Source organism: Maribacter litopenaei, assembly GCF_025244665.1.
GTDB lineage: Bacteria > Bacteroidota > Bacteroidia > Flavobacteriales > Flavobacteriaceae > Maribacter > Maribacter litopenaei.
In genome coordinates, this window is record NZ_CP104205.1 from 3,766,925 (window position 1) to 3,824,595 (window position 57,671).

The following is a 57,671-nucleotide window of genomic DNA, read 5'->3' on the forward strand; positions in this document are numbered from 1 at the left end:
ATAAAATCTTGGATACCGGCTTTGGCAGCCTCTTCTACAAACCACCGGAAATCTGGGTTCATTTCAGGTGCGCCGCCTGTAAGATCCAACGTATGCGCTCCTGTATTTTTAATAACTTCCAAACACTGTTGCATGGTTTCCCTTGTCATGATTTCTTTACGATCGGGATCCGCATCCACATGGCAATGCTCGCACACTTGATTGCACATATACCCTACGTTGATTTGAAGAATTTCCAGTTTTTTGGGGCGCAATGGAAATTGACCAATTTGATCGATTTTATCTTTGAAGTAGGGGAGTTCTCCCTCTGCAAAGATTCCTCCGTTCAAGATTTCCAATTGCTTATTTGAAACCGCTAATTCATCACCTTTCGCCTTCAACGACTTTGTTGCCATAATTTTCCTTTTTCATTATCAAACATTCATATCTCCATAATAGATACGAAATCTTACATAGAAAGTTTGTTATACTTATTCATCATTTGTACGCCGTGCACCAAGGTTGCCCCACTTTCAATGGCAGCTCCTACATGTACCGCTTCCATCATTTCTTCCTTGGTTATCCCTCTTTGCAAACCATCTTTAGTATAGGCATCAATGCAATAAGGACATTTTACCACATGGGAAACTGCAAGGGCTATAAGGGATTTCTCCCTAGCACTTAGAGCCCCTTCTTCAAAGACTTTTCCATAGTAATCAAAAAACTTAGTTCCAAGTTCTTCGCTCCATTCTGTAATTTTTCCAAATTTCCGTAAGTCCTTTGGGTCGTAATAAGAATCTGCCATTTTTTTATTTGTTTGTGATTGTGAGTTCTGATTTATAGTTGTATCCAATGCTATGGGAATTCCTTGCCCCATTTTTTCCAATTCAGGAAGTATTTCCATATTGTCCCAAATGCCGGAAACTAATGTATCTGCATATTCTTCTGGCAAATTATTTTGTAGCATATGTTTCCGGGTGGTTCTATGGTCATATTCAAAGCTTCGGTGCTGAAAATCGATTTCTCCATTAAGCTCATCTAAAAGAACATACCAAACCCTGGAAGTTCCATCATTTGCAGGCATGCCTATAACTCCAGGGTTGATCCATAGCTTGTTTTTTATGGTTTGATGAAACGGCAAACCGCAGTGTCCGGCAATTACTACCTGACTATTGGTTGTATCAAAACATTGTTCCTTACTATAATTGGCGTTGGATTTAAAAATAAATTCTGAAACATTGCCGAAGTTCCCGTGTACCACCGTCACCTTTTTTCCCGCATACGTAAAGCTAATGTACTCGGGCAGTGCCGAAATCCATTCAAGGGAGTCTTTCGATAGATTCATTTTTGTGTAGGGAAACCACATCTTTGAGAATCCGTCACATCGTCCGCCTGCCTTAAAATCGCATCCGCAGTCTTCACTGTCTGTGGAAAGCTGCAACTCTACGTTTCCGGCAATGGACAAGGCTCCCCAATTTCTAAATGTCTGTACGGTTTCTTCAGGTTCAGCGCAATATCCGGTAATATCACCCGTGCAAACACAGTTTTCCGGAGGAATACCCAAATCTTTGGCTATAGAAATTAATTTTTCCAAAGCCTGTAGGTTGCTATAGACACCACCAAAGAGCAGTACATTACCTTTCTTGGTTCCTATGTCCGTTATTTTTTGATCCATGTGGGCATAAAATATAAAAGTGTACAACAAAGAATGCCCCGGACATTGATCCAAAGCAAATCGGCATATTTTCCGTTAGTAAAAATAAATTGCTGTGGAAAACTTTGAAAAACCAACAATAGACCAAATAGCAATCCACAACCAACACTTAAGTGAAAACTAATTTTTGGAGCTTTTCCTTTCCAAAAAATAAATATAGGTGTCAAACCAATAACCATGGTTCCGCTTATCGTAGTGGCAGATAAAATTTCTGCATCTAAAAAAACGGGTATTGTCCCCAATACGGCAATAAAAATCATTGACCATCTTCCCACACTGAGTGTCTTCCCTAGTTTTAAGTCTACGGCAATCAGTTTTGAGAAGGAGGAAAAGGTTGAATCCAATGTGGAAGCCGCTGAAGTAATCATGATAAAGTTGATAATCAAAAGGGTTACAATCCCAAAAGTCTTGCCCACTTCAACTGCAGCCTGGCCCACGATTCCTTGGGATTGAGCATAAACACCAATAATACCGAACAGGGCAATACATAGAGTACCGAAAAAACTAGCCCATAAAAAACTCTTCAAAGTAATTTTGGGACTGCTTATGAACCCCCTATCGGTAAGAACGGGATCGTGAAATGGGTAACTAAAAGACTGTATTAACGCGGCAAACAGTAGGTTTAGGCCTGTTTCAAAAGACCAGATACCTGAGCTCAACGTTTCTTCAATCGTAAAGCCGGTCTCAGGGCCGTATACTGTATAGAGAATTACAATTAGTAAAATCGTGAATAGTCCCATTTGTACAACGTCCGTAAAAATGGAACTGCTCATACCACCCTTAATGACGTAGGCCAATGTAAGCAGGGTAAATATCAAGATGCTCCAATAATAGGTGCTTGAACCTATTTCGCCAAAGTAGGACCCTATGACCATGGTATTGCTCCGGACCTCATTGAACAGTCTGATGGCAATTAAAATGGAAAATACAAGAACAGCCATTTTACCGAATTTGGATGTTAAGAAATGGTGCACGCTTTTATAGCTACCGTACACACGCATCCTGTAAATGACAATTCCGGCAACCGCAAAGGAAATATAATAGGCCGCATAGGCTATACCTCCCACAATACCATATTCCAAACCTAGGTTTGCAGCATTGGTAATACTTTTGGCAAAAATCCAAGAAATAACCAGGCTACCCATCAAAACCAAGGTGTTGGGGCTCTTACTTCTTTTCTCAGCATTAAAAAACTGACCGGTATTTTTAGCGTATGGGGATATAATGAACAGTATCAAACTAGATACTATTATCAAACCCCATTGCCAATTAAGTACATCCGTCATATTAAGTTATTCTTGATCCCACCATACTTTTACGTTTATACAATTACCCTCCGTATTGTTTGCTGCCGTAGTATAATTTTGGTTGTTCAATGCCTCTTCCTCTGATGGATAGGGCATTCTTACTGGAATTAGATTATTATTGAGACTGGCCGATATCGTTTTTAGTTGTGGATGTCCGGTTCTCCTATATTCTATCCAACCCTCGTAGCCGTTAATCATGTTAGAAATCCATTTTTGGGTGATGATATTTTCCAAAGGGTCACCATTATCTAGGGCACCGGTTCCGGAAAGATATTCATCCGGCAATGCTACTTGCCAGTATTCAAATGCCTGATTTACCCCGATTTCGTACAAGTTTTGTGCATCGGCAGAAATGAAACCCCTCTGCGCCGCTTCGGCCAATAGGAAATGGGTTTCCATACTGGTCATAAAATTGGCATCCAGCAGACCGGTATTTTCCCTAAAAATGGTTCCAGCCAAAGAGTAGTCCGCTAGGGACACTATTGTTGATGACGCATCAATTCCATTAAGAAGGCCATTGTACTCATCACCGCCAGCACTATTGGAATAAGGTCTGAAAAGTCTTGAGATTCTCGCATCGTCTAGTGAGGTCAAAATTTCGTCCATCGTCTCGGACATTACAAAATTGTTGAAATCCCCAATCCGGAGTCGGGCCAATCTGAAATTATTAGGTTCACCATCGGTAAAATTGAAAATGGCATTTTGACTATTTTCGCTGATGAAATTTCCTTCGGAAAATAGGGTTTGTAGTTCGTTTGAAACGTCCATTTTAGAGGAAATCCGCATGAGGTACTTAATTTTGAGGGAATTGGCGAACCGCTCCCATCCATCCAAATCACCATTAAATAAAATATCTCCCTCAAGGGCAATAGTTCCGTTGTAGGATTGAAGGGCTTCAATACCTTTTTGAAGATTATCGAATATGCCATCAGTATCCATGTAAATAGATTCTTGGGAGTCATATTCGGGAGTTACCGTACCATCCTGTCCTTTAAATGCCTCAAAATAAGGGACATCACCAAATAAATCTGTCAGGGCTGCCGCCATGTAGGCTTTCATAATTCTAGCGGATCCCTCATAAACCTTAAAAGAAGGGTTATCCGTGGATAGGTCAAGTATAATCTCATTGTCCCTGAGATTTTGATAAAATATAGGCCATGGATTTCCACCTAGCTGGGGAGATTTTAAGTTATGGCGATCAAAAAGGTTAAAATCCAAGGCCGTGGTATACTGTCCCAAAAGATTTCCTGCCGTGAATCCTTCATACGACATCTGCTCGCCGTAATCATAAATGACCTGTCTTAGCAATAAGCTTGGCTGAACGTTCACGGGTGTATTTGGATTCGTATTGATATCTTCAAAATCTTGGGTGCATGACCCCAAGATTAGGATAGTTAAAAGACTATATAGTTTTTTCATTGTTTTCATCCTTAAAAATTAAACCCTGCCTTTAACCCAATACTTCTTGTGGTGGCATAGGACATATCCTCAACACCACTGATAAATCCTTGTCCCTGGAGGGCCAACTGTTCGGGGTCAAAATGTGGGTTTTCCGTTATGGCAAATAGGTTTCTACCAATTAGCGATAGATTCAGGCTGGCATTTTGGTTAAAAATGGAAAGCTCTTTAAAGGTATATCCTAAGGTAAATTGCCTTAGTTTAAGAAAGGAGGCATCATACGTATTGTTTTCCTCGTGATTACGGTCATAGAACTGACGATAATAACTCTCGGCTGAAACCGCTACCGTGTTAGGAGTATACGCAGGATTCTCATCTGTTCCCGTATTTACGACACCCTTTGGTACGATACCTTCCTCGGGGCGATAGGCTGTTTCCGCCAATTGCCCACCTACATTTCCAAGGGCCCTTGTCCTAGAGACAATAATCCCTCCCTGACGCCAATCTAATAGAAAACCTGCGTTCCAGTTTTTATACTGGAATTGATTATTAAACCCTAACATAAAATCAGGGTTATAGTTTCCTAATTTTTTTAGGTCATTATCAGGAATATACCTGCCTTCATTGGTAAGAATAAAGTCGCCATTTTCATTTTTCAAATAGCCAGTCCCGTATAAATCACCTACGCGCCCACCTTTTTCCACCTGTAAAAATACTGTTTGATTTTGACTGTCATAAATTCGGGAATATGCTAATGTCAACCGCCCATCTTCTTGAGGTAAATCCTCTACAATAGCTCGGTTTGTGCTAAAATTCAAAGTGCTGTTCCATTTAAAATTTTCAGACAGAATTGGTGAGATTCCCGTGATTATTTCCAGTCCTTTAGAACGCACACTCCCCGAATTAACAACCTGTTGCGTATACCCGGATGATATGCCAATGGGCAATGAGAGTATTTGGTCTTTAGTTAGCGCATTGTAATAGGAAACATCCAAGCTTAATTGATCTCCAAAAAGTCGTATATCCGCACCCACCTCAAAGGAGGAAGTTCGTTCTCGTTGCAGGTAGGGATTTGCTATGGTGTTTTGATTGCTAAAAGTGGGTTGGCCATTAACAGGCGTTTGGGCCACAAAGGCACCTGTAGTTTGATAGGGGTTGGTGTCATTACCCACTTGTGCCCAACTGGCCCGGAGTTTTGCAAAGGATATTACATCCGGAAGTTGCACTATTTCAGACAGAATAATACTTGAAGATACGGATGGGTAAAAGAAAGAGGTATTGTCAACCGAAAATGGTGTGGCCAAAGCACTGGATCAATCATTTCTTCCTGTGATATCCAAGAATATAAAGTCGTTATACCCAAATTTTATCAGGCCATAAAAACTGTTAATTCGCTTATTGGACTCAAATTCAAATACTTCTATGGGCGAAGCTGCGTTCGATAACCTGAAGATACCAGGTTGTGCCAAACTAGTGGTTTGGGATTGGGATGTGTAAGCCTTTTGATCCAATCTATTCCCTCCCAAACTGGCGTCTACACTTAAATCATTGAACCGATTGGTATAATTCAGAAGGAAATCGGTATTTATCTCCCTAAACAACACATCGTGTTCTGCATATCCACCATTTTGAAACCTATTGGAACTAAATGCCCGCCGTAAACGGCGAAGCTCGCTTGAATAGTCCATTCCGGAACGTATCGAAGCGGTCAAATGTTCCGTGATATCATAACTTGCCGAAACATTACCGAACACCCGATCCCTTTTAAAAGAATTTCTATTTTCGAACACGATAAAAAATGGATTATCAAAATAGGTATAGTTAAAAGAGTATTGCTGGACACCTTCCAAACCGGGTTGCCAATAATTTCTTAGGCTTTCCATGTTCAGGGACCTGGGGCCCCACCCAACTAAGGAATAATTCACATTTTCAGAACCATAACCGTTAGAAGGTCGGTTATCACTCTGTGAATTCACATAATTAATGGTCGTGTTGATTTTTATTTTATCCGTGGGTCTAAATGCCAAACGCGTATTTACGGTCTGTCTATCCAGGTTTACCCCGGGTATAATGGACTCGCTTCTTAAGTCGGTAAAGGAAAGTCGGTAATTCCCTTTCTCAAAGGATGAACCAACAGCTATGTTATTGATAATTGTGGTTCCTGTCCTATAAAAATCCCTGAGATTGTCCGGATGGGATACAAAGGGTGTTGGGGTAATGGGCAATCCGCTATAGAGTGCCGTATCTCCTCCTCTAACAACGCTACCGTCCGGAAGCGTAACTGGACTATCGAATTGGGGAATTAAATTACCAACGTCGAGTCTAGATCCCAGCTATAGGAAATCAAGTCGTTTGTACCTCCGCCCAAACCATCTACAAAAGCAAATTCGCCTGCATTGCCCTGCCCATATTCGTTTTGCAAATCCGGTAATTGAAAGGCGGTGTCCACAAAGAAACTGGTGTTATAGCTAATTCCTAACCCCTGCGAATTTCTACCGCTTTTGGTTTCAATAACAATGACACCATTGGAGGCTCTTGTGCCATAGAGAGCAGCTGCACTGGGTCCTTTTAATACTGAAACTTCGGCAATATCATCCGGATTTACCTCCATGGCTCCATTTCCAAAATCAATCTCCTGGAAACCGGCTGCTGCTTCATTGGTAAAGTTGAAAACCGAATTGTTGTTAATTGGAACACCGTCCACAATAAATAAGGGATTGTTATTGGAGAAGGAAGCTTCTCCCCTAATCGTTACTTTAGAGGTGGAGCCTACGCCTGTTGGTCCTTGGCTAATGGTTACCCCGGCCAGTTTCCCTGCAAGATTATCCAAAAAATTAACGGACTTCACTTCCGAAACGCCCTGGGCATCCAAACTTTGAACCACATACCCCAGTTCCTTGGTCTCCCTTTTTAAGCCGAGTGCGGTTAAGACAACTTCGTCCAATTGCTCCGAGGATTCCAATAGGGCAATATCAATAACCGAAGCTCCTTCAACAGGAACTATTTGGGTTTCATACCCTATGGCGGAGAATTCCAAGATAATATCACGTGTTGTTATGGAAAGTTCATAGAATCCCTCTTCATTTGTCGTGGTTCCTTTATTGGAGCCTGATACTAGAACGTTTACATAGGGTATGGGTGCTCCCGACATATCTGATACGGTGCCCGAAACGACTTCTTGGGCAAAATTGATGGTGGCCATGAAAAGCATCATGACCCACATTACATATTTCATGTTTTTTGGTGGTGTTAGTTTAACTTGTCGCTAAGGTGTTCAAACCTTTTGTGGACTTATTCTTAGTTCTTCACTAACACAGGTGACCCTTTATTATATGGGTTTTGTGATAATTGAGATATGTAGAAATTATCCTGTAGAACGTAAAATTGTTGTTTGACCGCTATGCAAATCGCAAAAAGCTTTTGTAACGAGATAGAAATGGTCTTAATGTAGCCCACTAAGGAAAGAAGGTCCCGCATGTCATCAATGTCCCTAAAGACCGGTAACTGGATTACAGCACTTTGGTTTTCTTTCAGGTTTTCCAAAAGGGACTTGAGCAGGGTAATTTTTTGCCAAGGTAACTTGGTAAACTTTTCTTTATTAAAATCACACTTATGAATACCCACCAAATAGAAACCACCGTCCAATGAAGGATCTACGACCGTGTTCCCTTTGATCAATGCTTCAGCAGCGGTTTTAATATGTGCCGTCTGTAAGTGGGGGGTATCATTCCCGATAGCGATAATTTTATCGAATCCTTTGTCGAAAATACTTTGAAGCGCGTTCGTAAAACGTTCACCAAATGATGCTCCACACTGTTGCTTCTCGGATATATGAAAGTAGGTCAATTTTGACTGTTTGACCTTCCGGATAACAGAATTGTTCAATGAATCGAACAGCATTTCGCCCCTTTGAAGATGTTTACTTCGTATCTCTTCTTTGGAGGAGTTTGCAAAAATAAGTACGGCGGTACTGCGCATTATGGATTCTATTGACAATCTTGCTTAAACATACGACAAAAAAATGCAAGGGTTTTATTTGAACAGGTATTTAACTTCAATACGATTCTTTAAATCAAGTCAAAATGTCAGAAACCAACCAACTAGTCGGTGAAAATGAATTCTCAACTCACATTTAGTTTGACTGAAACCCTTCAACTTTATTAAAGAGTCGACGAAAAACAAATTCCTTTCAATATTTCATTAGTTTTTTCTTAATAACAGACCAGTGAGTCTAAAAAAGAACTTAAAAAGGAATGAAATTTTAAAAAAATTTTAGCATTGACAGTACTTTAAGTGGCACAAGTATTGAAATGAATAGGAGCGTAATGAAGAAATAATTTTTAATCAGAAATAAAATGAATACAAACAAATCAAACAAAGGCAGCTTAAAGGTGTACTTCTTTTCTGCCGTTATAGCCCTAGCTGTAAGTCTAGGAGTTATAGGAATCAACAAACTAAATCAAGAAGAGCAAATTAAAGGTGTAACAACTGTGGAAACGGTTCAGGGTAAGCACGTCCTGTATACTGCGGATGATGAAGGCAATATTAAGCCGTTGGATTTCACCGATACTTCCAAAAAAGTATTGGATGCCGTTGTGCATATCAAATCTACGCAAACGTCTCCAAGTTATGGTAACCAAGGAGGTAGGGAACTTCCGCGACCCCTTTAAGGAGTTCTTTGGCGATATGTTCAAGGGTCAAAGCCCCCAAGGTATGGGTTCACAGCCAAGGGTTGGTACTGGTTCGGGTGTTATCATTAACGATCAAGGGTATATAATCACCAATAACCACGTGATTGATAATGCCGATGAGGTAGAAGTAACCCTTTACGATAATGAATCTTATAAAGCAACCGTCATCGGTACGGATCCAACAACAGATTTGGCCTTGTTACAAATTGATGCCGATAATTTGAGTACCATGTCATTGGTAAATTCCGATGATGTTGAGGTAGGTGAATGGGTTTTGGCCGTTGGAAACCCATTAGGTCTAAATTCCACGGTAACGGCTGGCATCGTTAGTGCTAAAGCCGAAGTATCAACATCAATCAGGATAAATTTGCTGTGGAAAGTTTTATTCAAACGGATGCAGCCATCAATCCAGGTAACAGTGGGGGAGCCTTGGTGAATTTGGATGGTAACCTTGTAGGTATTAATACTGCCATTGCCAGTAGAACCGGTACGTATACTGGATATGGTTTTGCAGTACCAAGTAATATTGTTACCAAAGTGGTTGAGGACTTACTGAAGTATGGAAAAGTCCAAAGAGGTATGCTGGGCGTAACCATACGCACCATGGACAGTAATTTGGCCAGGGAAAAGGATGTAGATTTCACAAAAGGGGTTTGGATAGAGCAAGTTGGTGAAAACAGTGCTGCCGGTAAAGCTGGAATCAAATCCGGAGATATTGTTCTTGAAGTGAATGGATCGGAAACAGCAACATCCCCAAGATTACAGGAAATCATTGCCGGAAAAAGGCCGGGTGATGAGGTAAGCTTATTGGTGAGCCGTGATGGCAAGGAGCGGGAATTTAAGGTTGTCTTGGAAAATGCCAATGGCACTACAAAGCTGGTAAAAAAGGAGAAAAAGGAAATACTTAACCTACTTGGGGCGGACTTCGAAAATTTGGATAAAGACTTGGCAGAAAAATTGAACTTGGACGGCGGCGTTCAGGTGAACAAGCTGTATCCAGGAAAAATCAAGAAGGAAACCCAAATTAGGGAAGGCTTCATCATTACACATATCGATGGCAAACGTGTTAAAGATGTGGAAGACGTGGCCGATGTCCTTGAAAACAAAAAGGGTGGCGTAATGATAGAAGGCGTTTATGAAGATGGAAGCAAATATTATTATGCTTTCGGATTGGATTCGTAAAATAGTAGTATTTGGTTAATTTTAATGCCGCACAAAGCGACGGACTTTGTGCGGCATTTTTAATACAAATAACTATGGCTTCGCTAACAGGAAAAAGAATTGGGTTGGTACTTTCCGGAGGAGGTGTTCGTGGAATGGCCCATATTGGGGTCATTAAAGCCATGCAGGAATTTGGTTTGGATGCGGAACTGGTGGCGGGTAGTAGCGTTGGTGCCCTTGTAGGGGCCTTATATGCCAATGGAACCCCAATCATGGATATGCTTCGGTTTTTTAAGGAAACACCACTCTTTAAATACAATTTTATTTCTATAGGTAAGCCGGGCCTGTTGGATACCGATAGGTATGAAGATGTTTTCAAGGCCTATTTTCCACATAATAGTTTTGAGGGCTTACAAAAGGAGCTATACGTTGTGGCCACCAATTTGGAAAAGGGAGAAGAACTTTTTATACACCAGGGGGAACTTATAAAGCCGTTGCTTGCGTCCGCCGCCTTACCCCCAGTGTTTAGTCCGGTATCCTATAATGGAAGTTTATACGCAGATGGGGGTATCATGAATAACTTTCCATTGGAGCCTGTAAAAGGCAGCGTAGATGTTGTCATTGGAAGCAATGTTTCCATTGTTGCGGAACTAAACAGTAAGAACCTCACAAATTCCCTACAATTGACAGGAAGGGTCACGGGATTGATGATTTATGCCATCAATAGGGAAAAGATAAAAAGTTGTGACCTGGTCATTGAACCCAAATCCTTGGAACATATTGGTATTTTAGACCGAAAGGGAATCGAAAAGGCTTACGCCATCGGATATGAAAGTGCCAGTAAACAATTGGAAACATTTCTTTCTTAAATTAATTACAACATAGCGCTTAGGAGCAAGGTTCCTAGGATAAGTAGCACTAAAGAAATGACTCCTCCCACTACTAAAAAATGTTTGAACTTATAGATTCCCATGCTGTAGACCAATGCATTGGTTTGATATCCTAAGGGAGTGAAAAAACTAAAATTGGCCGCGAACATAACACATAGAATAAATGGCTTCACATCTAAACTCAGCCCATTGGCCAGTGAAATGGCAATAGGGGCCATAATGATAGCCGTAGCGTTATTGGAAACTACGCCGCTTAAAAGCATTGTAGTTAGAAAAAGTAGGCCGATTATGACCATTGGTTTTTGCCCCTCCATCATATTCAATAACTCTTGGGTCAACCAAGCGTCCGCTCCGGCATTGGTCATGGCAATCCCCAATGGAATCATGCCCGCCAACAGGAAAATTATTTGCCAATTGATTTTCTCGTAGATTTTGTTCAATTCGATGCATTTGAACAACAACATCGCTATGGTTCCAGCGATGACACTGGTCATAATTTCAAAAACTCCTGTTGCGGCAAGTATAATGGTAACTAATAAAATGAGGAGCGAAAGATTCCTCTTAAGTGGGGTAGAAGGTATACTGCTATCATATTGGTTTAAAACGGCTAGGTTATTACTGTTTTCAAAATTATGGATGTAAGAGGCATCCGTCTGTATCAATAGCCGATCACCTACCTTAAGTTTGGTGATGACATTATTACTAAGATGAAGCCGATTTTTAAGGTTGGTAAGAGGCTTCCTTTTGTTCACGGCAATGGGAACGGCCCTTGGAAAAATCATTTTTTTTAAGGAATCGACTGTTTTGCCCAAAAATCGGACCCCGGCAATAACAGCAACTCCAATAAAACGGTAGTATCCTCTTTTTCTTCGGTATTTTCTTTTGTCCTATCTACTTTTTCAATAGAGGTGCCCTTGGAAGAAGAAGTTGTAAGGTTTTCATCAATTTCTAGGTCAAAGTAACCCTCACTCCTCATTTTTTGTAAGTTCTCCGAGACTGCAATGCAATAATATCACATCACCTTCCAGTATCTCCAATTTTGGATTTAACAGGTTTTCTTCCTAATGGTTCCTAGTAAGACGAAGCACGGTAATTTCCGGTTCCTTGAACATAAAAGAATCTTTTAAGGAAATACCAATAAGCGGAGATCCGGCATTGACCTTTAGGGTAAGTAGGTATTTATTGAGATTATATTTTTCGGAAAGTTGGTCTTTTGGCCCTTTAGGTAAAAAGGCATAGAAAAGAACAATGATAACAATAGATGTACCTAAAAATATCAATCCAATCATGGAAAATTCGAAGAATCCCAGTGTATTCCCCGTATAGCGCATAAAAATATTATTGACTATTAGGTTTGTGGAGGTTCCCATCAGGGTACAGCTCCCACCAAGAATACTGGCAAAGGAAATGGGTAAAAGCAATTTACCGGGCAAAAGACCATACTTGTCCTTTAATTCCGCCACAATTTTTATAAAGACAATCACTACGGCCGTTGAACTAATAAAGGCGGAGACACTTCCGGAGAGTATCATGATAACAATCAAGACAAGAACTGCAGGCCAATTCTTTAAAATCTTCAATCCTTTGGCGAACCATGAAATGACCCCGTTCTCCTCAAGGCCAATGGCCAAGATCATAAGGCAAAGAATGGTAATGACCGCTTTGTTCGAGAAACCGCTAACCGCTTCTTCCGGACTTACCAAACCTGATAACAAAAGGGCTCCAATGATAAAAAAGGAGATCTTGTCCATAGGGAATATCTCGAAGGCGAAAAGCACGATCAAGGCGCCAATAATCAATAATACCGTAATAATCTCCCAAGTCATGTCTAAAGGTAGAAATTGACCAAAGGTAAGGCAAGGCATGGGGCAAATTAGCCCAAACCATATTATTGGGAATGCATTTACACTATAGTAGGGAGGAATCTTAATTAAAGACTGATGCCTTAAACATCGTCATAATCTATTTTCAGGGTAGGAGTAATAGGATGGGCCTGGCACGTAAGTACAAAACCTTCTTCAATTTCACTGTCCGTAAGGATTTGGTTCATGGCCATTTCCGCTTTCCCTTCTTTTATTTTAGCAATACAACTGCTACATACCCCGCCTTGACAGGAATAAGGAGCATCAATGTTTTCCTTAAGAACGGCATCCAAAACGGTCGTTTTTTTGTCCATAGTGAGCTGAAACTCCTCATCGTCCAAAGTGACCGTGAGCGCGGTTTGTCCGTCCGGTAGACTTGGCATTTCTTCTTTGATTTCCGTAGCGGTAAACAGCTCAAAATGGATTTTGTCTTTGGGAATATCATTGTCCAACAACGTATCCTTGACATTCTCTATCATCTGTTGGGAATCACAGAGATAATATCCATCAAACTCCATTTTAGCATGCTTATTTTTTAGGGCATAGTTGACGGTAGAGGTATCTATACGACCAAAAAGAGCCTTATCCTCGCGAGTCTGACTATTGATAAAATAAACAAAAAAACGATTGGTATAATCTAGTTCTAATTTTACCAAATCCGTATAGAACATGGTCTCTTCATAGGATTTGTTACCATAGACCAAGACAAAGTTATTCTTTGGGTTTCCGTCCAGTACGGTTTTGGCAATACTCATAATGGGGGTGATGCCACTACCTGCGGCAAAAGCGGCCACGTTTTGTGGATTACCTGAAGGTTTATAAGAAAACCTACCTTCAGGGGGCATTATCTCTAGGCTATCACCAACTTGAAGTTTGGTATTGGCAAAATGCGAAAATCCTCCATTGTCTACTTTTTTGATGCCAATGGTGATGTGAGTCCTTCTTTGGGGAGGAACTAATTGAGTAGGCCCTACGTAATTCTTTGCCCTTGATTTCTTTTTTTATGGTAATATATTGACCGGCAGTGAACAAAAAGGTCTGTACCAATTCCTTAGGAATCTCAAAGGTAACCGCTACGGAATTGGGGGTTAATTTTTTAATGTTCTTTACGTTTAACGCATAAAAATCTGCCATGTGCTTTGGTTATTTGTCTAGAGAGCAAAATTAAGGAAAGAAGGAGCGATATAAAATTGGAAAGTGAAAAAAGAATACATAAAACACTTATGCATAAGAAAATTATGTATATTAGGTGTTCGAAAATTGAATTATTTGCGCATCATGGGAAATTCAAAATTATTCAAGGGCAGCTTAAACACCATCATTCTAAAGATGTTGGAGGAGGAAGGAAAGATGTATGGCTATGAAATTACACAGAAGGTGAAAGAGCTCACCAAAGGGGAATTGAATATCACCGAGGGGGCCTTATATCCAGCCTTACATAAATTGGAAGCCGAAGGCCTGTTGGATGTGGAAGTGGCCAAAGTGGATAATAGATTGCGAAAATACTATAAACTAACGGAGCAGGGTGAAAAGGAAACGGTGAATAGACTAGCGGAATTGGAAGATTTTATTAGAAGCATGCAACAATTGGTGAATCCAGATTGGAGTATTCAATAGAAAAATTATAAGATGGCTATTTCCAAGGAAGAAGTATTATATATTGACAATTACCTAAAGTTTTTAGGGATAAAGTACTTAGATGTTAGACTTGAGATTTTGGACCATTTGGCCTCAGAATTCGAAAGCACTGAGAAACAAATTAATTTGGGAGATTTCTTGCGAACAAAGCGCCCATTTGTAAAAAACTATGAAAATCAATGGCAAAAAGCCAAACATTGGGGGCATCAAAAAGCATTGATTAAAAGAATTCTTGGATATTTCTACAAGCCCAACCAACTCTTCATTCCTATTTGTATTGGAATTTTCCTTGGATTTAACACTACCCTGTTGCCAAAATCATTAATTGCCATATCATTTTTTATTAGTTTAATTGTCCCTCAGTGTATCCACTTTTATGTTTATTATAAGCCTGTAGGAATCTATAAGAACATTCAATCAGCTAAATATATTCTATCTATTATGGCTTTGCCCTCGATATTTATGTACCTAATGGGAATAATGGCACCAATAGTAAAAGAAAGCCCAACAGTTTTCTATGCATACTGGTTTTTTGCCATGGTATTTAATATTGCAGGGCTACAAGAAGTAATGATTCTGAAACGGCAAATTGTAAAGACCTATAATAAGTTAATCAGCAATTAAATGAAACTCTCCCAAGACCAAATACAGGAATTGTTCAGATTTACCAGGGCCCATTATGTGGAGTACTATGACTTGCAATTAGAACTGGTGGACCATTTGGCCAATGGCATTGAAAGACAATGGGAACAGAATCCCAATTTATCCTTTGAACTAGCAAAGAATAGGGAGTTTAGAAAGTTTGGGGTTTTTGGCTTTGAGGATGTTATTAAACAGCGCAGAAAGGCAATGTCTAAAAGGTATTGGGCGATTATTTGGAGTTATTTCAAAGAGTGGTGGTCATTGCCCAAGATAATTGGAACCTTGGCTATTATTTCAGTTGTTTTTACATTTTTAAAATTACTTCCCAACGGAGACCTCAAAATTGGCCTTGTAGAAGGTGTTTTTCTTTGTTTCACATTGTTGATGCTTTACAGAACGTTTCAATTGAAGAGGCATATGGAAGGTTTATGGCGAAAATGGATGCTCCAAGAGAAGATTTATGAACAGGGTTTACTTGTTCAGTTATTTTTATTGCCCATGCACGTATGGAACACTGAATGGGTTAATGGCAATATGGGAGATGTATACTTTGAAATTGGACTATCCATATTAATCGTAAGTATGGGAATTTTATTGAAGCTATGTGGGTTTGTAATCCCTTCAAAAGCCGATGAATTATTGGCAGAAACTTATCCGAATATAAAATTTCTTAGCTTTTGTAACAATTTCCATTTTTGGCTTACTTATAAACCAAACAACAACATCCAACCTTTATGTTTAAACGATTTGCTTCCCTGCAATGGAAATCCTTTTTTAGATCGGCGAACTTTGGCAAGAGCCTAGCTGTGAAAATCATCATGGGTTTCTTTGGGGTGTACATGCTTGTAGTATTGGCAGGCATGGGTGCCGGCATCTATTTCATATTAAGAAAGGCGGTTCCTGATCAAAGTCCCATGTGGACTTTGAGTCAGTACCTTATATATTGGGTTTTAATCGAGCTGTTTTTACGATATTTCATGCAGAAGTTACCGGTAATGGATATCAAGCCTTTTTTGATTACACCGGTAAAGAAAAGCTCCATAGCCCATTATATCTTAGGCCGATCTGCAGCTTCCGTTTATAACGTATTAGCTCTTTTCTTTTTTATTCCACTCTGTATCGTTCTACTCTTTCAGGGCTATGTGGCACTCAATGTCTTTATGTGGCTGATTTCCATGATGGCGATTGTCCTGACCATTAATTACCTAAACCTACTTATCAATAAGAGCAATGTGGCATTGACCATTTTGGCCACTGTTTTAGTGATTTCCTATGCCCTTGATTATTTCGGCATATTTTCGGTCAAAGAGATGTTTGGCCCTATTTTCCACGCCTTGTATGCCTATCCAATAACCGTTCCGGTACCGTTGGCACTAATGGTCGTCATGTACTATATCAACTTTAACTATTTAAACGACAAGATTTATTTGGATGCCAAGCTCAAGGCCAAAAAGGCGCAAGCCAATACCAGCGATTTGGCTTGGACGAAACGATTTGGCGACTTGGGTACCTTTTTGCAATTGGATCTTAAAATGATTTGGCGGAACAAACGAACAAAATCCCAGGTTTGGATATCATTACTATTTGTGTTTTATGGTCTCATATTCTACATGCAGGACATCTATGATGATATGATGCCGATGAAAGCCTTCTTGGGCGTATTTATGACGGGTATCTTCCTTAGTAATTTTGGTCAGTTCATCCCCGCATGGGACAGTAGCTATTACAGCATGATGATGTCCCGTAACATTCCTTTGAGAAAATACTTGGAATCCAAGGCCTTGTTGATTTCGGTCAGCGTAATTTTCATGTTTTTGCTTACCATACCCTATGTGTATTTTGGTTGGGAGGCCTTGGCCATTAATTTTGGATGCGCGCTGTACAATTTGGGGGTAAATATACCGGTCATTTTATTTTTTGGTTCTTTTAATAAAAAAAGAATCGATCTGGATCAGAGTCCGTTTGGGAACATGCAGGGCACGAGTGCCAATCAATTTTTGATTATGCTTCCGGTACTTATAGTTCCCATTCTCATTTTTACACTGTTTTACTATCTCTTTTCAGTAACGGTGGCTGTAATGATCCTTTGCGTCTTGGGACTTATAGGACTGGTCTTGAAGAATACGTTAATGAGCAAGGTAACGGAGCAATACCGGAATAAGAAATATGGCATGATTGCCGGATTTAAGGAAAAAAATAGCTAAAACATCTAACCTAACATGATAACAGTAGAAAACTTAAGCAAGAAGTACGGTAAACAAACCGTATTGAATATAGAAACCTTGGAGATTCCAACTGGCCGGAGCTTTGGTTTGGTAGGAAACAATGGAGCTGGAAAAACTACCTTTTTCAGTTTGTTGCTGGATTTAATACAACCGAGTACAGGGCATATTGAAAATAACGGTATTCAAGTGAACATTAGTGAGGAATGGAAACCTATCACCTCTTCTTTTATCGACGAAACTTTTTTGATAGGGTATTTGACGCCGGAAGAGTATTTCTATTTTATCGGGGATTTACGTGGGCAGAACAAAGCAGATGTAGACGCACTTTTATCTCAATTTGAAGATTTTTTTCATGGTGAGATTTTGGGCCAAAAGAAATATTTGCGTGATTTATCAAAGGGAAACCAAAAAAAGGCAGGTATTGTAGCTTCCTTTATTGGAAATCCCAAAGTCGTTATCCTCGACGAACCTTTTGCCAATTTAGATCCCACCACCCAAATTCGGTTGAAAGGAATCATCAAGGACCTGGCCGCTAAAGAAAATGTTACCGTTTTGGTATCTAGTCATGATTTGATCCATGTCACAGAAGTGTGTGAACGTATTGTGGTGTTGAACAAAGGTGAAATAGTTAAGGATATCAAAACTTCCACCGAAACCTTAAAAGAATTGGAGGCGTTTTTTGCAGGATAGTCCTAAAAAGAACTTTTTTTCTTCCTAAAAGATAAAACCGACGCTTCAGTCGGTTTTTTATTTTTATTCACCCGGGAGCCTTCAAGACGATTCCGATTTTATACCAAAATGCATCGATAAATGGTACAATACTTTATTATGAAGGATCCAAAATTTTTTAAAGCAAACCATATGGTCTGTAAAATTTTGGTCTTTGGTATTGAGCGCATTCAAAATTCAAATTAGTAAAGTTGCCTTTTGTCGATAAACTGCATAATAATATGGATGTTTTTCAGTTATGCATACATACGTAGACCGTCTATTTTGAACTACAGATATAAACTTTTTTTATCACTTATTTTAGGAACCGTTCTTTTCAATGCCTGTTCCACCAAAAAGGATGCCTTCATCAATCGTAATTGGCACGCCTTAAATACCAAGTACAATACCCTGTACAATGGCAATATCGCCTTTGAAGAGGGGAGGGCCACGCTAAACGACACCTATAAGGATGACTATTGGGAAATACTGCCCATAGAGCGTTTGGAAGTGTCCGGTGAAATAAAGTTGGACTCAGAGGATAACAACCCCAACTTTATCATTGCCGAAGAAAAGGCGACCAAGGCCATACAGAAACATAGTATGGACATTAAGGACGAGGAGCGAAATCCCCAAACGGACGAGGCTTTTCTTCTTTTGGGCAAAGCTCGGTATTTTGATGAACGTTATATCCCGGCACTGGAGGCCTTCAATTATATCCTTAACAAATACACGGAAAGTGACAAATTGAACGAAGCCAGTATTTGGAGGGAAAAGGTGAATATCCGTTTGGAAAATGAGGAGTTGGCCATCAAGAACCTCAAGCGGTTAATGAAATACGAGACCCTAAAGGATCAGGAATATGCGGATGCCCGGGCCATGTTGGCACAGGCCTACATTAATTTAAATGTGCCAGATACGGCCATCCAGCAATTAAAAGTAGCCTCCTATTACACTAAAAAGAATCCGAGAGAAAGGCAGATATTACTACATTATCGGGCAGTTATATAATCAGCTAGGATATAAAGACAGTGCCAATTATGCCTTTGATAAGGTAATCGACCTTAATAGAAAATCCCCAAGGGTCTATATGATCAATGCTGAAATCCAAAAAATAAGGAATACGGCCATAACTTCAGAAAATCAAGAGGAAATGCTGGAGTACCTTACAGATTTGGAAGAGAATAGGGAAAACAGACCCTTTTTGGACAAGATTTATAGACAGGTTGCAGAATTCCACTTGGAACAAGGTTCGGATAGTCTCGCACTGGTTTATTTCAATAAATCCCTTCGCGCTACCCGAACGAACCAAAGCTAAATGCCCTTAATTATGAAAATTTGGCGGAATACAATTTTGATGAAAATCTTTACAAAAATGCAGGGGCTTATTATGATAGTGTGTTGACCAATTTAAATGAAAACACTAAAAAGTATAGGACTACGAAGAAGAAACTAGACAATCTTGAAGATGTCATCAAATATGAGGATGTCGTTCAGTATACGGATAGTGTCATTTCCATATATGAAATGCCCATAGATGACCAAATAACTTATTTTGAAAAACATATAGCCGATTTGCAAGCGGCCCGGGAAGCGGCCCGGAAAAAGGAACGCGATAAGTTGACGGACGGATTTGCCACTTTCGCCAAGAGTAAAGGAGGTAAGGAGAACCAAGGCAAGTTCTACTTTTATAATATTACCAGTCTTGGATATGGACAAAACGATTTTAAAAATCGATGGGGCAATAGGGAATTGGCTGATGATTGGCGTTGATCCAATAAGGCTGTTTCCAATATTTCTGAGGCTACGGGAGAGGTAATCGCGGTTAGCGGTAATCCGGATGCAGCCGTTTCTGAAGATGAAAAATTCTCCTTGGATTTTTATATGGATAGAATCCCAAAGGAAGAAGCCACAATAGATAGCCTTAAAACGGAACGTAATTTTGCCAATTATCAATTGGGTCTTATTTATAAGGAAAAGTTTGGGGAAAATTTGTTGGCTGCAGAGAAGCTGGAAAAGGTATTGGCATCAAACCCTGAAGAACGCCTGATTCTTCCCTCCAAGTACAATCTCTACAAAATATACGAGGAGGAAAACAGCCCTTTAATGGCATCTATGAAAGCGGATATTATCGCCAACCATGGTGGATCAAGATATGCGGAAATTTTGTTGAACCCACAGGCAGTGTTGGCAGATGATTCGGACAGCCCTGAAAATAGGTACCAAAACCTTTTTAAAAAATTTCAGAATCAGGAATTTTTACAGGTCATTACCGGTTCTGAGGAAAATATCAACAAGTTTACCGGAGACCCCATTGTTCCTAAGTTTGAAATGCTGAAGGCGAACGCCATTGGAAGGTTGCAAGGGTTTGAGGAATTTAAGGAGGCCCTAAACTATGTGGCGCTTACCTATCCGAATACTCCCGAAGGGAAAAAGGCGGAGATGATGGTGGCCGAGCAACTTCCTAAATTAGAGCCAAGGGAGTTTTCGCCCGAAACAGGCTCCACAGGAACATCCAACTGGAAGGTCGTTTTCCCATTTAAAAGAAGCCAAAATGAAAGGTCTCTCAAATTGATGGAGTTACTTGAAAAATCAATTGTCGATTTAAAGTATAAGAATATAGTATCTAAGGACATATATAACCTAGAAGACCAATTTGTGGTAGTGCATGGCTTTAAATCCAAAGATTTTGCACTGGGCTATGCGGAACTTTTAAAAAACAATAAGGATTACCGGGTTGCTGATGAGAATTTCGTAATTTTATCGGACAACTATAAAATAATCCAAGCACATAAAAACTTAGAGGCATATAGAAATACACTTTTAACCCCAAAACCTTGAAAAATGTTTTCAGACAAACAAAAACCTAGAACTATGAGCGAAATAGGAGGACAACCAAACAGAATTGAGAAGAACACAAAGATCAAAGGGGATATTATCTCCGAGGCGGATTTCAGAATTGATGGAAAGCTGGACGGTAATGTGAAAACATCCGGTAAAGTGGTAATTGGAAAGGATGGTTACATTCATGGAAAGGTCGAGTGCGTAAATGCCGATATAGAAGGGAGCTTTAATGGCGAGCTTTTGGTGTCTGATTTACTTTCCCTAAAATCTTCAGCGGTTATAGAGGGTACGGTATCAGTGTCCAAATTGGCAGTAGAGCCTGGGGCTACTTTCAATGCATCCTGTACTATGGGAGGAGGAAAAAGCGGCAGCACAGGCAATTACTGGAAGTTTTAAACCTTCCATGAGCGGAAAAAATGAGCCAGCAAAAGCCTCGTAACGATTCTAATTTAGTACGCACAGCCGCAAGTCTTTCGGGTATTGCCATTCAAATGGGCGCCACCATTTACCTAGGCAACCTATTAGGTGGATGGTTAGATGAAAAGTTCCAAAAAACATTTTTAGAGGATACAATAACATTACTTGCCGTATTTTTGTCCATATATTTGGTCATTAAAAAGGTGATGGCCTTAAACAAATAGGCAAAATTGTTCCAAAAGGTTACTTTATATACAATCGTGTTCATGGTGGTGGGCACGATTTCCTTTTTTACCCAAACAGCTTTGCTCAATGAAATGGGAAGTGTTTTTTTAGAGCTGCTTAAAAAGTCCTATCTGTTTCATTTTTTGTTCTCTTTATTATTGGTGATTGCCTTCCAAATCCTTTCTAACAGCCAAAAAGTCTTTGAACAATTGGGTTTTTTATACATCGGGATGTTAGTTTTTAAAATTGTGGTTTTTACTGCCATATTTTTTCCACAACTTATGGGAGATCAACCACTTTCCCATTTTTACAGGGCTATGATCTTAATCCCCATTTTTATATTCTTGACTTTAGAAGTGATTTTTGTTTCAAAAATCTTACGTAAAAAATAAGGGTGAATTTTAAGGCTTTAAAATTCTTTGTATTACATCAAGAATGACTACTTTTGCGCAAATTTTCAGGAGCATAATTTTTTTGATAAAGAAATAATGAAGGAAGTTTCAAAAGTGATTAAAAATCCGGTATTGTTCTTAACAATAGTGAGTTCACTCCGAGTTTCGCATTTTCTGAAGGTCAGGGCGAAGGTACAGTAAGCTCAAAAGAAGAGGTTAACGAATACATTTTGCACCATATAAAAGATTCTCACGATTTCCATTTGTTCTCATATACCAATAGCGAAGGGGAAAGAAAACACGTCGGTTTTCCTTTACCGGTAATTGTATGGTCTAGTAATGGTTTGGTGACTTTTATGTCTTCTCAATTTCACCATGATGATAACGGGGAAGTGATAGTTGAAAGAAATGGTTCCAAATTTGTAAAGTTACATAGTAAGATATATGAATTGGAGCCGGGGGCTATTTCAGTAAATTTTGATGAGAGCCAACATGCCACCAATGCACATAAAGTGTTGGATTTTTCCATCACGAAAAGTGTTTTCGGAATCTTATTGGTAGGCTTATTTATGTTATGGGCATTTTCTTCTTTGGCAAGACAATATAAAAACAAAAGTGTTCCTACTGGCTTTGGCAGGGTATTGGAACCTTTGGTCATTTACGTAAGGGACGAGATAGCAAAACCGAATATTGGGGAGAAAAAATACAGACAATTCACAGGATATCTTTTAACGGTTTTCTTTTTTATATGGATATTGAACCTTTTAGGTCTTACACCATTCGGTTTTAATGTTACGGGTCAATTGGCTGTTACTGCTGCATTGGCCATCCTTACATTGATTATTTATACGTTTAGCGGGAATAAGGATTATTGGATGCACATGTTGTGGATGCCCGGGGTTCCTGTGTTGATTAGACCTGTTACGGCAATTATTGAATTGGCCGGTGCCTTTTTGATTAAACCCTTCTCATTATTAGTTCGATTGTTCGCTAACATTTCGGCGGGTCACATTGTTGTAATGAGTTTGATTGCCATCATGTTTACTCTCAAAGATAGTTTGGGTGTGGCTGGTGCAACTGGACTTTCATTGATATTGTCGTTTTTTATTACCCTTATAGAAGTTTTGGTAGCTTTTTTACAGGCCTATATTTTTACTATGCTTTCCGCATTGTTTATTGGAATGGCGGTAGCGGAGCATGATCATGAGCATCATCACGATGCCGAGGGTCATGATGTTCCGGATGCTGAGGATGTAAGGGCGGATTTTATTTAAGAGTGTTTTTAATTTAATATATAAATCAGTTTACTATGTACAATTTAATTGGAGCAGGTTTGATCGTAATTGGAGCAGGTATTGGACTTGGTCAGATTGGTGGTAAGGCAATGGAAGGTATTGCCCGTCAACCGAAGCGACCGGTAAAATCCAAACTGCGATGATTATCATCGCTGCACTTTTGGAAGGTTTGGCATTCGGTGCCTTGTTCTTAGGAAAATAAGAACGTTAAGCCAAAAAACATTTTCCTGCAACGGTTGGTTGCAGGAGGTGTTTTTAATTATTGATTAGTATTAAAATTCAAAATAAATGGAAACATTAATTAACGATTTTTCACCAGGGCTTTTTATAGTACAGACTATATTACTATTAGGACTTATTTTTCTATTGGTGAAATTTGCATGGAAACCTATTCTAAATTCCTTAAATGAAAGGGAAACCGGTATCCAAGAAGCATTGGCGGCTGCAGAAAGAGCCAAGGCTGAAATGCAGAACCTACAAGCAGACAATGACAGGATGTTGCAGGAAGCTCGTGCAGAGCGCGAGGCTATGCTAAAGGAGGCCCGTGAAATCAAGGATAAAATGATTGCCGATTCCAAGGAGCAAGCGAAAGTTGAAGGAGACAAGATGATAAAGCAGGCGCAAGAGACCATAGAGAGCGAAAAGAAGGCAGCGGTAGCGGAGCTTAAAAGCCAGGTTGCTGAACTTTCGGTTTCCATTGCAGAAAAGGTCCTCAAAGAAGAACTTTCAGGAAAGGACAAGCAGTTGAAGCTAGTAGAAAAAATGCTAGGAGATATCAAATTGAATTAAAAAATGAGTGATTCCGGAGCGGCGGTACGATACGCCAAGGCCATATTGGATTTAGCTGTTGAAAACAAGGCTACAGAGGCTGTAGAAAAGGACATGCGTTCCGTGGTTAGTACGGTTTCAGACAGTAAGGAGTTGCGGGATATGCTTTCTAATCCAGTAATTTCGGGGTCGGCCAAAAAGGATGTCCTCAAGGCGGTTTTCAAAGGGTCCCACGGCATTTCAGAAGGATTGATGAATATGTTGGTGGAGAATAAAAGGGTTTCCCTGTTGAATGAAGTTGCCCTAAAGTATATTATTCTAAACGAATCCTTGAAAGGAAAGGATGTAGCATATGTTACCACAGCGGTACCCATGACGGATAGCTTGGAAAAACAACTTTTGAAGCAAGTAGCTTCTATTACAGGAAACAAAGTGACCATTGAAAATAAAATTGATGAGAGTATCATCGGCGGATTTATTTTGAGGGTTGGGGATTTGCAATACGATGAAAGCGTTTCCAACAAACTGAACAATTTAAAAAGAGAATTTACAAACAGTCTATAATTTAATTCCAGTAATGGAATTTACCCTGAGCCTAGTCGACGGGATTATCTTAAACAGGAACAAAAATGGCAGGAGTAAAAGCCGCAGAAGTATCGGCAATTTTAAAGAAACAATTATCAGGATTTGATGCAACAGCTACTTTGGATGAAGTAGGAACCGTATTGCAAGTAGGTGATGGTATTGCCGGAGTCTATGGTTTGGCTAATGCCCAATATGGCGAGTTGGTGGAGTTTGAAGGCGGTTTGGAAGGAATCGTTTTAAACTTGGAAGAGGATAATGTGGGTGTGGTATTGCTTGGACCTTCCAAAGCGGTAGGTGAAGGAGCTACTGTAAAAAGAACACAGCGTATCGCCTCCATCAATGTTGGAGAAGGCATTGTGGGCCGTGTGGTGGACACCTTGGGTAACCCAATAGATGGTAAAGATCCTATTTCAGGGGAAACCTATGAAATGCCATTGGAACGCAAGGCTCCTGGGGTTATTTATAGAGAGCCTGTAACCGAGCCGATGCAGTCCGGAATAAAGGCCATCGATGCCATGATTCCAGTAGGTAGAGGTCAGCGTGAGTTGGTTATTGGTGACCGTCAGACTGGTAAGACTACGGTTTGTATCGATACCATTTTGAACCAAAAGGAATTTTATGACGCAGGTGAACCAGTGTATTGTATTTATGTGGCAGTTGGTCAAAAAGCTTCAACGGTAGCAGGTATTGCACAAACACTAGAGGATAGAGGGGCTATGGCGTATACAACGATTGTTGCCGCCAATGCATCCGATCCTGCTCCTATGCAGGTATATGCACCTTTCGCTGGTGCCTCTATCGGCGAGTATTTTAGGGATACAGGTCGCCCTGCATTGATTATTTATGATGATTTGTCTAAACAAGCTGTTGCCTACCGTGAGGTTTCCTTGTTGTTGAGAAGACCACCGGGACGTGAAGCCTATCCTGGAGACGTTTTCTACCTTCACTCAAGGTTGTTGGAGCGTGCGGCAAAAGTGATTAACGATGACGATATTGCAAAGAACATGAACGATTTACCAGGAGGTATTGAAACCGATGGTAAAAGGAGGAGGTTCTTTAACGGCATTACCAATAATTGAAACTCAGGCCGGTGACGTATCCGCCTATATTCCAACAAACGTAATTTCTATTACTGACGGACAGATATTCTTGGAGCAAGATTTGTTCAACCAAGGGGTAAGGCCGGCTATCAACGTAGGTATATCCGTATCTCGTGTGGGTGGTAATGCACAGATCAAATCCATGAAGAAAGTGGCGGGTACTTTGAAATTGGACCAAGCCCAGTTCCGTGAATTGGAAGCTTTTGCCAAGTTTGGTTCAGATTTGGATGCTGCTACATTGAATGTGATTGAAAAAGGTCGTAGAAACGTGGAGATATTAAAGCAGGCCCAAAACGATCCATATACCGTTGAAGATCAAATTGCTATTATCTATGCAGGTTCCAAGAACTTATTACGCGATGTTCCCGTTGAAAAAGTGAAGGAATTTGAGCGTGATTATTTGGAGTTCTTGAACGCCAAACACAGAGATGTTCTAGACACCTTGAAAGCTGGAAAGTTGACCGATGAGGTTACCGATACACTTGCAACGGTTTGTAAAGATTTGTCAGCGAAGTACAAGAAATAAGTAGTAAAACGTAGTTGACACTGAGTTTTTTAGTAACTAACTACTCAATACTAATCTAAAATGGCCAATTTAAAGGAAATACGAAACAGGATTACATCGGTGTCTTCAACCATGCAGATTACCAGTGCCATGAAAATGGTATCTGCTGCAAAGTTGAAAAAGGCCCAGGATGCAATCACTGCCATGAGACCTTATGCCGATAAACTTACGGAGCTTTTACAAAATCTAAGTGCTAGTTTAGAAGGGGACTGCGGGAGTATATATGCCAGCAATAGAACCGTAAATAGGGTCTTGGTTGTAGCGATTACATCGAACCGTGGACTTTGCGGTGCCTTCAATTCAAATATATTGAAACAGAGCACAAATCTTGTGGAAAATATCTATGCTGGTAAACAGGTGGATTTCATGGCCATTGGTAAAAAGGCAAATGATTTTCTAAAAAAGCGCTACAATGTGATTTCAAATCACAATGGAATTTTTGATGATTTGACCTTTGATAATGTATCAGAAATTGCTAAGGTTTTGATGGAAAAGTTCTCAAAGGGCGAGTATGACCGTATTGATATTGTATATAACAAATTCAAGAATGCAGCGACACAATTGGTCATGACGGAGCAGTTTTTACCTATCCTACCATTGGAAGGTGAGGAAGGAAGCAATTCCGACTATATGTTTGAGCCATCCAAGGCAGAAATTGTCGAGCAATTGATTCCAAAATCCCTAAAAACGCAATTGTATAAGGCAATAAGGGATTCTTTTGCCAGTGAACATGGTGCTCGTATGACGGCCATGCATAAGGCTACCGATAATGCCAAGGAATTACGAGATCAATTGAAATTGACCTATAACAAAGCAAGACAAGCGGCTATTACCAACGAAATCCTTGAAATTGTTGGTGGTGCGGAGGCACTGAACAATTAGGCGCAAGCCAAATGTTCAAAAGGCAGAGGCTTTGAATAACTAAGTGAATTAAAGAATTTTATTGATAACCCCTTCGGAAACGTAGGGGTTTTATTTTTTAAATAGGAAGACTAATTTTTACGACTTTTGTCCCTTCTATGAAATCAAAAAAATCGGCCCTACTCTTTATTTTTGTAACCATTTTGGTGGATGTCATAGGCATAGGTATCATACTACCTATCATACCTGATCTTATAATGGAATTAACGGGTGAAGGGACAGCCATGGCCGTAATCTATGGGATGTGGTTGACTACGGCATTTGCCGGCATGCAATTTCTATTCTCACCAGTATTGGGCGAGATTTCAGATAAGTTTGGAAGACGACCTATTCTTTTGCTGGCCTTGTTGGGTTTAAGTATCGATTACCTGATACATGCCTGGGCCCCAAGTATTACGTGGTTATTTCTAGGTAGGTTTTTAGCAGGTATTACAGGGGCTAGTTTTACGGTTGCTTCGGCCTATATTGCTGATGTTAGTACCAAGGAAAACAAGGCCAAGAACTTTGGATTAATAGGGGCTGCTTTTGGCCTTGGATTTATCATTGATCCGGGCGTGGGTGGATTTTTCGGGGAGATCGACATCCGCCTGCCCTTTTATATTGCCGCAGGACTGACCTTTGCCAATTTCCTTTTCGGATTGTTTTTTGTGCCGAGTCTTTGACGGTCGAAAATAGACGGGCCATCAATCCAACAAAGATGATTCCAGGGGTTTCCTTATTTGCCTTACGGAAGTACAAAGGGGTACTTTTGCTGATTTTCGCCTTCTTTTTGGCGAATTTGGCCGGCCAGGCTTTGCCTTCCACGTGGTCTTACTATGGTATTGAGCGCTACAACTGGAGCCCTAAGGAAATAGGGGTATCGTTGATGGTAGTAGGACTTTTGGTGGCCATTGTTCAAGGTGTCTTAGTGGGTATTTTGGTGAAAAAATTTGGAAAGCGTTTCGTAGTAACCGTAGGCTTTTTGCTATGGACGATCGGTATGTTTTTCTTTTCAATGGCCTCAGAACCATGGATGTTATATGCTTTTTTAATCCCGTATGCATTGGGAGGTGTTGCAGGACTGACAGTTCAGGGCATTATATCCAACCAAGTTTCTGAAAAGGAACAAGGAAACCTTCAGGGTTCTATCACGGGGCTGGTTAGTATTACAGCTATCCTAGGGCAATTGGTTTTCTCACCCGTATTCTACTTTTTTATACGTCCTGGGGGAGGCATTTACTACCCTGGTGCGCCTTACACCTTAGCGGCTATTTTTTTACTAATAGCATTTTCAATGGCGTTTTTAGCCATGAAGCGTTTGGAATTGGAAGACGAAAAGGCTCCCGCAGAGGCGTAAGAAGGGATAATTCTGTCAAAACGGGATAAAACCAACTTTGTATAACCAAGGTAAATAGGTACATTTAACACTTCAATTTAAGGTGTTTGAATCCTCTCAAAAAACTTTTTAAACAAACGGCGATTTATGGCTTGGCAACCGTGCTTCCGCGTATGCTTTCGTTCTTGCTGGTGCCTATTTATACCTCCGTCATGCCACCCGGCACCTATGGGGAGGTAACCCTTATTTTTACTTGGTTTGCCATTTTCAATATTTTCTTGGCCTACGGCATGGAAACGGCTTTTTTCCGGTTTTATAAGGATACGGAGAATAAAAAAAAGGTGGTATCCACTTCCCTGATATCACTTGGGGTTTCCTCACTTGTTTTTCTGTTGATAGGGCTCATATTTAAATCAGCCATTGCAACGTCTTTGAACATTGAACCTAAGTACATGAATTTTGTACTTTGCATATTAGTGTTAGATGCACTGGTAATTGTTCCTTTTGCTTGGTTAAGGGCCAACGAGAGGCCTATCCGCTATGCGATTGTAAAAACGATTAATGTAGTACTAAATTTAGGTTTAAATCTATTTTTTCTATTACTCCTGCCAAGTTTGGCAAGTAAGGAAGGATCTGGATTCTTTGAAAGACTCTTTGTGCCAGATTATGAGATATCGTATATACTGATCTCCAATCTTATAGCAAGCGCAGTCACATTGTTGCTTATGCTTAGGGTATACCTTAGAAGACCGTATATCTTTGATGTGGATTTATGGAAACGGATGTTAACCTATGCCATGCCCGTAATGTTCGCAGGTGTAGCCTTTACCATCAACGAAGTTTTTGACAAGTATTTGTTATCGAAATTATTACCACCCGATATAGCCAATAGTGAAATGGGGAAATATGCGGCCTGCTATAAACTCGCCTTGTTCATGACACTTTTCGCCACCGCATTTCGTTTAGGAATTGAGCCATTCTTCTTTAGTCATTCGGATACTAAAAATCCGCAAAAGGCCTATGCACAGATTACCAACTACTTTGTGGTGTTGGGAAGTATTATTCTATTGACCGTAGTGGTATTTGCCGATGTTTTAAAAGGCCTCTTCATAAAAGACACCTCCTATTGGGATGCCATGTCTGTCGTTCCCATTATATTATTGGCCAGTTTCTTTCCGGGCATTTACCACAACCTTTCCGTATGGTACAAGGTAACGGATCGGACGAAGTTTGGGGCTTATATTTCCATGATAGGTGCTGTACTTACCATCATCATAAACGTAGCCATGATACAATATTTTAGTTATGTGGCTTCAGCAATCGCCACCTTGGTAGCTTATGGTTCCATGATGCTATTATCATTCTATTTTGGTCGTATGTACTATCCTATTCCCTATAATTTCAGAAAAATTATATTTTACTTAGGAATTTCTATACTGTTTTCAATGGTTTCCTTCTATATCTTTGATAGAAATTTATGGGTGGGTATACCTTTATTGTTGATTTTCTTAGGATTGGTGTATAAAATGGAAATCGAGAATTTAAAAAGGGTATTTGTCAAATAAAATCAGAGAACGAAAGAAATGAAGATCAGGATTATTAACAAATCGAATCATGAGTTGCCCCACTATGAAACCGAAGCCTCGGCCGGGATGGATTTGCGGGCCTATATATCGGAGCCTATTACCTTACAACCTTTGGAACGGGCCATAATAAAAACCGGCCTGTTTATGGAATTACCAGTTGGCTACGAGGCGCAAGTACGCCCTAGAAGTGGTCCCGCCGCAAAAAAGGGTATAACCGTTCTCAATGCTCCTGGCACGATTGATGCTGATTATAGGGGGGAAATAGGTGTGATTCTAGTCAATTTATCCAATGTAAATTTCACAATTGAAAATGGAGAGCGTATAGCCCAAATGGTGATTGCCAAACATGAGCGGGCGGAATGGCAGTCTGTAGATGAGCTTTCCGAAACCCTAAGGGGCGAAGGTGGTTTTGGCAGCACTGGAGTAAAATAAATCTACGAATGAAAATAACAATCCCAATGCTACTACTTTATTTAGGAGCAACATTTGCACCAGGGATTGTTTTGTCTCAAGAGGAGGATCCCATTACCGAGGAGGAGAGTGCAGAGGTCTCTTTCGAAGAATATTCCGATGACTTCCAGGAAAGTTTTTTTGAAGGGCTAAAGCAACAGGGAATTCAAAATTATGACAAGGCCATAAATGCTTTTTTAAAGTGTAAGAACTTGGAACCGGAGAAAGAGGTTGTGTCCTTTGAGTTAGCCAAATCCTATTTACTTGATAAGCAATATATCAATGCACAACAATATGCCCAGGAAGCTGTGGCGGCAGACCCGGAAAATTATTGGTATGCAAATACGTTGGCGGAAACATTAAAGGCCCGTAACACCTCCGTGAGTGCTATAAAGACCCGGATTCCATGGAACAATACGGAACTAAAGTCCAATTTGGCATCCATCTATTTTGAATTGGGCAATTATGAAGAAGCCAAAGCAATCTTAGAGGAAGTGGAAAAAACAGTAAAATCCATGTACCTCCAATCCAAAATAAATGATTCTATTGACAAGCATCGAGGTAATATAAAAAATGTAATTCTATCAGAAAATAAGAGCGAGGATGCCAATGATTTGATTGCATTGGAAGAGAGGATACAGGATTCGTTAAACGGATCTGATGATGCCCAATCACTCCTAAACCTTACGGAGGAAGCTCTTGAAAAATATCCCTTACAACCTTTCTTGTATTATGCCCATGGAATCGCCTTACGAAGGGATAATAGGAACAAAGATGCCATTGAGGCAATGGAGACGTCATTGGATTACTTGATCGATGATCCCGAATTGGAGAATAAGATATACAAGGAGCTTTCCGAGATTCATGGAGCCATGGGAAATACGGAGAAGTCAAACCTATATTTAAATAAGATTAAACCTGGATTTTAATGATGCACATTAGGTTACTAACATATAAAAAAATGGTTTCGGTATGCGCTTTGACGCTCTTTGTCTTTTCCTGTAAGAGCACCAAAGTTATTTCCGATGGATTCATAGATGACCGACTTTCTGCGAAAACAGTGGTCAAAGCCCACTACCAAAATAAGTTGGATTTCAATACACTAACAGGACGGGTAAAAATCGACTATTCGGATGGTGAGGATGAACAAAGTGTATCCGTAAGCCTTCGGATGGAAAAGGATAAAGGAATTTGGATGAGTGCCCCGCTGGGTATTGTAAAGGTCTACATCACCCCGGATAGGGTTTCTTTTTATAACAAAATGGACAATGAATATTTCGATGGCGATTTTTCCTATTTAAGTAATCTTTTGGGAACTGAGGTCGATTATTCAATTCTACAAAATATGCTTTTGGGCCAGGCCCTTTTTGACCTTAGAAATGATAAATTTGATCTTTCTGTAGCGAAGGAAACCTATAGATTGACCCCTAAGACGGCTGGAGCACTTTACAAAACCTTGTTTCAAATTGAACCAAAGAACTTTAAAATGGACTTACAACAACTGTCCCAGCCTCTGAAAAAACGTTTATTGGAAATCAAATACAAAAACTACCAACTCGTTGGCAAAGAAGCCATACCCAATGAAGTGTCCATTCCGGCCATCGAAGAGAACAATGAGAACAGAATTTCCTTGGAATATAGAAATATAGAGTTAAACCGACAGGTCAACTTTCCATATAAAATACCAAAAGGTTTTAAAGAGATTGTGTTAGAATAGCATGATGTTGGACAAGCGACATAGAATCGTCTTCTTTCTGCTACTTTTCTTGGGAGAGTCCTTTAGTTTGGGCACAAACCAGTGAGCAAAAGGCACTTGAGGAGAAGCGGGAACAGCTTCAGACGGAAATCAGGGAAATCAACCGACTTTTATTATCCGAAAAGAAGGAAAGAGGTACTGTGTTGAACTGAGATGGAGGCATTGGATAAAAAAATTACGGTCTGGCAACAATTGATTCGTGTCACGAACCAACAGGCAAACCTTTTGAATAGGCAAATCAATACCAATATTCGAAATATCAGTAAGCTAAAGGGAGAACTTCAGGAAATTAAGGAGGAATACGCCAAGATGATTCAAAAGTCCTATCAAAATAAATCCAAACAGAACCGACTGATGTTCCTATTGTCCTCTGAGAGCTTTTATCAGGCCTTTAAAAGGCTTCAGTATATGAAGCAATATACGGACTATAGAAAAGAGCAAGGGGAGCAGATTTTAGCCAAAACGGAGGAGCTTACACGCCTGAACATGGACTTGAATGAAGAGCGAAAGGTAAAGGAGGTGTTATTGACCCAAAATACCAAGGCCAAAGATCAACTTTTTGCGGAAATTCAGGAACAAAAAACGCTATTGGAGATCATTCGCCAAAATGAAAGCAAATATGCCAAGGCTATAGAGGATAAAAAGCGCGAGGCTAGAAAAATTGATCAGCAAATAGAAAACTTAATTCGTTCGGCGATTGCGGCCTCTAATAAAGAAGCCGGTAAAACCACGACCGGAGTAAGTAAGTTTGTACTGACACCTGAAGCAACCATCGTGGCCAATAATTTTTCTGCCAATAAGGGCAAGCTAATTTGGCCAGTCGAAAAAGGAATTAAGAGCCAAGGTTTTGGTATTTACAACGACGCCGTTTATCCAGGAATCAAACATCAGAGTAATGGGGTAATTATTGCCACAGACCCAGGGTCAAAAGCTCGAGCCATTTTTGAAGGCGAGGTCATTGCTATTTTGGCAGTTCCGGGCGGGAATAAAGGGGTTCAGGTAAAGCATGGTAATTTTATTAGTACCTACTACAATTTAGCGGAACTATTTGTAAAAAAAGGGGATAGGGTCAACATCAAAGATGAGCTTGGCACAATTTATACCAATCGATCCAATGGTCAGACCCGCTTAAAATTCTATCTCTATCAAGATACCTCCAGATTGAACCCGGAAGAATGGGTGTATCGACTGTGAGTAGATAGCACTAGGGTAATAGGTGTTAGTTCAATGGATTTAGCACTTATAATTTTGGACTTTCAAACTTCAAACCTAACAACTATTAACGATTTACGAACAACCAAAAGCTTAACTTATGAAAATTACAGATATAAAAGGAGGTGTTGAATTGCGAAACGGCGTAATGATGCCCTATTTGGGTTTGGGTACCTATCAAGCTGATAACGACCAAGAAGTGATAGATTCCGTAAAGGATGCCTTGGAACTTGGATATAGGCATATTGATACCGCATCGGTGTATAAGAATGAGGAAGGTGTTGGAAGAGGAATAATAGAAAGTCCTGTAGCCAGGAAAGATATTTTCTTGGTAAGTAAAGTTTGGAATAGCGAGCAAGGATACAATACAACCTTACAGTCATTCGAGGATAGCCTCAATAGACTGCAAGTGGATTATTTAGATCTGTTTTTGGTGCACTGGCCAGTTCAAGGAAAATATAAGGATACCTGGAGAGCCTTGGAATATTTGTATGAAACCAAAAAGGTAAAGGCCATAGGGGTCAGTAATTTTTTACGCCACCATTTGGAAGACCTTTTGACAGACTGCTCCATTGTACCTATGGTCAACCAAATGGAGTTCCACCCTTATTTGGTTCAGCAAGATCTTTTGGATTTCTGTACTGAAAATACCATTCAGTATGAAGCTTGGTCGCCTTTTATGCAGGGGAAACTTTTCCAATTGGATTTTTGTAAAGAGCTAAGCGAAAAGTACAATAAATCGGCGGCACAAATTATTTTAAGGTGGAACCTACAAAAGGGGGTGGTCACCATTCCCAAATCGGTTCATAAAAAACGGATTGCCTCCAATGCCGATATTTTCGATTTTGAACTATCTATAGAAGATATGGCGTATTTGGATAGTTTAGATAGGGATGAGCGTAGTGGGCCACATCCAGATCATTTTGATTTTTAAAATGTAATTTATTTTAACCTCAATTAGGTTAAACAAATCGATATCCGCTTATTTTTCATAGATTCCCATCTATGAACTAATTCTTGCGATTCATACATTTTTCTCCTTTTTTTAGGTGGTTTGGTTTTACATTTGAAATGAAATCCTTCTCTTATCCAATTCCCGAACAACCTACAATTGTCGTTCCCCAGGCTTTCAAAACATTGGAACCATTTATACTGATAGATCCCTAGTTATTGGAAAGCAAGGGTTTTTCAAAAAATAACGACCAAGTAGAATCTTTAATTTTATATACAATGAAAACCAAACTTTTAATAATAGCTGTGTTAATTGCCACAATAACCAGTATCGGATCCTGTGCACAAAAAGACTTAATTGATTGTGCCTATAGAGCAGATGAAGAAGCCTGTGAACGATTTGACGAAGAGAATTCGCTAGAATCTACCATGTATCAAACACCAGATAGCGTACGAGTAAATGAACAAAAATTACCATCATTGGATTAGTAGTCCAGTAGCATTGCGGTATTCTAATTTTCGGCAAACAAAGCCTTTAGTTCCGTAGCATCGTTAGGCTTCATTTTACCTGCCAGTACCGAGACTTAACTGTTTTCTGCGCAAGGCCCCTGCATAACGTTCCTTTTCCAAATCGGATTCCGGTTTTAAGGGAGGAACTTCTGTAGGTTTTCCAGTTTCGTCCACGGCCACAAAGGTATATATGGCCTCATTGGCCTTGGTTCTTTTTCCGTTATAGCGATCTTCGATCCACACGTCAATATATACTTCCATGGAGGTCGTGTAAGCCCTAGAAACTGCAGCTTCAACTGTCACAACACTCCCAAGTGGAACCGCAAGGTTAAAGGCGACATGGTTCACAGAGGCCGTTACCGTAATTCTTCTGCTATGCCTACCAGCGGCTATACTTGCAGCTCGGTCCATTCGTGCTAAGAGCTCGCCTCCAAATAAATTTTGTAGGGCATTGGTTTCACTGGGCAAAACCATATCCGTCATGGTCGTTCTCGATTCTGATGGCGTTTTTGGTGTCATAGAAGAAATTTTTCCGCAAAGATACGAGCCACAAAAATTTTAAGAGGAAATAGGAAGCTTATTTTTCAGAAAGGAGCCAAGCGTCTCTAGATTCGGTGCGCTTAATTTCCCTTAAAACAGTAAGAGCTTCTTTAGGATTTACAAATCGGTCATAAGTGACCATATGAAGACCGTAGGCATTGGTACCGTAGTAGGCCGCTTTGTATCCTTTGCTTTGTAAGGACTTGATTTTTCGGTCAGCATTGGCCCTTACACGAAAGGCACCTGCCACAATATGATGTTTGGCCGCCTTATCGATCTCTACTTCAGAAGTAGAAACGGCGTCCACGTTCACGGTTGGGAGTTCCAAGGGAGCGGTGTTGAAAAAAGTGGCTTCCTGAATCTGCCTTTCCACTTCCTTTTTCGCATCTTCACGAACCACTTGCCGTGATTGAAAACCATTGTTTAAGACCTGATATCCTGTAAAGCCGGCAGAAATAGCAATTAAGATAATGGCCGCATATTTTAGGTAAGGCCTAAAACTGGTCTTCTCCCTTTTTTCGGGGCTTATGATAAACGGAATTTTCTCTTCTATGGCTTCAACCTCCTCTTTTAGTACCTCTCTAGTCACTGGAATAGACTTAAAAGATGACAGACCAAAAGAAGAAGTAAGGTAATTTACCTCATAATATGGTTGAAATTGAATCCTATTTTCGGCATTGTTCCATAACAGTCCAATTTGTTTAAGACTTAACTTTTCACCGCCATTCAAGGTTTGTTTCCATTGTTTAGTAATGGTTTCGATCCGAGATAAAATTTCCTCAAAAGAGGCTTTTTCAGCTTCGGCAATATAGGAAACCAATAAGCCGTCATTGGTAATTAATTGCTCGTTAAAAGATATAGATTTTGAAGGAGCAAAAAAGGTGTTGGTAATATCGTTGATTCGTGCGGAGGTCTTTTGGGTAAGGAAGGCACCAAAGTTTGGTACTACCACACAATTGTACCTGTATAATAATTCGCTTATATAGTGTTCTACTACCATTATGGGCAAATATCAAAAAAAATAGGGGTTCACAAAACCGGTGACATAACTTTTTATTAACATTATATTTGTAATCCTTGGTGAATAATAATGGGTGTGTTACAATATACTGCGAATGAGTTGATTGCAATGTTGAGGTTGCAAAACGTGCCCAATGTTGGCGATGTCATTGCCAAAAGATTGATTTCTTACTGCGGAAGCGCTCAGGAAGTTTTCGAGAACAAGCAGCGACATTTATTAAAAATTGATGGTATTGGCAGCTATACCCTTAAACATTTGTTCGATACGGCACATTTGGCCGATGCCGAAAGGGAATATCAATATATTCTAGAGAACCAAATTGACTATTGTTATTTTGAAGACCCTAATTATCCCAAACATTTAAAACATTGTATAGACAGTCCTATTTTGCTCTTTAAAAAGGGAAATATGGATTTGGAAGGTCGAAAAATCATTAGCGTGGTAGGTACCGGAAATATCACCAGTTACGGCACTGCCTTTTGTGAAGAGTTCATCGCGGATTTGGCCCCCTTGAATCCTATCATTGTGAGTGGTTTTGCCTATGGAGTAGACATTTGTATTCAAAGAGAAGCCATTAATCAGGGTTTACAGACAATTGGGTGCTTGGCCCATGGCTTGAATCAAATCTATCCCAAAGTCCATGCGAAATATCAAAATGAAGTTTTAAACAATGGTGGATTCTTTACAGAATTTTGGAGTACCAGTAATCCGGAGCGGGAAAACTTCTTAAAGCGAAACCGAATTATTGCAGGAATGAGCGAAGCGACCATAGTGGTGGAATCCGCTGAAAAGGGAGGGAGTTTGGTAACGGCAGATATTGCCAATAGCTACAATAGGGATGTCTTTGCACTTCCCGGACGTAGCACAGATAAATATAGTGTGGGCTGTAATAATCTGATCAAACAACAAAAGGCCCATATGTTGACCTCTGCAGCGGACCTGATTTATCTTTTAAACTGGGAACTTGAGGAAAAGACTTCTCAATCCGTACAAAAACAATTATTCGTTGACTTGGATGAGACGGAACAAAAAATATATGGCTATCTCCAACGTGAAGGAAAACAATTGTTGGATAGTATAGCGATTGATTGCCAATTACCCATTTTTAAGACGTCGGCTACTTTGTTGAATATGGAAATGAAAGGGGTCATACGTCCATTGCCAGGTAAATTGTTCGAGGCAGTTTAGGCTTTTTTACAGACCATGCGGTTTATAATTCGAAGTAATGGTATTTTATAAATTCTTTTTTTTGCAGCTTACCGATGAATGGCAAGATATGGTCGTTTCTTCATAAAATAATATACTAGTACCAAACATAAAAACCGACCATAGCGTCGGTTTTTACTTATAGTGACAAAAATGAATTTTGTTTAATAACCTAACTTTTCGCGTACTCTGTGGAGTACTCCATCAGCCACCTTTTTGGCCTTATCCGCACCTATGGCCAAAGCTTCATCCACTTCTTCCAAATGGTTCATGTAGTATTCAAATTTCTCCCGTGGTTCTTCAAATTTGTTCAAAAGGAGTTCGTACAATGCTTGTTTGGCATGACCATACCCGTAGTTGCCTCCCAAATAATTGGCGGTCATTTCCTCGATTTGAGGTTGACTGGCCATGATTTTATATAGGGCGAAGACATTATCTCGGGTAGGGTCTTGGGTTCCTCCATGGGCGTGCTATCTGTTTGGATTCCCATTATTTGTTTGCGCAATTTTTTGTCCGGCTGAAAAATATCTATAAGATTGCCCTTACTTTTACTCATTTTAGCACCGTCAGTACCCGGAATGTACATCGTCTCTTCCTGCACCTTTCCCTCGGGAACCACAAAAGTTTCACCTAATTGGGAATGGAATCTATGCGCCACGTCCCTGGTCATTTCAATATGTTGTAATTGATCTTTTCCAACAGGTACAATATTGGCGTCGTAGAGCAAAATATCTGCTGCCATAAGCATAGGATAGGTAAACAATCCTGCGTTTACATCTTCCAGCCTATCCGACTTGTCCTTAAAAGAATGGGCCGGAGTCAAGCGCTGATACGGAAAAAAGCAACTAAGGTACCAGGAAAGCTCTGTGACCTGTGGTACATCACTTTGTCTGTAGAAAACAGTTTTATTAATGTCCAACCCAAAGGAAAGCCAGGTTGCCGCCGTTCTATAAGTATTGTTCCGCAATACCTCCCCATTTTTTATTTGGGTAAGGGAATGCATATCCGCAATAAATAAAAAAGACTCGTTCTTTGGGTCACTTGCCATTTCGATGGCCGGTATAATAGCCCCTAGGATATTTCCAAGATGAGGGGTTCCCGTACTTTGTATACCGGTTAATATTCTTGCCATTTGGTCAAAATTATAAGTGGACAAAGGTAAAACAAATAGAAAAATTCAAAGGTAGAATCGCTATTTTTGATACATGATAGTACTCGAGCGAATGGGTCAAGCGCTATACCGTATACTGGTTTTACCTACTTGTGGCCATCCCTATCTTTATATTTTTCCCGTTTTTATTGTTGTTTGCGTCTAGAGAGGTCTCGTACCCCAATTTCTTTTGGATGGCCGGAAATCTTTGGGCAATACCCATTTTATATGGTATGGGTTGTCCACCAAAGGTAACCTATGACCAAAAATTGGAGTTTGGGAAAAGCTATATGCTGGTAGCTAACCATACAAGTATGCTGGACATTATGTTGATGCTCTTCGTAAGCAAGAATCCTTTTGTATTTGTTGGGAAAAAGGAGTTGGTAAAGATTCCGGTATTTGGGTTCTTTTATAAAAGAGTGTGCATTATGGTAGATAGGGACAGTACCCAAAGTAGAACAGGAGTTTATAGAAGGGCACAACGTAGATTGAGCCAAGGTCTAAGCATTTGTATTTTTCCTGAAGGCGGGGTACCTGACGATGAATCTATTATTCTGGATACATTTAAGGATGGGGCCTTTAAAATGGCCATAGCCCATAAAATTCCTTTGGTGCCTATTACCTTTTTCGATAATAAAAAACGCTTTTCCTTCACTTTTTTTAGCGGTGATCCAGGTATAGTTAGGGCCCGGGTTCATGAATTCTTTGAAACGGGTATTTTGGCCGAAGAGGACAAAAGCACCTTACGTGAAGAGGTTCGTGATGTTATCTATCAAGACCTACAATCCTCATTTATGTAGTTGTTTTAAAACTTAAAACTAATACCGCTATAGATACCTATAGTGTAAGGATTAAAAGTGCCATCTACGTTTGAAAATGTATTTAACTGATATTTGAATACAGGCTCTACGTTCAATTTCAGTTTTTGTGAAAATTGATACCCTAGACCTATCCCAAAGTTGGCACTGAAATTTAATTCATTAACATTATTGGCCTCCCCAATCTGGGTGGTCAAATTACCTGAAGTCAAATCCACTTCGTTATCGACTAAAAACAAGGAGCTTACCCCACCAATTACATTTACACCAAACTTATTGTTCACCAAAGCGTAACTTAATTCTACAGGAACTTCCAAATATCCTAATTGTTGGGCCATGACACCAGATCTATTTGCTGATCTCGCAGATACATCGAACGATTTACTATCTAAATTTAGTGTGGCATTGCTAGAGGACACTACCAAATTTTCTGCCGTTTCTGCGTAGTTGATATTCGCAATGCGATTTTGGCTCAAGGCCGATAGGGAAGAGGTAAAATACACGTCATTGGTATCATACCCGTAGTCAACTTTGTGTACCCCGGAACGGATTGATAGCCGTGGATTTATTTCATAAGCTACGGATAGTCCATAACTCATATTCACATTTCCGGATTTGGAGTTGGCACTAAAAACCGGACTAACCGGGGAGCCATTTCCAATTGCATCAAAATATACGGGTGCAATACTTGGCCCGGCGGATCATTTACTCTTTGAATTCTTGACAATGGCATCCTCTTCTTCTTCCATATCTTGAATCTCGTCATACAAGGATTTTTTACCTTCAATATTCTTATTTTCAGCTTCTTCAATCTTATTATTACTGGCTATAGCTTCACTTTTGGAAATAATTTCCTCATTGTTAAGCATAGAATTTTCCTGGGTATCATTTACCCTATTTTCACTGTCATTAGTATCTCTATCGGAGGTACTATTTTCAGCAATTTCGTTTTCAATCGAGTTCTTTTGGCCATCAAGTTCTGTATAGGCAGTATTTAATCGGTTTGAAAGATACATGGCTTTCTTATCCGAACCGTTGGTAATAAGACGTTCAGATGAATTTGAACTGCTAGGTTTATCCCTATTGTCCAAAGATTCTTTTGTGAAACGATTGGTCTTGTCGTCGGTTTGTGTAACACTTTCAATATTTGGGGAACTAAAATCTTTCTTTTTTGTATTCAAAGAATCTTCCAATGACTGGTTATCGTTATTTATCTGTTCTGTATCCGTAACGCTATTGCTATCCGGTGAATCGGTATTGTTTACAAAAGGATTAAATAGTAATAGTCCTATTAAAAAAACTGCGGCTACCCCGGCAAGTTGCCACCAAAGAGGCAATACCCTCTTTTTCTTTTTTCTATCTAGTGATGCTTTAATCGCCAACCACACTTTGTCATCAGGGGTTTCCTCAAAACCCTTGAATTTTTCCTGGAACAATTCGTCTAAATGCTTCTTACTCATTTTTCAAAACTCATATTTCTACGGATTCCCAAGGGAATCATAAACAATTTCCTATTACAATCACTAACCCGATTATGGACTGTGATATTTTACTTTCAATTTTTTCCTTAAGTAACATTCTCGCCCTTGCCAAATTGGATTTGGACGTTCCTACCGAGGTTCCCAGTAATTGACTGATTTCCTTGTGGCTATAACCGTCCAGCACATACAGGTTGAATGTTGTTCTATATTTATTGGGTAATTCCTGAATATATCCCAACAATGACTGTAGCCCAATATCGGTATAACTGGATTCCAGGGTAACCTCCTCGGGCGTATTTTCGTTAACTACACTTAAATATTCGTTGCGCCTATATTTTTGCAGTACCGTGTTTACGGTAATACGTTTGATCCACCCTTCAAAAGAACCTTTGGACTTGTATTGTCCTATTTTTTCAAAAATGGTCATAAAACTGTCGTGCAGATTATCCTCTGCCTCTGTTTTGTTTCGGGAATATTTTAAACAAATACCATAGAGAACACTCGCATATTGCCTATACAACAGCTCCTGGGCATTACGCTCGCCATTTTTACATCTATGTACCAGTTCTTCCAGTAACAAATTTGTCGGTTATATATTTTATACCTAGTTCACAGGAACAACCACCTCTAAAAACTCCGCCTCACCAGCGCTATTCTCTTCTTGATAAAATCTAAAAGTATAGGGTTGGTCGTATTTGACAATAAAATTAAAGGAGGCTTCCTCTTGGGTTATCACCTGGGTACAAGATACCAAATCTGTCATTGCAACACCTATGGCAACCACATTTCTTACCGTAGTATCCTCTTTGGTTACATCAAATCCTTCGTACTGAGTACACCCATCTGGTAATGAATAGGTTACGTTTATCTGGTAGGTTTCGTTCAAATTAAACGATTCCGGCAATTCCGCACTTTCAATACGTAATGCCTTAAAATTAAAGTTGGGTTCGTCATCATCAAGGGAACAACTTCCTAATAGCAATGCAAATAACGCAACCACTAGGGTACATTTTTTATTCATTTTTTCAATTTCTTTTACAAGAAAGATGAAAATCTACCCTAAAGGTTGCGTAGTAGCCCAATTATTAATGTGGATATATTTAATGGAAATTAGATTATAGGCCTAGCCCCTTAATTAAAGGGTGAGCGTCCTTGTTTTGTTTGAATTGTCCTAAGATCTAAAGTCTAGCTTGTTTAGCTATTAACCGCACTGAGGGCTTCTCGTATTTTACCGTCCAATTCATCCAATAATTACGGGTTGTCCAATAATAGGGTTTTGACGGCATCCCTACCTTGTCCTAATTTGGTGTCCCCATAACTGAACCAAGAACCACTTTTCTTAATGATTTCATATTCCACACCAAGGTCAATGATTTCTCCCACCTTGGAGATACCTTCTCCGTACATTATATCGAACTCGGTAGTTCTAAATGGAGGCGCAACCTTATTTTTTACCACTTTTACACGGGTCTTGTTTCCTTGAATATTGCCATCGGTATCTTTGATTTGGGTGGAACGTCTTATGTCTAAACGAACGGAGGCATAAAACTTTAGGGCATTACCACCCGTTGTAGTTTCGGATTTCCGAACATCACCCCAATTTTCTCTCGCAATTGGTTAATGAAAATAACGGTACATCGAGTCTTGCTAATGGAGCTTGTTAATTTTCTCAAAGCCTGTGACATCAATCTTGCATGCAAACCCATCTTAGAATCCCCCATTTCTCCTTCTATTTCACTCTTGGGTGTCAACGCGGCCACAGAATCTACAATTACAATATCAATGGCACCTGAACGGATCAAATTATCGGCAATTTCCAATGCTTGCTCACCGTTGTCCGGTTGTGATATAATAAGATTGTCAATATCAACCCCTAGTTTTTTGGCATAAAAACGGTCAAAAGCATGTTCCGCATCTATAAAGGCAGCAATACCTCCTTTTTCTCGGGCCTCTGCAATAGCATGTAAGGTTAGGGTCGTTTTACCCGAAGATTCCGGCCCATATATTTCAATAACCCTACCTCTAGGGTATCCTCCAACTCCCAAAGCTATATCAAGTCCTAAGGACCTGAAGGAATTACCTCTACATCTTCAACAACACTGTCCCCCATCTTCATCACAGTGCCTTTTCCATAGGTCTTATCTAGCTTGTCAAGGGTTAGTTTTAGGGCTTTTAATTTGGCTTCTTTTTCGGAACTCATCGTGTATTTTTTAGGAATGCTAAATTAGTGTTTCTTTTCTTAAAAAAGAATATTCACTTTCATTACGCAACCTTTTGTCACTTTTTCTATCTAATTGAAAAACACGAGTACAAAACATGATTTTGTTCGTTGTTTTTAGTGTCACTGGTTTCAATGGTCATTTCCTTTATATAAACTAACTCAAGTAATGCTGTGAAGAGGAAAAGCAGGAATGGCCAAATAAAAAGTCCCGATAATTCGGGACTTTTTTTGTGATACATCCATCCCTACCTTCCTAAAGGAATTTGTATCTTTGCCGCTCAAAATTTGTTAACTTAACTATTAGTATAGCATGCAACTGTACAATACCTTAAGTGCAAAGGAAAGAGCTGCCCTTATTGAAGAGGCGGGTCAAGAACGCTTGACTATATCTTTCTATAAATATGCACACATTGGCAATCCTGCCATTTTTAGAAATCATTTGTTTATACATTGGAACGAATTGGACGTATTAGGGCGCATTTATGTAGCCCATGAGGGAATTAATGCCCAATTGTCCGTTCCCGCGGAAAATTTTAGACAGTTCAAGGAATTCTTGGACAGTATTACGTTTTTGGAAAATGTTCGTTTGAATATTGCTATAGAACAGGATAACATGTCCTTCCTAAAATTAAAGGTAAAGATCCGGCAAAAGATCCTGGCCGATGGTCTTAACGACAAGACCTTTGACGTAACGAACAAAGGGGTCCATGTAAATGCAGAGAAATTCAATGAACTTATCGAAGACCCGGATACGGTGTTGGTAGATATGAGAAACCATTATGAAAGTGAAATAGGACATTTTAAAAATGCCATTACCCCTGATGTGGATACTTTTCGAGACTCCCTTGATATTATAGAAAGGGACTTACATAATCATAAAGAGGATAAGAAATTGGTCATGTACTGCACAGGAGGTATCCGTTGTGAAAAGGCCAGCGCCTATTACAAACACAAAGGTTTTAAACAAGTATACCAATTGGAGGGTGGCATTATTGAATATGCAAGACAAGTGGAGCAGCAGAAGCTTGAGAACAAGTTTGTAGGCAAGAATTTTGTTTTCGACCATAGAAGAGGCGAACGGATAAGTGATCATATCATTTCTCAATGTCACCAATGTGGAGAACCCTGCGACGATCATGTAAACTGCGCCAACGAGGCCTGTCATCTTTTATTCATACAATGTAAAAAGTGTGCCGAAAAAATGAACAATTGTTGTTCTGATCATTGCATGGAAATCCATGCATTACCGTATGAGGAACAAAAAGCATTAAGAAAGGGCAAGGTCGTTAGCAATAAGATTTTTAAAAAGGGCAGATCGGAAGTCCTAAAGTTCAAGAGGTAATCCCTAAGCGCTAGCCTTTGATTTTGTATTCCACCTTTATTGCGAATAAAGAGCACTTTTTTTCGCACATAATTTCATTATCTTTACAAGAAGATTTTTTATAAACCTAGTTTGGGGAATCCTTTGGGATTTTGCCAAATCAATATATAAAATATGGGTTGTAGTAGTTGTTCTACCGGTAAGGATGGACAACCAAAGGGATGCAAGAATAACGGTACTTGCGGTACAGATGGTTGCAATAAATTAACTGTTTTTGATTGGCTTTCAAATATGTCGCTTCCCAGCGGAGAGCGTCCATTTGATTATGTAGAGGTGCGTTTTAAAAACAGTAGAAAAGAATTCTTCAAAAATACGGAAAACCTTACCCTTTCTATTGGGGATGTAGTCGCCACTCAAGCGCAAGCGGGGCATGACATCGGTATGGTCACACTTACAGGTGAGCTAGTACGTGTGCAGATGAAACGAAAGAAAATAGATCCTGCAAAGGAAGAACTCCCAAAAATCTACAGAAAGGCCACTCAAAAAGACATTGATATTTGGCAAAAATGTAGGAACCGGGAAGAAGAGATAAAAAAGCGGTTCAGGGAAATCGCCATCATATTGAAGCTACAAATGAAGATTTCCGATGTTGAGTTTCAGGGTGATGGTTCCAAAGCCACATTCTATTATACCGCTGAGGACCGAGTGGACTTTCGTCAATTGATAAAGGATATGGCCAAGGCCTTTGGTATTCGAATAGAAATGCGACAGATTGGTTACAGACAGGAAGCGCAGCGATTAGGCGGTATCGGGTCTTGCGGAAGGGAATTATGCTGCTCCACATGGCTTACAGATTTTAGGTCTGTAAGTACATCGGCCGCGCGGTATCAACAACTTTCCCTTAATCCTCAAAAATTGGCAGGACAATGTGGCAAACTAAAGTGCTGTCTCAATTATGAATTAGATGTCTATTTGGACGCCCTAAAGGATTTCCCCGCTCAGGACAGCAAGCTACTCACCGAAAAAGGGCTTGCCTTCTGCCAAAAAACGGATATTTTTAAAGAGCTGCTATGGTTTTCCTATAAGGACGAACCGGCCAATTGGCATGTGCTTTCCAAAGACCAAGTGAACGAAATCTTGGAAAAGAACAGGAAGAAGGAAAAAGTTCCAAGCCTTGAAGTTTATGCGGCGGACAATATAACAGAGGAAAAGGTAGTTTTTGAAAATGTAGTGGGTCAAGATAGCCTTACAAGATTTGATCGGCCAAAGAAAAAATCCAAGGGCAATAGGAACCGCAATAGAAATAAGAACACAAATAAGAACAGAAAACGAAATAGGAGCAAAAACAATGCGTAGCTATATTTTTTTAGTGTTTACCATTGCCTTTCTCTCTTCATGTAATACCAATGTGGTAACCTCTGAATATAAGAGCCTAAATGGGGCGGTTTGGAACAAGGACGAAATTCTACAGTTCAATTTTTCAAAATTGGATACAGTTCAGGCATACCACATGTTCATTAATGTGCGAAATGACGATACTTTCCCGTATAGCAACTTGTTTTTGATTACTTCCCTTAGTACCCCTGATGGTGAAGTACTTCAGGATACTTTGGAATACAACATGGCATTGCGAGATGGAACTTGGTTGGGAAAAGGATCAGGAAGTTTAAAGGAAAACAAATTATGGTATAAAGAAAACATCGTTTTTCCCACTTCTGGCGTATATACCTTAGAAGTTTCGCATGCAATGCGAAAAAATGGTAATGTTCAAGGTGTGATTTCTTTGGAAGGTATTACCGATGTCGGTCTTGAAATAACAAAAAGTAATCCTTAGGCTCATGGCAAAAACGGTAAAAAAGAAAAGTGAAACAAGCTTTTCCAAATATATCAAATGGTTCTCGGATACTGTTTGCATCCGGAGTGGCGTTCGTTGCTCTTATCTTTCTCTCGGCCTCATGGGGTTTCTTTGGAGAACTGCCACCCTATGAGTATTTGGAAAACCCACAAACCAATTTGGCCTCACAAATTATCTCTTCCGATGGTGAGCTCTTGGGAAAATTTTATTTGGACGATAACCGTACGGATGTAAAGTATGAGGATTTACCGGAGAATTTGGTAAACGCCTTGGTGGCCACAGAGGATGCTAGGTTTCAGGACCATTCCGGTATTGATTTTAGAGGAACTGTACGGGCTTTTTTCTTTTTGGGAACCAGGGGAGGTGCAAGTACTATAAGTCAGCAATTGGCCGAGACAGCTTTTTGTGGGTGTTCGATCCAGGAGCAAATTAGATGCATTAAAACAAAAAGTAAAGGAATGGGTGTTGGCCACTCGGTTGGAGCGAAGCTACACCAAAGAGGAAATCATAAGTATGTATTTTAATATTTATGATTTTGGAAACAATGCCGATGGTATCCGTTCCGCGGCGAGAATATATTTTGGCAAGGAGCCCAAAGATTTAAAAATTGAGGAATCAGCCATGTTGGTGGGGATGTTCAAAAATTCCTCGCTCTTCAATCCCTTGAGAAGGGAACAAATGGTGAAAGACCGCAGGGATGTTGTTTTGTCACAAATGGCGAAATACGATTATATTACTGAGCGGGAGAAAGATTCCCTGCAGGCCCTAAAAATGGATATTAATTACAACCCTGAGAACCATAGGGAAGGGCTGGCCACGTATTTTAGAATGTACCTTCAGCGTTTTATGAAGGATTGGATTGACAATAATCCTAAACCCGCCTTACCAGGGGAACGTGATAAATGGAATATCTACTTAGATGGCCTAAAGATTTATACTACCATAGATTCCAAAATGCAGGCGAATGCAGAGGAGGCCGTATATGCCCATATGGCCAATCTTCAAGCGGAATTTTTTAATCAGAATACCAAAGAGAGAAATGCAACAACCCCGTTCTCAGACATTACACCGGAAGAAACGGAGAATATCATGGAACGTGCCATGAAAAATTCGGATCGGTGGAGGGAAATGAAGGCCGCTGGTAAATCTGAAGAAGAAATAAGAAATTCCTTTTCCCAAAAAACAGAGATGACGGTTTTTGATTGGAAAAGCGAAACTAGGGAAAAGGACACTATTATGACGCCATTAGATTCCATTAGATATTACAAAACTTTTTTAAGGGCGGCCATGATGTCCATGGAGCCTCAAACTGGCCACGTAAAGGCTTGGGTAGGAGGCATCAATTACAAACATTTTCAATATGACAATGTGATTCAAGGGGCTAGACAGGTAGGATCTACGTTTAAGCCTTTTGTGTATGCTGCGGCCATTGATCAATTACGCCTATCGCCTTGTGAAAAATTGCCGGACACCCAATATTGTATTGAAGCTGGTAAACATGGCAATATGGAAGCATGGTGCCCACGAAACTCCGATTTTAAGTATACAGGGGAAGAAATGACCCTAAAACATGCCCTGGCCAATTCAGTGAACACTGTAACAGCGCAATTAATTGATAAAGTGGACCGAAATCAGTAGTCGCCATCGCCAAAAACTTGGGAATGTCAGGCGATGTTCCTGAAGTACCTTCTATTGCCTTGGGTACTTTGGATGCCAATATTTATGATATGGTAGGGGCCTATGGTGCTTTTGCGAACCAGGGAGTGTATGTAAAACCCGTTATGGTAACGAGAATTGAGGATAAAAATGGAACGGTACTTTACGAATATGTTCCTGAAACTAAAGATGTCTTAAGTAAGGAAGTATCATACGCTATGATCGATTTAATGAAAGGCGTAACTCAAGGAGGGTCTGGAACGCGATTAAGACATTCCTACAATAAAAACAATACGGTTTATAAAGAAATTATCACTGGGTATCCGTATGAATTGACCAATCCTATTGCCGGTAAAACAGGAACCACACAAAACAATAGTGATGGTTGGTTTATGGGTATGGTTCCCAATTTGGTCACTGGTGTTTGGGTAGGCGGTGAAGAGCGTTCCATCCATTTTAAAAATATCCTCTATGGTCAAGGTGCTTCTATGGCATTACCCATTTGGGGTTTGTATATGAAAAAGAATTATGAGAATGAGGATCTAGGGGTATCCAAAGATGATTTCGAAGAACCGGAGGACATGACTATCATAACGGATTGTACCGAGTTTGTGGATGATCAGCAAAAGGATTTAGAAATTGAGGATGACTTGGATGATCTAGATTTTTAAGAAAAGGAAACAGGTATTAAATTTTAAAAAAGCCCCGGTAATGACTGGGGCTTTTTATTTTTTTCAATTTAAAAGCGTTATTTTAGTAATATGACATTTAAAGGTTGGTATGATTAGAAAAACGGTATCAAATGTTGAAGAGGCTCTAAAAGGTGTAAAGGATGGAATGACCTTTATGCTTGGGGGATTTGGATTATGCGGAATCCCTGAAAAAGCAATTGCAGAGTTAGTAAGATTGGGTATAAAGGATATCACTTGTATTTCCAATAATGCTGGCGTAGATGATTTTGGGTTGGGACTCTTGCTTCAGAAACATCAAGTAAAAAAAATGATTTCTTCCTATGTAGGTGAGAATGACGAGTTTGAAAGACAAATGCTCAGTGGGGAATTGGAAGTGGAGTTAACCCCACAAGGAACCTTAGCCGAAAAGTGTAGGGCAGCTCAGGGAGGTTTCCCTGCATTTTTTACGCCTGCAGGCTATGGTACCGAAGTAGCGGAGGGTAAGGAGACTAGGGAGTTTAATGGTAAAATGTATGTGTTGGAAGAGGCCTTTAAAGCGGACTTTGCCTTTGTAAAAGCATGGAAGGGGGATGAGGCCGGCAACCTAATTTTTAAAGGAACCGCAAGAAACTTTAATCCGTGTATGTGCGGTGCTGCTGGTATAACCGTAGCTGAGGTGGAGGAATTGTTGCCCGCCGGTTCCTTAGACCCTAATCAGATTCATGTACCTGGAATTTTCGTTCAGCGAATATTTAAAGGGGAAGGGTATGAAAAACGAATTGAACAAAGAACCGTAAGAAAAAGAGCATAAAAATGTTGGATAAAAACGGAATTGCTAAAAGAATTGCAATGGAGGTCAAGGATGGCTATTACGTTAATCTAGGTATTGGCATACCCACTTTGGTGGCAAACTTCGTACGAGACGATATCAGTGTAGAGTTTCAGAGTGAAAATGGTGTATTGGGCATGGGCCCCTTTCCTTTTGAAGGAGAGGAGGATGCCGACATAATCAATGCCGGTAAGCAAACCATTACTACATTGCCGGGAGCCTCCTTTTTTGATTCTGCAACTAGCTTTTCTATGATACGGGGCAAACATGTTGACCTTACCATTTTAGGTGCTATGGAAGTAGCGGAAAATGGGGATATTGCCAATTGGAAAATTCCCGGAAAAATGGTCAAAGGAATGGGTGGGGCCATGGATTTGGTATCTTCGGCGGAGGATATTATCGTGGCGATGATGCATACCAATCGGGCAGGTGAATCCAAATTGTTAAAAAGGTGTACCCTTCCACTTACTGGAGTAAAGTGTGTAAAAAAGATAGTGACGAACCTTGCGGTTATTGAGATTGATCCTGAGGGCTTTATCTTACTGGAGCGTGCCCCAGGGGTATCGGTTGCGGATATAAAAGCGGCAACCGAAGGTACATTGATTGTTGAAGGGGACATTCCGAGAAATGGACATATCCTAATAAACCTAGGTCGCATTTCATCCATTAATTATACACTTCATTTTATTCACAACATTCGGGATAACTTCACAACAATAATGCGGTTTTAAGTAGACTATGTGCATATCTTTACGATATCGATATAAATAACCCAAAGTAAAAGCAAAACTTAACCTAAAATGGATACCCAAAATTACATCCCCGAGAGAAGAAAAAGTGCAAGTATACCATAATGATTTTTTTAGTGGTTTTGTGCGATTGACAAAAAAGCTATTCATGCTATAGTCGATACCAAAAGAATACAAAAGAGCAACTCCCCCAGGTTGCTCTTTTTTTATGCTCTAAAATCACCTTTTGTTCAAAGGAGATAAACTTAATATAGCCACAGAATTACCGAAAGGTAGATTTAACTTAATTCACAACATGTCATTAGGTTTTCGCCACAATTATTAAAATGTAAGAAAAAGATTACATATTATTGAAGGGAAGTTTAAAGAGAATTCCAAATCACTCAAAAACTTAACCTACTATGAAATCTTTATGGAGTTATCTTATACTACTCATATTGGTGGTTTCCTGTTCCAAAATTGAGATTAACAATGATCCCGTGATAGGAATATGGAAGAATAATGTCAAATCTGCAACCAATAGCAATCAACTGGTGGTGGATCAAGAAGAATGGATTTTTAACGATGTATATCTTGGAAGGTTTCAAGGCTACAAAAAGGGAGAGATTGCTTTTTTTACAGATTTCAAGTGGGCTTTTGATGGAGAGAGGTATACCATTTCATATCCTGGTACAGATTTTCCGAGAGGTAAAGGTCATAATGGTCAAGGAGGATGGAATGATATATTTGAACCATTTAACCGGAAAACCCTTTGCAATTAGGCAAAATTGAAAATATAATATTTGTTCAAACCCATATGTAACCGACATATTTTCAATCACAGATGAATCCAAACAAGTTCTAATGGAAGATTCAAAATCCCATTTGGCATTTTTCACCACAGGATTTTTATGGCTTAAATGCTGTTTTCATTTTCAAAAGAACGGCCAAAACCTAGAGAAGGAGCAAAGAGATTTGCTCCTTTTTTATTTACTGGCCAATATAGATATACCTTTAAATATGCCTATTTTTATAGTTACATACTAACCTGTATAATTCAAATTAAACATTCTCAATTCCATGATAAGACACATTTTAATCACCATTTTTTGTTTTTTTAGCTTTTACTCAATTCCGGCACAAGAAAATAACCTTTCGGATTTAAAAATAGGGGATATCATGAAAGGCGATGACTTTATCGGACATCGGCCTTCCAATGTTTTTTGGGCTGTAGACCAATCCGCAATTTATTTTAATTGGAATCCGGAGATGGCATTCAGCGATTCACTTTACGGCTATAACCTAGGCAAAAAGAATATAGAGAAAATTGATTTTTTGGAAGCGGAAAAGCTCCCTTCCACAAGAAAAGTAGACCATCCAAGCCTTAATAAATCTGTATATGCAAAGAATGGGGATATTTTTATTTTGGATAATACAACAGGTAAAACCTTGGCCATAACCAATACCAAGGAGCGGGAATCCAATCCTCATTTTACGGACAATGATAAAAAGGTGGCCTTCATTAATGGATCAAATGTTTTTACTTGGGATATGGAGACCGGAGTATTGGAGCAGAGAACCGATTTTGTGGACAAATTGGAGGAAGAACCCAAAAGGAGCACAAAGGACGAGTGGTTATATCAAGATCAATTGGAGCTGTTTGGAGTACTTCGGGAAAGAAAGGAAAAAAGGGAGTTGGGAGAGACCATCAATAAAACACTGGAGGTCTTCGAGCCGTTACCAATAGCTACAGGTAGTAAAAGGGTGGTCAACCAAATGATCTCTCCGAATGGTCGTTTTGTGACCTACGTATTAATGGATAGCAAAAAAAATAAAAACACCATGGTTCCCCATTTTGTAACAGAATCCGGGTATACTGAGGAACAGACGACACGTACAAAAGTGGGGGACGAATTGCCCAAATATGAAATGTTCGTGTACGATACCCAAAAAAGAACCAAATACCCGGTTGTGTTGGATAGCCTAGAAGGCTTGAACGAAGTTCCGTAATTCATGAACGACTATCCGGACAAAAGCTATGAAATTGAAAACCCTATAGGTAGGATAAGCAATCCCACATGGCACCCAGGATGGAGGCAAGGCCATATTGGACATCCAAGCCAATAATTATAAGAACCGATGGCTAGTTCTTTTGGATGCGGAAACAGGAACAATTGAACTGTTGGATCGCCAGCATGACGAAGCCTGGATAGCGGGCCCAGGAATTACCGGTTGGTTTGATGGAGGTGATTTGGGTTGGATGCCCGACGGAAAAAACATATGGTATAAATCTGAAAAAACAGGCTATTCCCATCTGTATACCATGGATATGAACGGTAAAAACAAAAAGGCCCTTACCTCGGGAGATTTTGAAATTTATGATCCCTTTATCTCCAAGGATAAAAAACGATGGTACTTCACGGCCAATATAAATCATCCAGGAGACCGTCAATTTTATTCCATGCCATTGAAAGGCGGAAAAATACAGCAATTGACACAATGGGAGGGAAGGAATGATGTATCACTTTCGCCGGATGAGAAGCAAATGGCCATCCTCTATTCCTATTCCAATAGGCCAACGGAGCTGTATCTTCAGGGCAATCCAATTTTTGGTAAAAACTCAGAACCTGTGGAAATAACCAAATCCAATACTACTGAGTTTGAAGCCTATGATTGGAAGGATCCAGTAAATTATTACGTTTTCCGCTTCCGATGGGGCAGAGGTACATGCCAGGCTATATACTCCCACTTCAGAGGTAAAAAATAATGCCGCTGTCATTTTTGTTCACGGCGCGGGCTATCTACAAAACGCACATAAATGGTGGAGTTCCTATTACAGGGAATATATGTTCCACAATCTTTTAGTGGATAATGGATATGTAGTATTGGACATAGACTATAGAGGAAGTGCCGGTTATGGTAGGGATTGGCGAACTGGTATTTATCGCCATATGGGAGGTAAGGACTTGTCTGATCAAGTAGATGGAGCCAACTTCTTAGTAGAAAATTATGGGGTAGACTCGGATAAAATAGGTATTTATGGGGGGTCTTATGGTGGCTTTATTACGTTAATGGGCATGTTCAACGCACCGGATACTTTTAGCGCTGGAGCTGCCATACGGTCGGTTGGGGATTGGGCAGCTTATAACCACCCCTATACCGCCCATATTTTAAACACTCCGGTGGAGGATAGTTTAGCCTATAAACGGAGCTCACCCATTTATTTTGCGGAAGGATTGAAAGGTAAATTACTGATTCTACATGGCATGGTGGACGATAATGTACATTTTCAAGATATGGTGCGACTATCACAGCGATTGATTGAACTGGGCAAGGAAAATTGGGAAATGGCGGTATATCCTGTTGAGCGGCACGGATTTGTAGAACCAAGTAGCTGGACTGATGAGTATAAGCGAATTTTTAAATTGTTCCAAGAAACTTTGACGGAATAGAAATGCCAAATTTCGCGAAACTTGAATTTGTACCATGTCAATCGACAGACGTGGAGGTATTAATGTCGGTTTCAAGGACTACTTTTTCAGATGCATTTCAAGATCAAAACAATCCGGACGACTTTGCATCATATTTAGAGAAAGCCTTTTCCAAAGAACAATTAACATTGGAATTGGAAAATCCACAAACACAATTTTATTTCGTGTATTTGGAAGGGAAGCTGGTGGCCTATTTCAAGCTCAACTGCGGCGATGCCCAAACTGATGTAAAGCAGGAGGATTGTACCGAGCTAGAGCGTATTTATGTATTAAAAGCCTTCCAAGGAAGACAATTGGGCAATCAAATAGTGCAATGGATAAAGGATAAGGTCGAGAGTGATAAAAAATCATTTATGTGGTTGGGTGTATGGGAGAAAAACCCTCGGGCTATTGCATTTTATGAGCGACACGGCTTTTATAAATTTGGAAGCCATCCCTACTACATTGGGAATGACAAACAAACCGATTGGTTAATGAGATACGATTTTTAAAACAGTTAAATTCATACCTATGAATAGATACATGTCCATTTTGGCCAGCTTATTATTTTCCTATGTTTTACATGCACAGGAATATTACTTTCCGGAACGGAATGCTATTTGGAAACAAAAGAGCCCAAGAGAGTATAGCATCGATCAGGGTAAGCTACAAGCAGCTATTGATTTTGCAGAAGCAAATGAATATTCCGGTTCCGAGACCTTAGAATTGCCATTTTAAAGGGATTTGAAAGGGAGCCTTTTCACGAAATTTTAGGGCCAACAAAGAAGAGGGGCGATCCTGCAGGAATGATTCTTAAAAATGGCTATGTAATTGCACAGTGGGGCGACATAAAGCGAGTAGATATGACTTTTAGTGTCACTAAAAGTTTTTTGAGCACCACAGCAGGTTTGGCTTTGGACAAAGGGCTGATTTCGTCCACCCAAGATAAGGCAGGTGATTATATTTGGGATGGGACCTTTGGTGGGGAACATAATTCTAAAATTACTTGGAAACACCTGCTACAGCAGAATTCAGCATGGTCTCGCGAATTATGGGGAGGAAAGGACTGGGCAGACCGCCCGCCGCGGGAAGGCGATATTGATGACTGGAAATTTGAAAAACCAAGTGAGCCTGGCACGTTTATGGAATATAATGACGTACGGGCGAATGTACTCGCCTACGCCTTAACCCATGTATGGCGAAAGCCGCTTCCACAGGTACTCAAGGAAAACGTAATGGATCCCATTGGAGCCAGTACAACTTGGAGATGGCACGGATACGACCATGCCTGGATCGAGATCGATGGAATTAATATGAAGTCCGTAACTGGAGGTGGACACTCAGGAGCAGGAATGTTTATTAGCACTGAAGATATGGCACGTTTTGGGCTGTTGTTTCTCAATAATGGAAAATGGCAAGAAAAGCAATTGATTAGTGGGAAATGGATCAAAGAGGCTATAACGCCCTCAATTCCAAATATTAATTATGGGTACATGTGGTGGCTTAATAAAAAAGGGGATAGACATTGGGAAGGGTTGTCCGAAAACATATACTATGCGGCAGGTTTTGGAGGAAATTTTATCGTTATTCATAAAGAAAACGACATGGTTGTAGTCACTCGGTGGTTAGAACCCAATAAAATAGGGGAATTTATGTCCAAATTAAAAGGCGCACTGGATTAAAGAGAGCATAAAATATCAATAGCTTTTTCTAAAGATTCTTTCTTTTTTGCAAAGCAAAATCTGAGTACTTTGTCATCCCTGTCGCCTACATTGAACGAGGATATGGGGATACTTGCCAATTTGTGCATTCACTATGAGCCTTTTGGCAAATTTGGCATCAGATTCGTTCGTTATGGATGTATAGTCCAAAAGTTGGAAATACGTTCCTTGGGAAGGCGTAAACTGAAATTTGCTCCCTCTTAGACCTTTTAGGAAGAAATCCCGCTTCTTTTGATAAAAATCATTGAGACCAAGATAGTGTTCGGGATTTCTTAGATATGTTGCCAATGCTCTTTGCACGGGATGGTCAACACAGAATACAGCGAATTGATGCACCTTTCTAAACTCCTCCATGAGATTTGCTGGCGCTGCACAATAGCCCATCTTCCAACCTGTGACATGAAAGGTTTTACCAAAAGAGGCACATACGAAACTCCGTTCGGCCAAACCTGGAAATTTGGATACACTTTGGTGTTGAAGACCGTCAAAAACAATATGTTCGTACACTTCATCACTTAGCACCAAAATATTAGTGTCTTTGAGGATTTCCTGTAACCGCAGCATGTCGCTTTCTAAAAGTATTTTTCCACTAGGATTATGAGGTGTATTGATAATCACCATTTTTGTTTTTTGGGTGATTTTGGTTTTCAATGCGTCCCAGTCAATATTGTAATCTGGGGCATCCATTTGAAGAAAAATAGGAATACCACCATTAAGTTCGATGGCGGGCTCATAGCAGTCATAGGCGGGTTTTATCACAATTACCTCGTCACCTGGATGAATAAACGCCGTGATAGCGGTATAAATAGCCTGGGTGGCACCAACCGTTATGGTAATTTCATTATCCGGATGGTATTGCTGTCCATGAAGGGATTCTATTTTTTCCGAAATAAGTTCCCTCAGACCGAAATAGCCCTGCATGGGCGCATATTGGTTAAACCCTTTCTTCATGGCATCATCGACCAACGAAATAAGGTGTGGATCAGCTTCAAAATTTGGAAACCCTTGAGATAGATCCAAAGCATCATGTTCACGTGCCAAATTACCTACCGTAGTGAAGATGGTGGTTTTTACGTTCGGAAGCTTGGATTGAAATGTATTCATTGAATTCATCGGTATAAAAATAGAAATAAAAAAAGCCCGAGTAGCGACTCGGGCCTTCATAAACAACTAAACTAAAAAATTAAGCATGTTGCTCTTGGTGTTTACCTTCCTTGATTTCCTCGACTAATTTCGAGTTAAAGGCAGGCAAATCTTGTGGATTTCTGCTGGTTACAAAACCTTCATCCACGACAACTTCCTTATCTACCCATTTAGCTCCTGCATTGATTAAATCATCTTTAATGGAACTGAATGAGGTCAAGGTTCGTCCTTTCACTACATCGGCACTAATCAATAACTGTGGTGCGTGACATATGGCAGCTACGGGTTTCTTTGCGCTGAAAAAATCTCTAACAAAAATTAGGGCATCCTCGTTTCTTCTCAACATATCAGGATTTATGACTCCACCTGGTAATACCAAAGCATTATAGTCATCAGATTTGGCTTCATTTAAGGTTCTATCTACTTTGTAACTGTTGGACCAGTTTCCATCAGACCAACCTTTTATCTCTCCATTTTCTCGGACTTACTATGTCCACTTTGAAACCTTCTTTTTCCATAGCTTCTTTTGGAGACTTTAATTCACTTTCTTCAAATCCATGTGTTGCTAAAATTGCAATCCTCTTCATTATATTTTTTTTTAGGTTAATAACTTAATTCATCTTTAATATAATAAAAAGAGGACGTAATTGCCGTTAATGCCTTATTAAATAAGGACTCAAGAAGGTTAAAGGTCTCTTAAACCCACTGGTATTATGACCGTAACTCTGTTTGG

52 protein-coding genes and 14 pseudogenes (2 of these 66 running past the window's edge) are annotated in these 57,671 nt (G+C 39.8%); 43 read left to right on the plus strand and 23 right to left on the minus strand.

Translation table 11 applies throughout. The annotated features are described in order from the left end of the window. From arsS to NYZ99_RS20325, 7 genes and pseudogenes are all read right to left on the minus strand, one after another. Positions 1 to 395 (minus strand): annotated as a pseudogene (arsS, locus tag NYZ99_RS20295) (arsenosugar biosynthesis radical SAM (seleno)protein ArsS); it reaches 662 nt to the left of the window's first position. 53 nt (positions 396 to 448) lie between these two features. Next, positions 449 to 784, minus strand: coding sequence for an arsenosugar biosynthesis-associated peroxidase-like protein (locus tag NYZ99_RS20300; RefSeq protein WP_260575294.1), 336 nt, complete (start codon positions 782 to 784; stop codon positions 449 to 451). A gap of 297 nt (positions 785 to 1,081) precedes the next feature. After that, positions 1,082 to 1,654, minus strand: a pseudogene (locus tag NYZ99_RS20305) (metallophosphoesterase family protein); the annotation flags it as partial. Continuing rightward, positions 1,639 to 2,979, minus strand: coding sequence for an SLC5/6 family protein (locus tag NYZ99_RS20310; protein ID WP_260572868.1), 1,341 nt, complete (start codon positions 2,977 to 2,979; stop codon positions 1,639 to 1,641). The pseudogene NYZ99_RS20305 and the gene NYZ99_RS20310, both read right to left, overlap by 16 nt. A gap of 6 nt (positions 2,980 to 2,985) precedes the next feature. Continuing rightward, positions 2,986 to 4,428, minus strand: a complete 1,443-nt coding sequence (locus NYZ99_RS20315; protein ID WP_260572869.1) for a SusD/RagB family nutrient-binding outer membrane lipoprotein — start codon at positions 4,426 to 4,428, stop codon at positions 2,986 to 2,988. A gap of 2 nt (positions 4,429 to 4,430) precedes the next feature. Beyond that, positions 4,431 to 7,633, minus strand: a pseudogene (locus NYZ99_RS20320) (SusC/RagA family TonB-linked outer membrane protein). A gap of 62 nt (positions 7,634 to 7,695) precedes the next feature. Continuing rightward, complete coding sequence (locus NYZ99_RS20325) at positions 7,696 to 8,376, minus strand: TIGR04282 family arsenosugar biosynthesis glycosyltransferase (RefSeq protein WP_260572870.1); 681 nt, start codon at positions 8,374 to 8,376, stop codon at positions 7,696 to 7,698. Positions 8,377 to 8,753: 377 nt separating this feature from the next. On the opposite strand from NYZ99_RS20325, the gene NYZ99_RS20330 reads away from it, so the two are divergent. From NYZ99_RS20330 to NYZ99_RS20345, 4 genes are read left to right on the plus strand one after another with little or no spacing between them, the layout of a single operon-like run. Further along, positions 8,754 to 9,068, plus strand: a complete 315-nt coding sequence (locus NYZ99_RS20330) for a hypothetical protein (protein ID WP_260572871.1) — start codon at positions 8,754 to 8,756, stop codon at positions 9,066 to 9,068. Further along, the gene (locus NYZ99_RS20335; protein ID WP_260572872.1) at positions 9,028 to 9,525 is read left to right on the plus strand and encodes a S1C family serine protease; all 498 of its coding nucleotides are present in this window, start codon (positions 9,028 to 9,030) and stop codon (positions 9,523 to 9,525) included. The genes NYZ99_RS20330 and NYZ99_RS20335 overlap by 41 nt, the downstream gene beginning before the upstream one ends. After that, the gene (locus tag NYZ99_RS20340; RefSeq protein ID WP_260572873.1) at positions 9,462 to 10,271 is read left to right on the plus strand and encodes a PDZ domain-containing protein; all 810 of its coding nucleotides are present in this window, start codon (positions 9,462 to 9,464) and stop codon (positions 10,269 to 10,271) included. Before NYZ99_RS20335 ends, NYZ99_RS20340 begins: the two co-directional genes overlap by 64 nt. Before the next feature lie 11 nt (positions 10,272 to 10,282). After that, positions 10,283 to 11,119: a patatin-like phospholipase family protein gene (locus NYZ99_RS20345; protein ID WP_338039173.1), complete on the plus strand. Its 837-nt coding sequence runs from the start codon at positions 10,283 to 10,285 to the stop codon at positions 11,117 to 11,119. Positions 11,120 to 11,124: 5 nt separating this feature from the next. Here NYZ99_RS20345 and NYZ99_RS20350 read toward each other — a convergent pair whose 3' ends face one another. The 5 genes from NYZ99_RS20350 to NYZ99_RS22555 form a co-directional block, all read right to left on the minus strand. Then, positions 11,125 to 11,922, minus strand: coding sequence for an SLC13 family permease (locus NYZ99_RS20350; protein WP_260572874.1), 798 nt, complete (start codon positions 11,920 to 11,922; stop codon positions 11,125 to 11,127). Positions 11,923 to 11,927: 5 nt separating this feature from the next. Continuing rightward, entirely contained in the window at positions 11,928 to 12,116 is a 189-nt protein-coding gene (locus tag NYZ99_RS20355) for a hypothetical protein (protein WP_260572875.1), read from the minus strand. Between the two features lie 85 nt (positions 12,117 to 12,201). After that, complete coding sequence (locus NYZ99_RS20360; RefSeq protein ID WP_260572876.1) at positions 12,202 to 12,966, minus strand: SLC13 family permease; 765 nt, start codon at positions 12,964 to 12,966, stop codon at positions 12,202 to 12,204. 119 nt (positions 12,967 to 13,085) lie between these two features. Then, the gene (locus NYZ99_RS20365; RefSeq protein WP_338039174.1) at positions 13,086 to 13,847 is read right to left on the minus strand and encodes a 2Fe-2S iron-sulfur cluster-binding protein; all 762 of its coding nucleotides are present in this window, start codon (positions 13,845 to 13,847) and stop codon (positions 13,086 to 13,088) included. 13 nt (positions 13,848 to 13,860) lie between these two features. Further along, complete coding sequence (locus NYZ99_RS22555) at positions 13,861 to 14,136, minus strand: FAD-binding oxidoreductase (protein ID WP_338039175.1); 276 nt, start codon at positions 14,134 to 14,136, stop codon at positions 13,861 to 13,863. A 144-nt stretch (positions 14,137 to 14,280) separates the two neighbouring features. Between NYZ99_RS22555 and NYZ99_RS20370 the strand changes: the two genes are divergently transcribed. The 24 genes and pseudogenes from NYZ99_RS20370 (at position 14,281) to NYZ99_RS20480 (ending at position 35,086) form a co-directional block, all read left to right on the plus strand. Further along, positions 14,281 to 14,619 carry a PadR family transcriptional regulator gene (locus NYZ99_RS20370; protein ID WP_260572877.1) on the plus strand — a complete coding sequence of 113 codons (339 nt, stop codon included), beginning with the start codon at positions 14,281 to 14,283 and terminating at the stop codon, positions 14,617 to 14,619. A gap of 12 nt (positions 14,620 to 14,631) precedes the next feature. Further along, complete coding sequence (locus tag NYZ99_RS20375) at positions 14,632 to 15,264, plus strand: hypothetical protein (RefSeq protein WP_260572878.1); 633 nt, start codon at positions 14,632 to 14,634, stop codon at positions 15,262 to 15,264. Continuing rightward, on the plus strand, positions 15,265 to 16,086 hold the full coding sequence (locus tag NYZ99_RS20380; RefSeq protein ID WP_260572879.1) for a hypothetical protein: 822 nt from the start codon (positions 15,265 to 15,267) through the stop codon (positions 16,084 to 16,086). It begins immediately after the preceding gene. A gap of 2 nt (positions 16,087 to 16,088) precedes the next feature. Further along, a complete protein-coding gene (locus tag NYZ99_RS20385) occupies positions 16,089 to 17,486 on the plus strand; it encodes a DUF5687 family protein (RefSeq protein ID WP_260572880.1) in 1,398 nt (465 codons plus the stop codon). Between the two features lie 15 nt (positions 17,487 to 17,501). Then, positions 17,502 to 18,197, plus strand: a complete 696-nt coding sequence (locus NYZ99_RS20390) for an ABC transporter ATP-binding protein (protein WP_260572881.1) — start codon at positions 17,502 to 17,504, stop codon at positions 18,195 to 18,197. Positions 18,198 to 18,500: 303 nt separating this feature from the next. Beyond that, a pseudogene (gene porW / locus NYZ99_RS20395) lies at positions 18,501 to 21,056 on the plus strand (type IX secretion system periplasmic lipoprotein PorW/SprE). Between the two features lie 33 nt (positions 21,057 to 21,089). Beyond that, entirely contained in the window at positions 21,090 to 21,455 is a 366-nt protein-coding gene (locus NYZ99_RS20400; RefSeq protein ID WP_420845153.1) for a bactofilin family protein, read from the plus strand. A gap of 20 nt (positions 21,456 to 21,475) precedes the next feature. Next, on the plus strand, positions 21,476 to 21,700 hold the full coding sequence (locus tag NYZ99_RS20405; protein ID WP_260572883.1) for an AtpZ/AtpI family protein: 225 nt from the start codon (positions 21,476 to 21,478) through the stop codon (positions 21,698 to 21,700). Positions 21,701 to 21,742: 42 nt separating this feature from the next. Further along, positions 21,743 to 22,093, plus strand: coding sequence for a DUF6168 family protein (locus tag NYZ99_RS23125; protein ID WP_420845240.1), 351 nt, complete (start codon positions 21,743 to 21,745; stop codon positions 22,091 to 22,093). A 131-nt stretch (positions 22,094 to 22,224) separates the two neighbouring features. Continuing rightward, on the plus strand, positions 22,225 to 23,367 hold the full coding sequence (atpB, locus tag NYZ99_RS20410) for a F0F1 ATP synthase subunit A (protein WP_260575296.1): 1,143 nt from the start codon (positions 22,225 to 22,227) through the stop codon (positions 23,365 to 23,367). A 35-nt stretch (positions 23,368 to 23,402) separates the two neighbouring features. Continuing rightward, a pseudogene (gene atpE, locus NYZ99_RS20415) lies at positions 23,403 to 23,590 on the plus strand (ATP synthase F0 subunit C). Between the two features lie 86 nt (positions 23,591 to 23,676). Beyond that, complete coding sequence (locus tag NYZ99_RS20420) at positions 23,677 to 24,177, plus strand: F0F1 ATP synthase subunit B (RefSeq protein WP_260572884.1); 501 nt, start codon at positions 23,677 to 23,679, stop codon at positions 24,175 to 24,177. A gap of 3 nt (positions 24,178 to 24,180) precedes the next feature. Continuing rightward, positions 24,181 to 24,720 carry an ATP synthase F1 subunit delta gene (gene atpH, locus NYZ99_RS20425; protein ID WP_260572885.1) on the plus strand — a complete coding sequence of 180 codons (540 nt, stop codon included), beginning with the start codon at positions 24,181 to 24,183 and terminating at the stop codon, positions 24,718 to 24,720. Between the two features lie 65 nt (positions 24,721 to 24,785). Beyond that, positions 24,786 to 26,367 (plus strand): annotated as a pseudogene (atpA, locus tag NYZ99_RS20430) (F0F1 ATP synthase subunit alpha). A 60-nt stretch (positions 26,368 to 26,427) separates the two neighbouring features. Further along, on the plus strand, positions 26,428 to 27,288 hold the full coding sequence (gene atpG, locus NYZ99_RS20435) for an ATP synthase F1 subunit gamma (RefSeq protein ID WP_260572886.1): 861 nt from the start codon (positions 26,428 to 26,430) through the stop codon (positions 27,286 to 27,288). A gap of 137 nt (positions 27,289 to 27,425) precedes the next feature. Continuing rightward, complete coding sequence (locus tag NYZ99_RS20440) at positions 27,426 to 27,989, plus strand: MFS transporter (RefSeq protein WP_260572887.1); 564 nt, start codon at positions 27,426 to 27,428, stop codon at positions 27,987 to 27,989. Continuing rightward, entirely contained in the window at positions 27,986 to 28,663 is a 678-nt protein-coding gene (locus NYZ99_RS20445; RefSeq protein WP_260572888.1) for an MFS transporter, read from the plus strand. The genes NYZ99_RS20440 and NYZ99_RS20445 overlap by 4 nt, the downstream gene beginning before the upstream one ends. An 86-nt stretch (positions 28,664 to 28,749) precedes the next feature. Next, a complete protein-coding gene (locus NYZ99_RS20450; RefSeq protein ID WP_260572889.1) occupies positions 28,750 to 30,207 on the plus strand; it encodes an oligosaccharide flippase family protein in 1,458 nt (485 codons plus the stop codon). Positions 30,208 to 30,225: 18 nt separating this feature from the next. Beyond that, positions 30,226 to 30,660, plus strand: coding sequence for a dUTP diphosphatase (dut, locus tag NYZ99_RS20455; RefSeq protein WP_260572890.1), 435 nt, complete (start codon positions 30,226 to 30,228; stop codon positions 30,658 to 30,660). Positions 30,661 to 30,668: 8 nt separating this feature from the next. Continuing rightward, a complete protein-coding gene (locus NYZ99_RS20460) occupies positions 30,669 to 31,607 on the plus strand; it encodes a tetratricopeptide repeat protein (protein WP_260572891.1) in 939 nt (312 codons plus the stop codon). After that, positions 31,607 to 32,395: a lipoprotein insertase outer membrane protein LolB1 gene (lolB1, locus tag NYZ99_RS20465; protein WP_338039176.1), complete on the plus strand. Its 789-nt coding sequence runs from the start codon at positions 31,607 to 31,609 to the stop codon at positions 32,393 to 32,395. The genes NYZ99_RS20460 and lolB1 overlap by 1 nt, the downstream gene beginning before the upstream one ends. Positions 32,396 to 32,587: 192 nt before the next feature. Then, entirely contained in the window at positions 32,588 to 33,628 is a 1,041-nt protein-coding gene (locus NYZ99_RS20470) for a murein hydrolase activator EnvC family protein (protein ID WP_338039177.1), read from the plus strand. A gap of 118 nt (positions 33,629 to 33,746) precedes the next feature. Continuing rightward, complete coding sequence (locus tag NYZ99_RS20475; RefSeq protein ID WP_260572892.1) at positions 33,747 to 34,580, plus strand: aldo/keto reductase; 834 nt, start codon at positions 33,747 to 33,749, stop codon at positions 34,578 to 34,580. 323 nt (positions 34,581 to 34,903) lie between these two features. Next, the gene (locus tag NYZ99_RS20480) at positions 34,904 to 35,086 is read left to right on the plus strand and encodes a hypothetical protein (protein WP_260572893.1); all 183 of its coding nucleotides are present in this window, start codon (positions 34,904 to 34,906) and stop codon (positions 35,084 to 35,086) included. Between the two features lie 23 nt (positions 35,087 to 35,109). Here NYZ99_RS20480 and NYZ99_RS20485 read toward each other — a convergent pair. After that, positions 35,110 to 35,626 (minus strand): annotated as a pseudogene (locus NYZ99_RS20485) (acyl-CoA thioesterase). A gap of 58 nt (positions 35,627 to 35,684) precedes the next feature. Continuing rightward, complete coding sequence (locus tag NYZ99_RS20490; protein ID WP_260572894.1) at positions 35,685 to 36,647, minus strand: HU domain-containing protein; 963 nt, start codon at positions 36,645 to 36,647, stop codon at positions 35,685 to 35,687. Positions 36,648 to 36,776: 129 nt separating this feature from the next. Here NYZ99_RS20490 and dprA point away from each other — a divergent pair, with 129 nt between their 5' ends. Then, positions 36,777 to 37,856, plus strand: coding sequence for a DNA-processing protein DprA (dprA, locus tag NYZ99_RS20495; protein ID WP_260575298.1), 1,080 nt, complete (start codon positions 36,777 to 36,779; stop codon positions 37,854 to 37,856). A 182-nt stretch (positions 37,857 to 38,038) separates the two neighbouring features. On the opposite strand, the pseudogene trpS reads toward dprA, so the two are convergent. Then, positions 38,039 to 39,006 (minus strand): annotated as a pseudogene (gene trpS, locus NYZ99_RS20500) (tryptophan--tRNA ligase). A 73-nt stretch (positions 39,007 to 39,079) separates the two neighbouring features. Here trpS and NYZ99_RS20505 point away from each other — a divergent pair. Next, a pseudogene (locus tag NYZ99_RS20505) lies at positions 39,080 to 39,824 on the plus strand (lysophospholipid acyltransferase family protein). Positions 39,825 to 39,829: 5 nt separating this feature from the next. On the opposite strand, the gene NYZ99_RS20510 reads toward NYZ99_RS20505, so the two are convergent. The 5 genes and pseudogenes from NYZ99_RS20510 to recA all read right to left on the minus strand — a co-directional run bounded on the left by NYZ99_RS20510 (position 39,830) and on the right by recA (position 43,523). Beyond that, positions 39,830 to 40,441: a hypothetical protein gene (locus tag NYZ99_RS20510; RefSeq protein WP_338039179.1), complete on the minus strand. Its 612-nt coding sequence runs from the start codon at positions 40,439 to 40,441 to the stop codon at positions 39,830 to 39,832. A gap of 102 nt (positions 40,442 to 40,543) precedes the next feature. After that, positions 40,544 to 41,302: a hypothetical protein gene (locus NYZ99_RS20515; RefSeq protein WP_260572895.1), complete on the minus strand. Its 759-nt coding sequence runs from the start codon at positions 41,300 to 41,302 to the stop codon at positions 40,544 to 40,546. 37 nt (positions 41,303 to 41,339) lie between these two features. Continuing rightward, positions 41,340 to 41,903 (minus strand): RNA polymerase sigma factor, encoded by a 564-nt coding sequence (locus NYZ99_RS20520; RefSeq protein ID WP_260572896.1) that lies wholly within the window; start codon positions 41,901 to 41,903, stop codon positions 41,340 to 41,342. Between the two features lie 24 nt (positions 41,904 to 41,927). Further along, positions 41,928 to 42,344: a hypothetical protein gene (locus NYZ99_RS20525; protein WP_260572897.1), complete on the minus strand. Its 417-nt coding sequence runs from the start codon at positions 42,342 to 42,344 to the stop codon at positions 41,928 to 41,930. A gap of 230 nt (positions 42,345 to 42,574) precedes the next feature. Continuing rightward, positions 42,575 to 43,523: pseudogene (gene recA / locus NYZ99_RS20535) on the minus strand (recombinase RecA). A 331-nt stretch (positions 43,524 to 43,854) separates the two neighbouring features. Here recA and trhO point away from each other — a divergent pair. From trhO to NYZ99_RS20585, 13 genes and pseudogenes are all read left to right on the plus strand, one after another. After that, the gene (gene trhO, locus NYZ99_RS20540) at positions 43,855 to 44,886 is read left to right on the plus strand and encodes an oxygen-dependent tRNA uridine(34) hydroxylase TrhO (RefSeq protein ID WP_260572898.1); all 1,032 of its coding nucleotides are present in this window, start codon (positions 43,855 to 43,857) and stop codon (positions 44,884 to 44,886) included. A 153-nt stretch (positions 44,887 to 45,039) separates the two neighbouring features. Further along, positions 45,040 to 46,221, plus strand: coding sequence for a PSP1 domain-containing protein (locus tag NYZ99_RS20545; protein WP_260572899.1), 1,182 nt, complete (start codon positions 45,040 to 45,042; stop codon positions 46,219 to 46,221). Then, complete coding sequence (locus NYZ99_RS20550) at positions 46,214 to 46,699, plus strand: gliding motility lipoprotein GldH (RefSeq protein WP_260572900.1); 486 nt, start codon at positions 46,214 to 46,216, stop codon at positions 46,697 to 46,699. Before NYZ99_RS20545 ends, NYZ99_RS20550 begins: the two co-directional genes overlap by 8 nt. 4 nt (positions 46,700 to 46,703) lie before the next feature. Then, a pseudogene (locus tag NYZ99_RS20555) lies at positions 46,704 to 49,047 on the plus strand (penicillin-binding protein 1A). A gap of 109 nt (positions 49,048 to 49,156) precedes the next feature. Further along, entirely contained in the window at positions 49,157 to 49,858 is a 702-nt protein-coding gene (locus tag NYZ99_RS20560; protein ID WP_260572901.1) for a CoA transferase subunit A, read from the plus strand. Between the two features lie 2 nt (positions 49,859 to 49,860). Further along, positions 49,861 to 50,499 (plus strand): annotated as a pseudogene (locus tag NYZ99_RS20565) (3-oxoacid CoA-transferase subunit B); the annotation flags it as partial. Positions 50,500 to 51,026: 527 nt separating this feature from the next. After that, the gene (locus NYZ99_RS20570) at positions 51,027 to 51,386 is read left to right on the plus strand and encodes a hypothetical protein (protein ID WP_260572902.1); all 360 of its coding nucleotides are present in this window, start codon (positions 51,027 to 51,029) and stop codon (positions 51,384 to 51,386) included. A 397-nt stretch (positions 51,387 to 51,783) separates the two neighbouring features. After that, positions 51,784 to 52,614: a hypothetical protein gene (locus tag NYZ99_RS22560; RefSeq protein WP_338039180.1), complete on the plus strand. Its 831-nt coding sequence runs from the start codon at positions 51,784 to 51,786 to the stop codon at positions 52,612 to 52,614. A gap of 97 nt (positions 52,615 to 52,711) precedes the next feature. Then, on the plus strand, positions 52,712 to 53,371 hold the full coding sequence (locus NYZ99_RS22565; protein WP_338039181.1) for a TolB family protein: 660 nt from the start codon (positions 52,712 to 52,714) through the stop codon (positions 53,369 to 53,371). Then, the gene (locus NYZ99_RS22570; RefSeq protein ID WP_338039471.1) at positions 53,298 to 54,056 is read left to right on the plus strand and encodes an alpha/beta hydrolase family protein; all 759 of its coding nucleotides are present in this window, start codon (positions 53,298 to 53,300) and stop codon (positions 54,054 to 54,056) included. Before NYZ99_RS22565 ends, NYZ99_RS22570 begins: the two co-directional genes overlap by 74 nt. A 50-nt stretch (positions 54,057 to 54,106) precedes the next feature. Continuing rightward, positions 54,107 to 54,586 (plus strand): GNAT family N-acetyltransferase, encoded by a 480-nt coding sequence (locus NYZ99_RS20580; protein ID WP_260572903.1) that lies wholly within the window; start codon positions 54,107 to 54,109, stop codon positions 54,584 to 54,586. Between the two features lie 19 nt (positions 54,587 to 54,605). Then, entirely contained in the window at positions 54,606 to 54,812 is a 207-nt protein-coding gene (locus NYZ99_RS22575; RefSeq protein WP_338039182.1) for a hypothetical protein, read from the plus strand. Positions 54,813 to 54,880: 68 nt separating this feature from the next. Then, positions 54,881 to 55,756: a serine hydrolase domain-containing protein gene (locus NYZ99_RS20585; protein WP_338039183.1), complete on the plus strand. Its 876-nt coding sequence runs from the start codon at positions 54,881 to 54,883 to the stop codon at positions 55,754 to 55,756. Here the strand turns inward: NYZ99_RS20585 and NYZ99_RS20590 are convergent. The 3 genes and pseudogenes from NYZ99_RS20590 to NYZ99_RS20600 all read right to left on the minus strand — a co-directional run. Then, a pseudogene (locus tag NYZ99_RS20590) lies at positions 55,753 to 56,899 on the minus strand (methionine aminotransferase). The gene NYZ99_RS20585 and the pseudogene NYZ99_RS20590 sit on opposite strands and share 4 nt — an antisense overlap. 79 nt (positions 56,900 to 56,978) lie before the next feature. After that, positions 56,979 to 57,525: pseudogene (locus NYZ99_RS20595) on the minus strand (type 1 glutamine amidotransferase domain-containing protein). Between the two features lie 124 nt (positions 57,526 to 57,649). Continuing rightward, positions 57,650 to 57,671, minus strand: the 3' portion of a protein-coding gene (locus NYZ99_RS20600; protein WP_260572904.1) for a very short patch repair endonuclease. It continues 458 nt past the right edge of the window; the window shows 22 of its 480 coding nt (coding positions 459-480); its start codon lies off the right edge, out of view; the stop codon is at positions 57,650 to 57,652.

Excerpts from the sequence above, each read along its gene's own strand:
- NYZ99_RS23125 (WP_420845240.1), top strand. The coding sequence starts at position 21,743 with ATGGTGGTGGGCACGATTTCCTTTTTTACCCAAACAGCTTTGCTCAAT.
- atpG (WP_260572886.1), top strand. The coding sequence starts at position 26,428 with ATGGCCAATTTAAAGGAAATACGAAACAGGATTACATCGGTGTCTTCA.
- NYZ99_RS20335 (WP_260572872.1), top strand. The coding sequence starts at position 9,028 with ATGGTAACCAAGGAGGTAGGGAACTTCCGCGACCCCTTTAAGGAGTTC.
- NYZ99_RS20510 (WP_338039179.1), bottom strand. The coding sequence starts at position 40,441 with ATGAGTTATGGACTATCCGTAGCTTATGAAATAAATCCACGGCTATCA.
- dut (WP_260572890.1), top strand. The coding sequence starts at position 30,226 with ATGAAGATCAGGATTATTAACAAATCGAATCATGAGTTGCCCCACTAT.
- NYZ99_RS20300 (WP_260575294.1), bottom strand. The coding sequence starts at position 784 with ATGGCAGATTCTTATTACGACCCAAAGGACTTACGGAAATTTGGAAAA.
- trhO (WP_260572898.1), top strand. The coding sequence starts at position 43,855 with ATGCAACTGTACAATACCTTAAGTGCAAAGGAAAGAGCTGCCCTTATT.
- NYZ99_RS20550 (WP_260572900.1), top strand. The coding sequence starts at position 46,214 with ATGCGTAGCTATATTTTTTTAGTGTTTACCATTGCCTTTCTCTCTTCA.
- NYZ99_RS20570 (WP_260572902.1), top strand. The coding sequence starts at position 51,027 with ATGAAATCTTTATGGAGTTATCTTATACTACTCATATTGGTGGTTTCC.
- NYZ99_RS20400 (WP_420845153.1), top strand. The coding sequence starts at position 21,090 with ATGAGCGAAATAGGAGGACAACCAAACAGAATTGAGAAGAACACAAAG.
- NYZ99_RS20460 (WP_260572891.1), top strand. The coding sequence starts at position 30,669 with ATGAAAATAACAATCCCAATGCTACTACTTTATTTAGGAGCAACATTT.
- NYZ99_RS20490 (WP_260572894.1), bottom strand. The coding sequence starts at position 36,647 with ATGGTAGTAGAACACTATATAAGCGAATTATTATACAGGTACAATTGT.
- NYZ99_RS20350 (WP_260572874.1), bottom strand. The coding sequence starts at position 11,922 with ATGATTTTTCCAAGGGCCGTTCCCATTGCCGTGAACAAAAGGAAGCCT.
- NYZ99_RS20470 (WP_338039177.1), top strand. The coding sequence starts at position 32,588 with ATGGAGGCATTGGATAAAAAAATTACGGTCTGGCAACAATTGATTCGT.
- NYZ99_RS20380 (WP_260572879.1), top strand. The coding sequence starts at position 15,265 with ATGAAACTCTCCCAAGACCAAATACAGGAATTGTTCAGATTTACCAGG.
- NYZ99_RS20375 (WP_260572878.1), top strand. The coding sequence starts at position 14,632 with ATGGCTATTTCCAAGGAAGAAGTATTATATATTGACAATTACCTAAAG.
- NYZ99_RS20315 (WP_260572869.1), bottom strand. The coding sequence starts at position 4,428 with ATGAAAACAATGAAAAAACTATATAGTCTTTTAACTATCCTAATCTTG.
- NYZ99_RS20515 (WP_260572895.1), bottom strand. The coding sequence starts at position 41,302 with ATGAGTAAGAAGCATTTAGACGAATTGTTCCAGGAAAAATTCAAGGGT.
- NYZ99_RS20365 (WP_338039174.1), bottom strand. The coding sequence starts at position 13,847 with ATGCCCCCTGAAGGTAGGTTTTCTTATAAACCTTCAGGTAATCCACAA.
- NYZ99_RS20585 (WP_338039183.1), top strand. The coding sequence starts at position 54,881 with ATGATTCTTAAAAATGGCTATGTAATTGCACAGTGGGGCGACATAAAG.
- NYZ99_RS20330 (WP_260572871.1), top strand. The coding sequence starts at position 8,754 with ATGAATACAAACAAATCAAACAAAGGCAGCTTAAAGGTGTACTTCTTT.
- NYZ99_RS20405 (WP_260572883.1), top strand. The coding sequence starts at position 21,476 with ATGAGCCAGCAAAAGCCTCGTAACGATTCTAATTTAGTACGCACAGCC.
- NYZ99_RS20360 (WP_260572876.1), bottom strand. The coding sequence starts at position 12,966 with ATGACTTGGGAGATTATTACGGTATTATTGATTATTGGCGCCTTGATC.
- NYZ99_RS20390 (WP_260572881.1), top strand. The coding sequence starts at position 17,502 with ATGATAACAGTAGAAAACTTAAGCAAGAAGTACGGTAAACAAACCGTA.
- NYZ99_RS20545 (WP_260572899.1), top strand. The coding sequence starts at position 45,040 with ATGGGTTGTAGTAGTTGTTCTACCGGTAAGGATGGACAACCAAAGGGA.
- NYZ99_RS20560 (WP_260572901.1), top strand. The coding sequence starts at position 49,157 with ATGATTAGAAAAACGGTATCAAATGTTGAAGAGGCTCTAAAAGGTGTA.
- dprA (WP_260575298.1), top strand. The coding sequence starts at position 36,777 with ATGTTGAGGTTGCAAAACGTGCCCAATGTTGGCGATGTCATTGCCAAA.
- NYZ99_RS20420 (WP_260572884.1), top strand. The coding sequence starts at position 23,677 with ATGGAAACATTAATTAACGATTTTTCACCAGGGCTTTTTATAGTACAG.
- NYZ99_RS20475 (WP_260572892.1), top strand. The coding sequence starts at position 33,747 with ATGAAAATTACAGATATAAAAGGAGGTGTTGAATTGCGAAACGGCGTA.
- NYZ99_RS20370 (WP_260572877.1), top strand. The coding sequence starts at position 14,281 with ATGGGAAATTCAAAATTATTCAAGGGCAGCTTAAACACCATCATTCTA.
- lolB1 (WP_338039176.1), top strand. The coding sequence starts at position 31,607 with ATGATGCACATTAGGTTACTAACATATAAAAAAATGGTTTCGGTATGC.
- NYZ99_RS20355 (WP_260572875.1), bottom strand. The coding sequence starts at position 12,116 with ATGAGGAGTGAGGGTTACTTTGACCTAGAAATTGATGAAAACCTTACA.
- NYZ99_RS22575 (WP_338039182.1), top strand. The coding sequence starts at position 54,606 with ATGAATAGATACATGTCCATTTTGGCCAGCTTATTATTTTCCTATGTT.
- NYZ99_RS22555 (WP_338039175.1), bottom strand. The coding sequence starts at position 14,136 with ATGGCAGATTTTTATGCGTTAAACGTAAAGAACATTAAAAAATTAACC.
- NYZ99_RS20440 (WP_260572887.1), top strand. The coding sequence starts at position 27,426 with ATGAAATCAAAAAAATCGGCCCTACTCTTTATTTTTGTAACCATTTTG.
- atpH (WP_260572885.1), top strand. The coding sequence starts at position 24,181 with ATGAGTGATTCCGGAGCGGCGGTACGATACGCCAAGGCCATATTGGAT.
- NYZ99_RS20325 (WP_260572870.1), bottom strand. The coding sequence starts at position 8,376 with ATGCGCAGTACCGCCGTACTTATTTTTGCAAACTCCTCCAAAGAAGAG.
- NYZ99_RS22560 (WP_338039180.1), top strand. The coding sequence starts at position 51,784 with ATGAAAGGCGATGACTTTATCGGACATCGGCCTTCCAATGTTTTTTGG.
- NYZ99_RS20310 (WP_260572868.1), bottom strand. The coding sequence starts at position 2,979 with ATGACGGATGTACTTAATTGGCAATGGGGTTTGATAATAGTATCTAGT.
- NYZ99_RS20525 (WP_260572897.1), bottom strand. The coding sequence starts at position 42,344 with ATGAATAAAAAATGTACCCTAGTGGTTGCGTTATTTGCATTGCTATTA.